The sequence below is a fragment of the Rathayibacter sp. AY1F6 genome, from assembly GCF_002932035.1.
Lineage (GTDB): Bacteria > Actinomycetota > Actinomycetes > Actinomycetales > Microbacteriaceae > Rathayibacter.
In genome coordinates, this window is sequence record NZ_PSVD01000004.1 from 166,432 (window position 1) to 223,110 (window position 56,679).

A 56,679-nucleotide genomic window follows, 5' to 3' on the forward strand; every position below is an offset into this window, starting at 1 on the left:
GCTTGTGCAACGGAGAAGGAGGCGAGACCGGTGAGCACGATGAGTCCTCGGGAGGGTCGGGACCGGGTGGTGGAGTTCGTGCGGGACTCCGCGGGGCGGCTCGATGTGGAGGGGTGGTGGCCGCGGAGCGGCGCGGCCAGGCCCGATGTGTGCGGCCCCGGCGACCGGGTGAGCGGTGCGAGCTACAGCTACGACTGGTGGGCTCCGGCGGGCACCGATGTCGAGGGGGATGCGCGGAAGGTCGCGGACTACTGGGAGTCGCTGGGGATGACGGTGAGAGTGACCGATTCGACTCCGCGCCCGACGGTCTACGGGCAGGGCGGACCGGTGCTGCGGGCGAGCTTCGTCACCGGCGCTGTCGAGGAGATGTACATGATCGGGGCGGAGATGCCGTGCGCGCCCGGCGATTTCGAATCACTCCTCCTTGAGGACGAGGCTCAGCGCGCGGCGGGCGCGGTCCTTCCGGGTGATGAAGGGGTCGTCCCGAAGCCGGATCCGTGGGACCTCCCACTCCAGTCCGATCCGTCGGGTTCCGGCTCGGAGGGATGAGCCGCCCCGTCCACCGCGTCCGGATCGGAGATGCCGACGTCGCTTCCGTTGCCGGGGGAGGGGTCGGCCTCAGCGCGGTGCGCCCACCAGCTGCGCGACGTGCACGACGAAGGCGCGGCGGCGGTCGCGCGTCTCCTCCCCGCCCCGGGAGGCGAAGGGGGTGAGGTGCCAGATCTCGCAGAGGCCGAGGAGGGCGATGAAGAGGTCGTCGGCGGACCAGCTCGCGTCGACGACGCCGGTGCGCTGCCACTCGAGGACCCGGGCCTCGGGGGCGGGGACCCCGCCGAGCTGCTCGCCGGCCTCCTCCCAGACGCCGGCTCCCTCCAGGCGCGCCCACGTGAGCAGGCGCAGGAACTCCGGGTGCTCCCACACATGGTCGAACATGCGGCCCGCGAGGTCGGGGAGGTCCGCCGCCTCGGCGAGGAGCGTCTCGTCGAGAGCGCCGAGCGCCTCGACGACGGTCGCGACGAACAGGCCGCGCTTGCCGCCGTAGTAGGCGTAGAGCCGCTCCTTGTTCAGACCCGCCGCCGCGGCCACACGGTCGACCCGGGCGCCCGCGAAGCCGTGGGCGGCGAACTCGACGGAGGCCGCGCGGAGGATCCGCTCGCGCGCGGGCAGCGCCGCATCGGATGTCGGCTCCATGGTTCACCTCCGGGCGCTCGAACGATACACTCTTCTTCGCCCAACCAACTGGTTGGGGTGGTTCGGCCCCGATGACGCGGCTCGGATCCGGACCCGCCGGTCCCGCTCCGCTCCGTGTGAAAGGCCGCCATGCCCTCCCCGTCCGCTCCCTCCTCCGCCCGCCGCTGGTGGGTGCTCGTGATCCTCGCGCTCACGCAGCTCGTCGTCGTGCTCGACGGCACCATCGTCACGATCGCGCTCCCCGCCGCACAGGCCGACCTCGGCCTCACCGACGTCGAGCGCCAGTGGGTCGTCACCGCCTACGCCCTCGCGTTCGGCGCGCTCCTGCTCCTGGGCGGCCGCATCGCCGACTACACCGGCCGCAAGCGCACCTACCTGATCGGGATGATCGGCTTCGGCGCCGCCTCCGCCTGGGGCGGCCTCGCCACCTCCGGCACCGAGCTGATCGCCGCCCGCGGGCTGCAGGGCGCCTTCGCCGCGCTGCTCGCTCCGGCCGCTCTGGCCCTCCTCACCGTCTCCTTCCCCTCCGGCCGCGAGCGGGGCACGGCCTTCGCCGTCTTCGGAGCGGTCGCCGGAGCGGGCGCCGCCGTCGGCCTCGTGCTGGGCGGGCTGCTCACCGAGTTCGCCGACTGGCGCTGGTGCCTCCTCGTCAACGTCCCCGTCGTCGTGGTCGGCGCGATCGCCGGCCAGCTGCTCGTCACCGAGAGCCGCGCGGAGGGGCGCAACCGCTTCGACGTCGCCGGGACGATCACCGTCGCGCTCGGGCTCGCGAGCGTCGTCTACGGCTTCACCCTCGCCGAGCAGGGCTGGCTCCGCGTCGACACCCTCGGCTTCCTCCTCGTCGGCGTGCTGCTGCTGGCCCTCTTCGTGCGGATCCAGGCCCGCTCCGACCACCCGTCGCTGCCGCTGCGCATCGTCGCCGACCGCGTCCGCGGCGGAGCCTTCCTGGTCCAGGCGATCGTCGGCAGCGTGATGATCGGCTCCACCCTCTACCTGACCCTGCACCTGCAGCTGGTCCTGGGCCTGCCGCCGCTCGAGGCGGGCCTGGCCAATCTGCCGATGACGGTGACGATCATGATCGTCGCCGGAGTCGCCGCCAAGCTGCTGCCGCGCATCGGCCCGCGCGTGCTGATGATCGTCGGCCCGCTGATCGCGGCGGCCGGGCTCCTCTACCTGAGCCGCATCACCCCCGACGGCGGCTACCTCCTCGAGGTGCTGCCCGCGCTGATCCTCCTGGGCGTCGGCATGGCGATGGTCTTCGTGCCGCTGCAGAATCTCGCGCTCACCGGAGTCGCGGCCCACGACGCCGGTGCCGCCGGAGCGACCGCGAACGCCGCCATGCAGATCGGCGGCTCGATCGGGCTGTCGATCTTCACGACCCTCTACGCGGGAGTCGCGGGCGAGCAGCAGTCGCCGGTCGCCTTCGTCGACGGCTACTCCGCGGTCTTCGTCGCGGCCGCGATCGGGCTGGTCGTCGCCTCCGTCGTCGCCGTCGCGATGATCCGGGTGAAGAAGGAGGAGTTCCTCGCCCAGGCTCCGAAGGAGGCCGTCGCCCACCTGGGCTGATCCCGGCCTAGGCTCGGAAGCGCTATGCAGCCACTGACCGAGACCGAGATCCGCGAGTCCTTCGTCAACGCCTCCCGCAAGGAGGTCGCCGACCTCGCGCTGCCGAAGGACTTCGACGCGCTGGACTGGTCGGTCATCGACCATCTCGGCTGGCGCGACCGGAGGATGGGCCGCCGCGCCTACGTCGTCGTGCCGCTGGAGGAGCGCCTCGTCGGGGTCCTGCTCACCCAGGCCGACGCCCTGCCGCGCTCGCGGGCGCAGTGCTCGTGGTGCCGCGACGTGCAGCTCCCGAACGACGTCGTCTTCTTCGGGGCGCGGAAGGCCGGAGCGGCCGGGCGGGCGGGGGACTCGCTCGGCACGCTCGTCTGCTCCCGCTTCGAGTGCTCGGTGAACGTGCGGCGGCGCCCGTCGGTGGCCTACATCGGGTTCGACCTCGAGGCGGCGCGAGCGCAGCGGATCGCGACTCTGCGGGCGCGCACCGAGGGCTTCGCGCGCGAGGTGCTCGGCGAGGCGTGACCGCGCTCAGCGGCGCGTGGACGCGCGCACGTGCATCCGCTCGCCCTGGCGGCCGAAGAGGCTGAGGAACTCGACCTGCTGCTCGTCGGCGCGGCCGAACCAGTGCGGCACCCGGGTGTCGAACTCGGCGGCCTCGCCGGCCGGCAGCACCAGATCGTGCTCGCCGAGCCGCAGGCGGAGCCGCCCGCTCAGCACGTAGAGCCACTCGAAGCCCTCGTGCGCGCGCTGCTCCGCCGGCTCCGTCACCGGCCCGGCCGGGAGCGTGTGCTTGAACGCCTGGAGCGCGCCCGCGTCGCGGCTGAGCGGCTGGATGAGCATGCCGTTCCGGCGCACCGGCCGCCCGTGCACGCGGGGATCCTCCGGCGCGGCGCCGACGAGCTCGTCGAGCGGCGCCCCGAGGGCGCGGGCGATCGGGAGGAGCAGCTCCAGCGTCGCGCGACGGCCGCCGCTCTCGAGGCGCGAGAGGGTGCTCGCCGAGATGCCGGTCTCGGCCGCGAGGGACGCGAGCGTGCGGTCGCGGCGGGTGCGCAGGCGCCGGAGCCGTGGTCCGACGGCGGCGACGATCTCGTCGTCGGAGGGGGCGGGCGGGGTCTCGGGCACGACGCCATCCTGGCACGGGCGGTCGCGCCGCATGCCGGAACGGCACGGATCCTCGCGGCCCAGCCCGGGGCGGCGGAGCATCGACCCATGACCTCCACCGACGCCCCCACCGGCCCGTCCGTCCCTGCCCCCGCCGACGTCCTGATCCTCGGCGCCTCCTTCGCCGGCCTCGCCGCCGCCACTGCCCTCGGCCGCAGTCTCCGCGACGTCCTCGTCGTCGACGGCGGACCTCCGCGCAACGCACCCTCGCCCGGTGCCCACAACGTGCTGACCCGCGACGGCGTCCCGCCGACGGAGCTGGTGCGCCTGGTGCGCGCCGAGGCCGAGGGCTACGGGGCCCGGGTGATCGAGGGCGAGGCGGTCCGCGCCTCCGCGGGTGCCGAGGGCGTGACCGCGACCCTCGCCGACGGCACGGTCCTCCGCGCGCGCCGCCTCCTGCTCGCGACCGGCGTCCGCGACCTGCTGCCGGAGATCCCCGGGCTCGGCGCCCGCTGGGGACGGGACGTCCTGCACTGCCCCTACTGCCACGGCTTCGAGGTGCGCGGCCGGCGGATCGGCGTGCTCGGCAGCTCGTTCGCCGGGCACCAGGCGCAGATGTTCCGTCAGCTCAGCGACCGGACGTCGATCCTGCTCCACGGCGCACCCGCGCCCGCCGGCGACGAGGCGCCGGCGCTGGCCGCCCGCGGGATCGCTCTGGTGCCTGGCCGCGTCGAGAGGGTTCTCGTCGAGGACGACCGCCTGGTCGGCGTGGTGATCGACGGTCGGCGGCACGAGCTCGACGCGCTCGTCGTCGGCCCGCGGGTCGAGGGGCGGCTCCCCGAGGGGCTCGGCCTCGAGCTCGCCGACCACCCGTCGGGAGTCGCGCGGCACCTCGCCGTCGATCCGATGGGCCGGACCGGCGTCGCCGGGGTCTTCGCCGCGGGCTCGCTGGTCGAGCCGATGGCTCAGGTCGTCGCCTCGTCCGCCGACGGGCTGCGCGTGGGCGCGGCGATCAACCACGACCTGATCGAGGAGGAGATCGCCGACGCGCTGCAGGCCGCCTGACGCGCGCTCAGCGGCGGCGGTACTCCAGCTCCGGGCGGCCGGGGGAGCCGTAGCGGGGCGCGCGGTCCGCCACTCCGGAGTCGGCGAGGTGCTCGAGGTAGCGGCGGGCCGTCACCCGCGAGATGTCGAGGCGGGTGGCGAGCTCGGCCGCCGAGAGGCCGACGGGGCCCAGCAGTGCGGTGACGGCCTCGAGGGTCTGGGCCGAGAGCCCCTTGGCCAGACCCGGGGCGTTGGAGGTGCGGAGCGCCGCGAAGGCCCCGTCCACCTCGTGCTGGCTGGCGACGTCGGCGCCGTGCATCCGCTCGCGGTACGACCGGTAGCTGGCGAGCTTGGCGGCGAACGCGCTGTAGACGAACGGCTTGATCAGGTACTGCACGATGCCGGCTGCCACGGAGGCGCGCACGTTCGCGGCGTCGCGGACGGCGGTGATCGCGATGACGTCGACGTCCAGGCCCGCCGCCCGGACGGCCCGGCAGAGGTCGAGGCCGCCCATGTCCGGCAGGTTCATGTCGAGCAGGATCAGCGCGATGCCCGGGTCCGCGCGCAGCGCCCGGATCGCCTCCGCCCCGCTGCCGGCGACCGCGGCCACCTCGAAGCCGTCGACCCGTCGGACGTAGTCGGCGTGGGCGCTCGCGGTCAGCGGCTCGTCCTCGACGACGAGCACTCGGATCACGACGCCACCCGCGCGGGCAGCGGCAGCTGCACCGTGAACACCGCGCCGACGTGGCGCGAGACCTCGATCGAGCCGCCGAGGCGCTCCACCACCTGCTGCACCAGCGCCAGGCCGATGCCGCGGCCGAAGCCGTCCGACTCCTTCGTCGAGTAGCCGCGCGCGAAGACGTCGGCGGCGCTCGCGACTCCGGGGCCGCTGTCCGACACCTGCACCACCAGCTCGCCCTCCGCGAGGCCGAGGTAGACCTCCACCCACGGCTCGCGGTCCGGAGCGGAGGAGGCGGCCGCGTCGAGGGCGTTGTCGATCAGATTGCCCAGCACCGTCACGAGGTCCCCGGGCTCCAGCCCCTGCGTGCCGGGCTCGAGGTGCGTCTCGAAGTGCAGCTCGACGCCGCGCTCGCGGGCCTGTGCGGCCTTGCCCAGCAGCAGGGCGGCGATCACCGGCTCCTGCACGGAGCCGAGGACCCGGTCGGCCAGGCGCTGGCTGAGGTTCAGCTCGCCGGCGGCGAACGCGAGCGCCTCGTCGGGCCGACCGAGCTCGATCAGCGACGCGATGGTGTGCAGGCGGTTCGAGAACTCGTGGGTCTGCGAGCGCAGCGCGTCCGAGAGGGTGCGCAGTGACTCCAGCTCGCCGCTCACCCGCTGCAGCTCGGTGCGGTCCCGGAGCGTGACGACCGTGCCCAGGGGGCGGGCTCCGGGGGAGGCGGCGGGCCGCTCGTTCACCACGAGGATCCGCTCGCGGGCCACGACCAGGCGGTCCGAGACGGGCTCGTCGTCCTGCAGCAGCTCGCGCAGGGCGACGGGGAGGTCGAGCTCGGCGACCGGCACCGGCGTCCGCACGCCCTCGAGCCCGAGCAGCTCCAGCGCGTGGTCGTTGGCGAGCACCAGTCGGCCGCGGTCGTCGACCAGCAGCAGCCCCTCCCGCACCGAGTGCAGGACGGACTCGTAGTAGGCGAAGACCTGGCTCATCTGCTCCGGGCCCCGCCCGCCCGTGACCCGCCGCAGGTAGCGGGCGAGGAGCCACGAGCCGAGCGCGCCGAGCGCGACCGCACCGAGCGCGCCCCACGCGACGACCTGCACGCGGGCGGCGAAGGAGGCGTCCACGGCCGAGAGCGTGACGCCCGCCGACACGAGCGCGACGACCGCGCCGTCGGCGTCCTCGATCGGCGCGACGGCGCGGACGGAGGGCCCGAGCGTGCCGGTGTACGTCTCGGTGAAGGTCCGCCCCTCCAGCGCGGGCTCGATCGTGCCCTGGAACGGCAGGCCGATCCGGTCGCGGTCGCGGTGGGTGTACCGGGTGCGGTCGGGGGCCATGATCGTGAGGAAGTCGACGCCGGTGTCCCGCATGACCTCCTCGGCGTACGGCTGCAGGCTCGCGGAGGGATCCGCGCCGGCCGTCGACTCGAGGACGAACGGATTGTCGGCCACCGTCCGCGCCACGACGAGGCTCCGCTGGGCGGCCTCGTCGCCCGCCCGGCTCCGCGCGTCGAGGGCCAGCACCGCGACGGCCGCTGCGGCGATCAGCAGGATGCTCAGCAGCTGCACGGCGAACAGGCGCGCGGCGATGCTGCCGCGCGGTCCGCGTGCGCTCGGCGTCCTGACCATGCCACTCCCTCGTGAGCGAGCGCTCGGGGCGCCCCGCCGTGAACAGTATGAACGCAACCGTGCCGGGCTCCGGAGGCGGGGCCACCATCGTCCTACCCCCTCACCTCGACGAAGAGAAGGACACCCCCATGGCGAAGACGCCTCAGACGCCGTCCGACCGGCTGATCCCCGCGGTCACCCCTCCGAAGACCCGGCGGCGCATCGACCGGAACCACTGGCTCTACATCGCCGTCATCATCGCCGTGGTCGCCGGCGTCGTGGTCGGACTCGTCGCTCCCGCCTTCGCGGCGACGCTCGAGCCCGTCGGCAAGGCCTTCGTCGGACTGATCAAGATGATGATCGCGCCGATCATCTTCTGCACCATCGTCATCGGCATCGGCTCCATCGCGAAGGCCGCCACGGTCGGCAAGGTCGGCGGACTCGCGCTGGGCTACTTCATCGTGATGTCGACCTTCGCCCTGGCGATCGGCCTCGTCGTCGGCAACATCCTGCACCCGGGCGAGGGCCTCGACATCTCGAGCGCCACCTACGACACCAGCGACCTCAAGGCCGAGAGCACCAGCGACTTCGTCCTCGGGATCATCCCCGTCTCGCTGTTCTCCTCGCTCGTGGACGGCAGCATCCTGCAGACCCTCTTCGTCGCGCTGCTCGTCGGCTTCGCGCTGCAGAAGATGGGCGCCAAGGGACAGCCGATCCTCGGAGCGATCAAGCAGCTCCAGGTCCTGGTCTTCCGCATCCTCTCGATGGTGCTCTGGGTCGCCCCGATCGGCGCGTTCGGCGCCATCGCCGCGGTCGTCGGCAAGACCGGCTGGGGAGCGGTCGTCGCTCTCGCCACCCTGATGATCGGCTTCTACATCACCTGCGCGATCTTCGTGGTCGTCGTCCTCGGCCTGCTGCTGCGCCTGGTGACCGGCGTCAGCATCTTCTCGCTGATGAAGTACCTGGCCCGCGAGTACCTGCTCATCGTCGGCACCTCCTCCTCGGAGGCGGCGCTGCCCCGCCTGATCGCGAAGATGGAGCACCTCGGCGTCTCCAAGCCCGTCGTCGGCATCACCGTGCCCACCGGCTACTCCTTCAACCTCGACGGCACGGCGATCTACCTCACAATGGCGTCGCTGTTCATCGCCTCGGCCACCGGAGCGCCGATGTCGATCCCGGAGCAGATCGGCCTCCTCCTCTTCATGATGATCGCCTCGAAGGGCGCCGCGGGCGTCACCGGAGCGGGCCTGGCCACGCTGGCCGGCGGCCTCCAGTCCTTCCGCCCCGACCTGGTCAACGGCGTCGGCGTGATCGTCGGCATCGACCGCTTCATGTCCGAGGCCCGCGCGGTCACCAACTTCACCGGCAACGCGGTCGCCACCCTGCTCGTGGGCACCTGGACCAAGCAGATCGACATGGTGCAGGTCCGCGAGGTCCTCGGCGGACGCTCGCCGTTCGACGAGACCACGCTCGGAGCGGACGAGCACGAGGCCCCCGCGTCGGGCACCTCGATCACCGAGGGGATCGCCTCGATCCAGGACTCGGACGAGGCGTCGCGGATGCGTGCGGAGATCGCGGCCAAGCGCTAGCCGATCCGATCGCGACGGCCCCGCCTCCCGGAACCGGTCCGGGAGGCGGGGCCTCCGTCGTCCGCGGGTCAGTGCCTCCGCACCCCGAGCAGAGGCAGGGTCACCGAGCAGAGCGGCCCGATCAGCACCGCGAAGAGGAGGGTGCCGAGGCCGGCGTCGCCGCCGAGGGCCCAGCCGATGAGCAGCACCGTGAGCTCGACGCCCGAGCGCGCCACCCAGATCGGCAGGCCCGTGCGGGTGTGCAGGCCCAGCATCAGTCCGTCGCGGGGCCCCGGACCGAGGCGGGCGCCGATGTAGATCCCGCTCGCGACCGCCAGCAGAACGAGACCGCCTGCGAAGAGCAGGCCGCGGGCCCACCACTCCTCCGGCGTCGCCAGCACACGCAGTCCGACGTCGATCATCGTGCCGACCACGAGCACGTTCAGCACGGTGCCGAGACCGGGCCGCTGTCGGAGGGGGATCCACAGCAGCAGGACGAGCAGGCCGATCACGTTCGTGAGCAGTCCGATCCCGAGCCCGGTCTGGTGCGCGACCCCCTGGGCGAAGACGGTCCACGGGTCCACGCCGATCGCCGCGCGGATCATCATCGCGTCGGCGAATCCGTAGAGGATCAGGCCCACCAGCAGGCGCGGCACGGGTCGGAGGCGCCACTGGCCAGCCGGGGGAGCGGCGGCGGCGACGGGAGCGGTGAGGGTCATGGACTCATCACAGCGCGACATTGGCCTTCTTCGCGCGGTCCAATCCGGCTACCTTGGACGCATGGCTGATGTCCACTTCGGCGCGCGCGCCCTGCAGACCCTCCTCGGCGACTGGCGCGAGCAGCGCGGCACCCGGCCCGCCTACCTCGCTCTGGCCGACCGGATCCGCCTCCTCGGGATCGACGGCCGCATCCCCGCGGGCAGCCGCCTGCCCGCCGAGCGCGAGCTCTCGGCCCGCCTCGGCGTCAGCCGCACGACCGTGGCCGCCGCGTACCGCGAGCTGCGCGACAGCGGCTACCTCGTCAGCGTGCGCGGCTCCGGCAGCGTCACCCGCCTGCCGGGAGCGGCCGTGCACGCGGTGCCCTCGCTCGCGCCGGACTTCCTCGACTTCACCAGGGCGGCACTGCCCGCCGTCCCCGAGCTGGCCGAGGCGTACACCCGCGCGGCGCAGGCGGCCCCCGAGCACTTCGACTCCGGCTCCTACGACACGGTCGGCCTGCCGGTGCTGCGCCGCGCGATCGCCGAGCGCTACACCGCGCGGGGTCTGCGCACCGAGCCCGGCCAGATCATGGTGACCATCGGCGCGCAGCACGCGATCGCACTCGTCGCCCGCACCCTGCTCGCGCGGGGCGACCGGGCGCTGATCGAGGCCCCGACCTACCCGCACGCCTACGAGGCCCTCCGGCTGGCCGGCGCGCGGCTCGTGCCGGTGAACGTCGACGGGGCGGACGGCTGGGACGGAGAGGGCCTGATCGCCGCGCTGCGCGGCACGAGCCCGAGCCTGGCCTACCTGATGCCCGACTTCCACAACCCGACCGGCCGCTCCATGGCCCCCGAGCTGCGGGAGCGGGCGATCGCCGCCGCGGCCCGGCAGGGGACCCTGATCATCGCCGACGAGACGACGGCCGAGCTCGACATCGACCGGCGGATGACGCCGCTGCCCTTCGCCGCCTACGGGCCCGAGGGGACGGTGCTCTCGATCGGCTCCGTCGGCAAGACGCTGTGGGGCGGCATCCGGATCGGCTGGATCCGCGCCGAGCGAGCGGTGATCCGCAAGCTGGCGCTGGCGCGCTCGGCGAGCGACCTCGGCACGCCGATCCTGGAGCAGCTCCTGGTCGCGGACATGCTCGGCCGGATGGACGGCGTGCTGGAGCTGCGGCGCTCGCAGCTGCGCGCGGGCCGCGACCACCTCGAGGCGGCCCTGGCGCGCGCGATCCCGGAGTGGAGCGTGCCGCGGGTCTCGGGCGGTCTCTCCACCTGGGTGGGCCTGGGCCGGCCGGCGAGCTCGCAGCTGGCGCTCGCCGCCCGGACGGCGGGCCTGCTGATCACCGCGGGCCCGCGCTTCGGGATCGACGGCGCCTTCGAGCGGTTCCTCCGCATCCCGATCGGCTACTCGCCCGAGGCGACCGACCGGGCCGTGGAGGCGCTCGCGACGGCGTGGGCGCAGGTCGCCCGGCACCCGGCGGCCGACCCGGGGTACCTCGCCGACGTGGTCTGAGGTGGAGTGCCCGCCGGGCGTGTGAGATCGTTCTCTCATGAGCGACGGGTACGGCTACCTGCTGGTCCACTTCGTGGAGGACCGGACCGGCCACAGCGAGAAGATCTTCTTCTCGCTCAGCCGGGGCGACGATCCGCTGCGCTGGCGCGCGCTCGGGCCGGTGCTGGAGTGGACCGGCGGCACGGGCGGCGTCCGCGACCCCCACATCGTCCGCGGGCCGCGGGGCTTCCACCTCGTCGCCACCGACCTCCGCGTCTGGCGGCCCGAGGGCCCGGACTGGGACCTCTACCGGCACCGGGGGAGCCGCGACCTCGTGGTCTGGGACTCCCCGGACCTCCTCGAGTGGTCCGAGCCGCGCGCGGTCGCCGTCGCTCCCGAGGGCGCGGGCATGGCCTGGGCGCCGGAGTCGGTCTACGACCCGGTCTCGGGCGACTTCCTCGTGCACTGGTCCTCCGGCCTGGCCGAGGACGGCGACCCCGCCACCGGCGAGACGGGCGACAGCCGCATCCTGATGTCCCGCACGCGCGACTTCCTCACGTTCACCGAGCCCGAGACCTACCTGCGGCTGTCCGGCGGAGTGATCGACATGACGCTGCTGATCGAGGGCACGGCCGTCCACCGCTTCGCCAAGCAGCACGACGAGGCCCCCCACACGATGCAGGTGTTCCAGCAGGTCGGCTCCTCCCTCTTCGCGGACGACTTCGCCACCGTCGCGCGGGGGATCGGGCAGGAGCTCGGCCCGAGCATCGAGGGGCCGCTGGTCTTCCGGCACCACCGCGAGGAGCGCTGGTCGCTCTGGGTCGACCAGTACGCCCTCCGCCCCTACGGCTACCGCGCCTACACGAGCACCGACCCGGCCTTGGGCCGCTGGGAGCTCGCGGAGGAGTTCGACCTGCCCGAGGACACCAAGCACGGAGCGGTCCTCCCGCTCACCCGATCCGAGTACACGGCGCTCGACGAGCGCCACCCCGCCTGAGAGGCCCCGCATGACCGACTTCAGCCCCCGTCTCGCCGACGCCCTCGTCACCGTCCTCGGTGCCGACGGCGCTCCGCTCGCCCACGCCGACGTGACGGTCGAGCAGCGCCGCCACGCCTTCGCCTTCGGCTGCACCCCTCCGAGCACCGACCCCGCGCGCGCCGAGGAGCGCCGGCTCTGGCTCGACCTGTTCGACACGGCGACGCTCCCCGTCTACTGGGGCCGCTTCGAGCCGGAGCGCGGCCGCACCGCGACGGAGGAGGTGCTCGCCGAGGCGCGCGCGCTCGCCGCGGACGGCGTCCGCCTGAAGGGGCACCCGCTGGTCTGGCACTACGTGAAGCCGGAGTGGCTCGACGCGCTGCCGCTGGACGAGGCCGAGCAGCTCCTCCGTGCGCGCATCCGCCGGGAGGTGGGCGCCTTCGCCGGGCTGATCGACACCTGGGACGCGATCAACGAGGTCGTCATCATGCCGCGCTTCGCCAACGAGCCGGACGGCGTGACGAACGCCGTCACCCGCCTCGCCCGCGAGAAGGGACGCGTCGGCATGGTCGAGCTGGCCTTCTCGGAGGCGCGCAGCGTCGGCACCGGACCGGTGCTCGTGCTGAACGACTTCGACCTCGGGCCCGAGTACGAGCGGCTGATCGAGGACGTGCTCGAGGCCGGGATCCGGCCCGATGCGATCGGCCTGCAGTCGCACATGCACCAGGGGTTCCGCGGGGAGGAGCAGATCACGGCGATCTGCGACAGGTTCGCGCGCTTCGGCCTGCCGCTGCACTGGACCGAGACCACCCTCGTCTCTGGCGAGCTGATGCCCGCCGAGATCGAGGACCTCAACGACCACGTGGTCGAGGACTGGCCGACCACTCCGGAGGGGGAGGCGCGGCAGGCGGACGAGATGGTGCGGCACTACGAGACGCTGGTCGCGCATCCGGCGGTCGAGGCGATCACCTACTGGGGCTTCGACGACGCCGGCGCCTGGCTCGGAGCGCCGGGCGGGTTCCTCCGCCGCGACGGGAGCCCGAAGCCGGCCTACGAGGCGCTGCGCTCGCGGATCCGCGGGGACTGGTGGCTCGAGCCGACGGTGCTCCGGACGGACGCCGAGGGGCGCGTCGGCGTCCGGGCCTTCGCCGGGGACTTCGCGCTCTCGAGCGCCGGGGCGGGCGCTGCAGTGAGCCTCCCCGTCGGGTCGTCGACGGCGGAGGTCCGCCTGGGCTGAGGGCGTCCGGGGCCGGCCGGTGGCGCCGGTCGCCCCGTCGCACGCCCCGGAACGCCGCGTCCCTCCCAACACTCAGTCGGCTGATGGAAGACTCGGAGGGTGCATCTCCTCGCGGTCCTCAGCATGAAGAACCGGGCGCTCATCGCGCTCGTCACCGTCGTCATCGCCGTCTTCGGCGGAGTCGCCCTGACCGGGCTCAAGCAGGAGCTCGCGCCGTCGATCTCCTTCCCGCAGCTCGCCGTCGTCACGTCCTACCCGGGCGCCGCTCCGGAGGTGGTCAACGACGACGTCTCGACGCCGATCGAGACCGCCATCCAGGGGGTGCCGGGGCTCGAGACGACCAGCGCGACGTCCTCCACGGACTCCTCCCTCATCTCGGCGTCCTTCACCTACGGCACCGACCTCGCCACCGCCGAGCAGAAGATCCTGCAGGCGATCAACCGGATCAAGAGCACGCTCCCGGACGGCGTCGACCCGCAGGTGGTCACCGGCTCCCTCGACGACCTGCCGGTGCTGCAGCTCGCCGTGTCGAGCGACGGCGACGCGGACGCGCTGGCCGAGCGCCTGCGCACCACGGTCATCCCGGACCTGGAGAAGGTCGAGGGCGTGCGCGAGGCGGCGCTCGTCGGCGAGACCGCCCAGCGCGTCACGATCACTCCCGACGACGCGGCGCTCGCCGCGGCCGGCCTCTCGACCGGCGACATCCGCTCGGCCCTGCAGCAGAACGGCGTGCTCGTCGCGGGCGGACAGATCACCCAGGACGGGTCGACCTTCTCGGTGCAGTCGGGCGTCAAGCTCGACTCGACCGACGCGATCGCGGCGCTGCCGCTGCTGCCGTCCGCAGGTGCCTCCGCGGGTGCGGGCGGCGCCGGTGCGTCAGCGGGCGCGGGTGCCTCCGCGGGCTCCGGCGCTTCGGCGGGCGGCTCCGACGCCGGAGCGGCGGCGGGAGGCGCGGCCGTGACCGCAGAGCCGACCGTCACCACCCTCGGCTCCGTCGCGACGGTCGCCGTCACCGACGCCCCCGTCACCTCGATCTCGCGCGTCAACGGCCAGCCCGCCCTGACCCTCTCGATCACCAAGCTCCCGGCCGCGAACACCGTCGACGTGTCGACCGGCGTGGCCGCGCTGCTCCCGGACCTCGAGGAGTCGATCGGCGACAACGCCGCCTTCACCCCGGTCTTCGACCAGGCGCCCTACATCCAGGAGTCGATCGCGTCGCTCGCGCAGGAGGGGGCGCTCGGCCTCGTCTTCGCCGTGCTGGTGATCCTGCTGTTCCTGCTCTCGGTGCGCTCGACCCTGGTCACGGCCATCTCGATCCCGACCTCGGTGCTGATCACGTTCATCGGCCTGCAGACGGCCGGCTACACCCTCAACATCCTCACCCTCGGCGCGCTCACCATCGCGATCGGCCGTGTGGTCGACGACTCCATCGTCGTGATCGAGAACATCAAGCGGCACCTCGACGCGGGCGAGGACCGGGCCCGGACCATCGCGGTCGCCGTCCGCGAGGTCGCCGGCGCGATCACCGCCTCCACGATCACCACGGTCGCGGTGTTCCTGCCGATCTCGTTCGTCGGCGGCACCACGGGCGAGCTGTTCCGGCCCTTCGCGCTGACCGTGTCGATCGCCCTGCTCGCCTCCCTCGTGGTGGCGCTGACGATCGTGCCGGTGCTGGCCTACTGGTTCCTCCGCCCCTCGAAGCGGCCGGCGGTGCGCCAGGCCGCGCAGGCGGCGCTCGCGGAGGAGCGCGCGGCGGCCGGAGGGGCACCCGCCTCGGGCGTCCCGGCCGACACCGCCGCGCCGGTCGAGGAGGTCCCGCACCACGGCGCCCACGCCGCTCCCCGGCGGGCGCGCGGGCTGCAGTCGGTGTACGGCCCGATCATCCACTGGACGCTGAAGCACTCGGTCGTCACCGTCCTCCTCGCGCTGCTCGTGCTCGTCGGGACCGGTGCGCTGTACCCGCTGATGAAGACGAACTTCCTCGGCTCCAGCGGGCAGGACACCTTCACCGTCACACAGACGGTCCCCGTCGGCCAGAGCCTCGACGCGCAGGACGCGACGGCGCAGCAGGCGAGCACGGCGATCCTCGGCGTCGACGGCGTCGAGACCGTCCAGCTCACCGTCGGCTCCTCCGGCGGCCTGCAGAGCGCGTTCGGCGGGGGAGGCGGCGGCGGCACCTCGATCCGCTACTCCGTCACCACCGATGAGTCGGCCGACCAGGAGGCCGTGCAGGCGGACGTCCGCGACGCGCTGTCGGGCGTCGCCTCGGCCGAGGACATCAGCGTCGCCGCCTCCTCCGGCTTCGGCGCCTCCTCGGACATCGAGGTCGACCTCTCGACCGCCTCGCAGAGCGACCTCCAGAGCGCGAGCGACCAGCTCCTCGAGGCCCTGCGCGGGACCGACGGGATCAGCCAGGCCGAGAGCAACCTCTCCTCCTCGCTGCCCTACATCGCGGTGCGGGTCGACCGCGACGCCGCGGCCCGGGCGGGTCTCAGCGAGGTCGCCGTGGGCACGATCGTCAGCCAGGCGCTCCAGCCCAGCCAGGTCGGCAGCGTCGTGATCGACGACCGCACCCTCTCGATCTACCTGGCCGACGGGCAGCCGCCGGCCACCGTGGACGAGCTGCGGACCCTCGAGGTGCCGACCCTCGCCGGCGCCGTCGCGCTCTCCACCCTCGCGGCGGTCGAGCAGACGGACGGTCCGGCGAGCATCACCACCGAGCGCGGGCAGCGCACCGCGACCATCACCGTCACCCCCGAGGGCGACGACCTCGCCTCGGCCAACGTCGCCGTGCAGAACGCGATCGACGCGACGGCGCTTCCGGCCGGTGTCGACGCCTCCCTCGGCGGAGTGACCGCCGACCAGGCCGACGCGTTCTCGCAGCTGGGCATCGCGCTGCTGGTCGCGATCCTGATCGTCTACGTCGTGATGGTGGCGACGTTCCGCTCGCTCCTGCAGCCGCTGCTCCTGCTCGTGTCCGTGCCGTTCGCGGCGACCGGCGCGATCCTCCTGCAGGTGATCACCGGCGTGCCGCTGGGCGTGCCGTCCCTGATCGGCGTGCTGATGCTGATCGGCATCGTCGTCACCAACGCGATCGTGCTCGTGGACCTGGTGAACCAGTACCGCGATCGCGGGATGCCGGTGCGGGAGGCGCTGCTGCACGGCACCGAGCGGCGGCTCCGGCCCATCCTGATGACCGCCCTCGCGACGATCTTCGCCCTCCTGCCGATGGCGCTGGGGATCACGGGCCACGGCGGATTCATCTCGCAGCCGCTGGCGATCGTCGTGATCGGCGGCCTGGTGTCCTCGACGGTGCTGACCCTCGTGGTCCTGCCCGTCGTCTACAACCTGGTCGAGGGGTATCGTGAGCGGCGGCGTGCCGCCCGCGCCGGGAAGGCGTCGGCATGACGGACATCAGGGATGCGGCCGAGACGGTCGGCTCGCGCTGGCGCAGCGGCCCGGAGCGCGCCACCGCGGTCCTCGACGAGATCGGTCCGGAGCGCTTCGTCGCCCGCGACTTCCGCCCGGGCACGCTCCGGCACCTCGTCCTGATCCGCTTCCGCCCGACGGCGCTGGTCGCCGAGGCGGACGAGGTCACCCGCCGCTTCCTCGCCCTGGCCGACGAGTGCGTCCGCGACGGACGGCCCTACATCGAGTCGATCGAGACGGGGCCGCAGCTGAGCATCGAGGGCGCGGGCGAGGGCTTCGACCGCGCGTTCCTGCTGACCTTCTCCTCCGAGGGCGACCTGCACTACTACCTGGGCCGGCCGGCCGTCGAGGACCCCGCGCACTGGGATCCGGCGCACGACGCGTTCAAGGAGTTCGTCGGGCCGTTCGTCGACACTGCCGGCATCGTCGCGTTCGACTTCCGACCCGAAGAGCACTGATGGCGACTCCCGACTTCGTGCTGCGGCTGCGCAAGCGGATCGGGACCGAGCTGCTCTGGCTCACCGGCGTGACCGCGGTGATCCTCCGCGAGGAGCCGGCGCTCGAGGTCCTGCTCGTCCGGCGCGCCGACACCGGAGCCTGGACGGCCGTCACCGGGATCATCGACCCGGGCGAGACCGTCGCCGGCACCGCCCGCCGCGAGGCGCAGGAGGAGGCGGGCGTCGAGATCGAGGTCGAGCGCCTCGTGCAGGTGCACACCCTCCCGCCGATGCGGTACCCCAACGGGGACCGCTCGCAGTACCTCGACCACGTGGTGCGCTGCCGCTGGATCTCGGGGGAGGCCCACGTCGCGGACGACGAGTCGACCGAGGTCGGCTGGTTCGCGCCCGACGCGCTGCCGCCGATGTCGGACGAGCACCGCGCCCGGATCGAGCGGGCGCTGTCGGACGAGCCGGGCTGTTCGATCGACTGACGGCGGGGGTGCGCGCCGGACGAGGGCGGGGCCGCCTCCCGGAAGCGGCACTCGGATCGGAGCGGGCGTCCTGCCGTGTCGGCCTCCGACCGGACGGGCCCTCGGGCCGGGCTCCTCGGACCAGGCTCGCCTCGGAGCGGCGCTGCTCAGACCGGACGCGCGAAGCAGAGCACCGCGTCGTCGCCGACGTGGGCTCCGAAGCCGTCGATCGCCGTGAAGCCGAGCGCCCCGGCCGCTGGGGCGAGCTCCGGAGCGGCGGCCAGGCGCAGCGTGCGGATCCGCTGCACCCGCGCCCACGACTCCGCCGCCGCGACGAGCCGTCGGGCGACTCCCGTGCGCCGGTGGACGGAGGCGACCACGAGCTCCAGCACCTCGGCGAAGTCGTCCGGGCCGGGAGCGAGCACCAGGGCGCCCGCCGCCGCCCCGTCGATCCGGGCGATCAGGACGCGGGCGTGCGGGGGCGGGACCGCGGCGAGGAGGCCCTCCGCTCCGGCTGCGTCCTCGAGGCGGACGACGACTCCGCTCACGAGCCCAGGTGGGCGCGGAGGAACTCGACGACCCGAGCGCGCAGAGCGTCGTCGAGCAGCGCGATCGAGTGCAGCGAGCCGGGGAGGACGAGGAGGTCGACCCTCGAGCCCGCTCCGCGCAGCGCCTCGGCGAAGCGGGTCGACTGGCTGAGCGCGACCCGTTCGTGCGCCGCGTGCGCGATGAGGAACGGCGGCTCGGAGCCGTCCACCTGCGCGAGGGGCGAGGCGGCGGTCGCAGCGGGGCAGGAGGCGAGGTCCGCGCAGTCGAGGTAGCTGCGCACGGCGGCCGCGACTCCGACAACCGGGTCGTCGTCGGCGAGGCCGGCGGCGCTGAGATCGGAGGGACCGCTCAGGTCGACCACGGCGGCCAGGCGCGACGAGGTCGACGGCAGCGTGCCGAGCAGAGAGGCGAGGTTGCCGCCGGCCGAGCCGCCGAAGGCCGCCACCCGCTCCGGATCGATGCCGAAGCGCGCGGTCTGCTCCGGCTCGAGCAGCCAGTCGAGGGCGGCCGTCACATCGTCGAGCTGCGCGGGGAACACGGCGGCGGGCGCGAGGCGGTAGTCGACCGAGACGGCGACGAACCCCTCCGATCCGAGCCACTGGCAGATCGGACGCCAGTTCGCGTCGGCCTTGCCTCCACGGGCCCAGCTGCCGCCGTGCACGACGAGGACGGCGGGCCGCGGCTCCGCCGACGGGGCAGGGGAGGAGCAGACGTCGACGCTCTGCCCAGTGCTCGCGTCGTAGACGACGTCGGCCGTCACGCTCACGCCGGACCAGTCGGGTGCGGGTGCCGCTCCGAGCGCCTGCGCCACCGGCTCCGAGACGGGAGTGGTGCTCGCGCAGCCCGAGAGGAGGAGTGCGAGGGCGGCCAGGACCGCGGCGACGCGTCGCGGGGATCGGGTGGGCTCGCGCATGAGTGCGATCAGCGTACGGGGTGCCCGGCGCCCCGGATGCGGCACCCCCGCGATCAGGGGGTGCCGGGCTCGCGCTGCAGACGGACCAGGACGACCCCCGCGAGGATCAGCGCGCCGCCGCCGAACTGGATCGGCGCGGGCAGCTCGCCGAGGATCAGCCACGCGGCCGCGATCGAGAACAGCACCTCCGTCAGGCCGACGAAGGAGGCGATCCGCGTGCCGAGACGGCGTCCGCCCTCGATCCCGAGCAGATACGCCAGCACCGTCGACATGCCGAGGATCACGCCCGCGGGGAGGAGCCAGCTGACCTCCGCTCCGACGAACACCACCTCTCCGAAGGTCGCGCGCAGCGGTGTGGCGCCGAGCGCCCCGAGTGCCAGCAGGATCGCGGCGCCGACCGTCATCGCCCCCGCCGTGAGCGCGATCGGCGGCAGCTCCGGATCCACCCGGCCGGCGATGACGTAGTAGACGCACAGGCCGAGCGAGGCGGTCAGCGCCCAGGCGATGCCGACCAGCTCGGGGGTCGACTCGCCGGACAGGTCGAGCACGAGCACCAGGCCGCCGAGCGCGAGCGCGGAGCCGGCGAGGGTGAAGCGGCCGGGGTGCCGGCGCGTGCGCGCCCAGGCGAAGAGGACGAGGAACACCGGCGCGAGGTACTCGATCAGCAGGGCGACGCCGACCGACATGTGCTCGATCGCGCTGTAGAAGCAGAGCTGCGCGGCGATCACGGCGAAGACTCCGTAGAGGGCGATCGTGCCGAGGTTGCGGCGGAGCACGGGCCAGCGGCCGCGGAGGGACAGGATCGCCGGGATCGCGAGGATCAGTGCGGCGCCGCCCGCGCGCCAGAGGACCGCGGACGCCGGCGTCCAGCCCGCCTCGAGGAGCGGCTTCACGAACGGCCCGCCCAGACCGAACGCCGCCGACGCGGCCAGCGCCGCGACGAGGCCGGAGCCCAGGCGCCGTGCAGGCGCGGGCGCGCTCGCGGCGGGGAGGGTGACGGCGGCAGTGCTCTCGGCGGTCATGGCCGGCTCCTTCAGGAGTCAAAAGGATTACACTCGTGACAGCGAGCTGATCGCACATTACTGAGCCGCACTGTCAGGAGTCAACATGGTGTTCGCCTATGACGTCGAGGCGTCACTGACCTCCACCGCCACCCTCGTCAACACGCTCCCCGAGCTGTCGCCGTCCGGCGAGGACGAGATGGCGACGATCGAGCAGCTGGACGACTTCCTCCTCGAGAACCGGTACACGGGCAGCCGCGACGGATCGACCGAGGAGCTGGAGGCCGTGCAGTCGATCCGCTCCTCCCTCCGCACCCTCTGGCTCACGCGGGCCGAGGAGGACCTCGTCCCCGTCGTCAACGGGATGCTCGACTCCGGCCGCGCGCTCCCGCAGCTGGTCCGGCACGGACCCTACGGCTGGCACCTCCACGCGACGCGCGACGAGAGCCCGCTCGCCACGCGCATCCTGGTCGAGGCCGCCATGGCGTTCGTCGACGTGATCCGCGGCGACGAGCGCGAGCGGATCCGCGTCTGCGCGGCGGAGGACTGCGAGGCGGTGCTCGTGGACTTCTCCCGCAACCGCTCGAAGCGCTACTGCGACACGGGCAACTGCGGCAATCGCGCGAACGTGGCCGCGTACCGGGCCCGGCGGGCGTCGCAGTAGCGGACGGGCGGTCGTTGCGCGCGGGCGCGCGTCGATCGTGCTGCGGCTCGGGGCCGGGGGGCTGTATGCGGGGCGACTCCGCGGGGGACCGGTTGCGGAGGTGCGCGACTCCCGGGCTTCGCGGCTCCCGACCTGAGCGGCTCCTGGCCGCACGTCTCCCCGCCCTAGCCAGGCTCCGGGGCCGCGTGTAGACTCACTCGGTCGGCTCTTGACACCGTGCGTTCTCGTGCGGATGGGTTTGTTAGTCAAGTGGGCCGAGTCTCCGACAGTCGTCGTGAGACGAATCACATGTGTGAATCGGCCCCGGTCAATGACTCGCCCGGGTTCTCCCCCTGCTGCCCCGCAGCAGTCCAGCGCACGGACGCCCCTCACGACGGGGCTCCTCCGGCGTCGCCTCCTCGCGCACGACCTGAACCCAGGAAGAACTGCCATGCCCAAGAACAAGAAGCCCGCCGGCGGACGTCCGGCCAAGAACTTCGAGCCCAACCGCTTCGGCGCCTCGAGCGGCAAGTCCCAACTCGGCGGCCGCTCGCGCTTCCCCGGCGCCAAGCCGGGCTCGCGCAGCGAGGGCCACCGCGGATTCCGCGCCGTCGACGAGAACGCCCCCAAGAAGGCGCGCTGGAACGCCGACGAGCGCGCCGAGCGGGCCACCGAGCGCGCCGATCGGCCCGCCCGCGGGAACGACCGCGACGAGCGGCCCTCGCGCGGCTACGACCGCGACGCGCGTCCGGCCCGCTCGAACGACCGTGACGAGCGTCCGGCCCGCGGGTACGACCGCGACGCACGCCCGGCCCGCTCGAACGATCGCGACGAGCGTCCGGCGCGATCCTTCGATCGCAGTGACCGTCCGGCCCGTTCCTTCGACCGCGATGCGCGTCCGGCGCGCTCGAACGATCGCGACGAGCGTCCGGCGCGTTCCTACGGGCGCGATGAGCGTCCTGCGCGTTCCTTCGACCGGAGCGACCGCCCGGCCCGTTCCTTCGACCGCGATGCGCGTCCGGCGCGCTCGAACGATCGCGACGAGCGTCCGGCGCATTCCTACGGGCGCGATGAGCGTCCGGCGCGTTCCTTCGACCGGAGCGACCGCCCGGCCCGTTCCTTCGACCGCGACGCGCGTCCGGCCCGCTCGAACGACCGCGACGACCGTCCGGCCCGCTCCTACGGACGCGACGACCGGCCCGCCCGTACCGGCGACCGCGACGAGCGCCCCTCGCGCGGCTACGACCGCACCGAGCGTCCCGCCCGCTCGTTCGACCGCAGCGACCGCCCGGCCCGCTCCTTCGACCGGGATGCGCGTCCCTCGCGCGGCCACGACCGCGGCGACCGCCCGACCCGCTCGTTCGACCGCGACTCCCGGCCCTCGCGCCGCGACTCCGGCTCGGACTTCTACCCCAGCCGCGACGCCCGTGCGCCGCACCAGGCCGACGACGTCGTGCTCGAGCGCCTCGAGGCGACGGCCACTCTCGCCGTCGACGTCGAGGGCGTCACCTTCGGCGACCTCGGCCTGGGCGGGAACATCGTCCGGATGCTGACCGAGCTCGGAGCGGCCGCGCCGTTCCCGATCCAGGCCGCGACCATCCCCGAGGTGCTCGCCGGCAAGGACGTCCTCGGACGCGGCAAGACCGGCTCCGGCAAGACCATCGCCTTCGGCGCCCCCGTCGTCGAGCGCCTGATGGAGAACAACGGAGCGAAGGGCCGCAAGCCGGGCCGGGCTCCGCGCGCGCTCATCCTCGCGCCGACCCGCGAGCTCGCCATGCAGATCGACCGGACCATCCAGCCGATCGCCCGCTCCGTCGGCCTGTTCACGACGACCATCTACGGCGGCGTCCCCCAGTACAAGCAGGTCGGAGCCCTCCAGCGCGGAGTCGACATCGTCATCGCGACGCCGGGCCGCCTCGAGGACCTCGTCGAGCAGGGCCGCCTCGACCTCTCGAACATCACCATCACGGTGCTCGACGAGGCCGACCACATGTGCGACCTCGGCTTCCTCGAGCCCGTGCAGCGCATCCTCCGCCAGACCGCCGACGGCGGCCAGCGGCTGCTGTTCTCGGCCACGCTCGACAAGGGCGTCGCGACGCTCGTGGACGAGTTCCTGGTCGAGCCGAGCGTCCACGAGGTCGCCGGCGAGGACCAGGCGTCCTCGACCATCGACCACCGCGTGCTCCTGATCGAGCACCGCGACAAGGCCGAGATCATCGAGCAGCTCGCCGCCCGCCAGGGCAAGACGCTGATCTTCGCCCGGACCCGCGCGTTCGCGGAGCAGCTCGCGGAGCAGCTCGACCACGCGGACATCCCCGCGACGAGCCTCCACGGCGACCTCAACCAGTCGCGCCGCACCCGCAACCTCGCGCTGCTCACCAGTGGACGCGTCGACGTGCTGGTCGCGACCGATGTGGCCGCGCGCGGCATCCACGTCGACGACATCGACCTGGTGATCCAGGCCGACGCTCCCGACGAGTACAAGACGTACCTCCACCGCTCCGGCCGCACCGGCCGCGCGGGCAAGACGGGCACGGTCGTGACGCTCATCACGCGCAACCGCCGCCGCCGCATGGAGGAGCTGCTCGACCGGGCCGAGATCGAGGCCGAGATGATCGAGGCCCGCCCCGGCGACCGCGTCCTGCGCGAGATCAGCGCCCCGGCCGAGTAGCCGCCGACCGCACGACGACGAGGCGCGGACCCCCTGCATCGGGGTCCGCGCCTCGTGTCGTTCGTGGTGGGTGCTGTGGTGCGGCGTGACGGCGAGTGCCGGGTCGTGGTGACCCTCCGACTCCGCACTGCGCAGGGCTCCGCGCTGTGCGGCTTCCCGTTCGGACAGCTCTGCGTTGCGCGGCTCTGTGCTGGACGACTCTGTGCCGGACGACTCTGCAGTGTCCGGCTTCGCGGAGGGCTTCTGCACGCACGAACGCCGAAGGGCGGACACCGCGAGGTGCCCGCCCTTCGGCGTGTTCACCGGCCGGAGCCGGTGAGGGGAATTAGCTGGCCGGGGGGGTCAGCACGGTGTCGATGAGGTAGACGGTCGCGTTGGCGGTCTGGACGCCACCGCAGATGACGGACGCGTCGTTGACCTTCAGGTCGTCGCCGGAACCGGTGACGGTGAGGTTGCCACCCTGGACAGTGGCGTGGTCGCCGGCGATCGCGTCAGGGGCGATCTGGCCGGGGACGACGTGGTAGGTCAGGATCGAGGACAGCGTGGCGGCGCCCTCGGGGGTCTTGAGGGAGTCGACGGTCGCGGCGTCGAGCTTGGCGAACGCGTCGTCAACGGGGGCGAAGACGGTGAACTCGCCGCTGTTCAGCGTGTCGACGAGGTTGACGTCGGGGTTGAGGCCACCGGAGACCGCAGCGGTCAGGGTGGTGAGCAGCGGGTTGTTCGACGCGGCGGTCGCAACGGGGTCGAGCGACATGCCCTCGACCGAGCCGGCGCCGTCCGGAACCTGCTCGGCGTAGGCGGCACAGCCGGGACCGACGAGGTTCGCGGCCGGGTCCATGGTCGCCATGGGGGTCGAGGAGGCGGAGGCCGACGAGGTGGCCATCGGGGTCGACATCTCGGTCGCCGCGTCGCTGGCGGCGGTGGTCGAGCCGCTTCCGCTCGAGCAGGCGGTGAGGCCGAGGGCGGCGGTGCCCAGCAGGGCGAATGCGGCGAGGGCGGAACGCTTGGTGGATCGCATGGGATTACTCCTTCGTGAGACGGCCCCCACGTGATGCGGAGGACCTGTTCTGTGTGGACCGTGTCGCGGCCGTTGACATGTGTTCGGAGCCCTCCCTGCGGGGGTTTGGATTTCTTTCGGTGATCTAGGTAACGGCTTCGTAACGGCAGGGAACCGGGACGGCGGGGAGCTGCTCCGCCGCGTCGATTACCCTGGAGACGTCGCGCGCACGCGTCGACGCGACGACGAGAGGACGGGCGAGTGCAGACCCGAGGTGCACGAGTGGCTCGCGGCGTCGCCGCCGCTCTCGCCGCGACCGCCACGGCCGCCGCCTCCCACACGCTCGCGGGCGCCGAGACCCCCGCTCCTGCCATGCTCGCCCTCGCCGCGGCGTTCGCCGTCGTCGTCTGCGTCCTCCTCTCGGGGCGCCGTCCGTCCCTTCCCCGGCTGACGCTCTCCGTGCTCCTCAGCCAGATCGCGTACCACGGCCTCTTCCTCATCACGGGCAGCGGTGGGGAGGTGAGCGTCGTCGGGACGACGGGCACCGGCGCGCACTTCCACGACGGGTCGACCATCGAGCTGATCGCCGGGGGAGGCGGACACGCGGCCCACGCTCCGCTGATGCTCGTCGCCCACCTCGCTGCGGCTGCCTTCACGATCGCGGCGTTCCGGTACGGCGAGCGCCTCTTCTGGACGCTGGGAGCAGGCCTCCAGCGCGTCGTCGTACGGATCGTCGCCCGCGCGTCCGCGGTCGCGCTCCCGTCGGCACCCGGCGTCTCGATGACGGGCACCCCCGAGCCGCGGGCGCCCCGTTCCCTCGACGCGGTCCTCTCGATCCTCCGGCACCGCGGGCCGCCGCTGCGGGTCCTCCGCGCCGCCTGACGCCCCTCCCGTGCGGGAGCGGCTCCGGTCGGCGCCTCCGCATGCACCGCGAACCCGCGCTGCGTCCAGAACTCCCGGCCCCGCGCCGGATCTCCCCCGAGGACACGACCGTCATGACCCGTTCTTCTTCTTCTTCTTCTTCCTTCTCGCGGCTCCGCCTCGTCGGCAGCGGCGCACTCGTCGCCGCCGGATCGATCGCGCTCGCTGTCGCCGCGCCCACTGCGGCCAGCGCCCACGTGACCGCGGCGGCGAGCAGCACCGCCGCCGGCTCGTACACGGTGGTGACGTTCTCGCTGGCCCACGGCTGCGAGGGCTCGCCGACGACGGGACTCACGATCACGATGCCCGACGGCATCAACTCGGTCAGCCCGACGATCAACCCGAACTGGGACGTCGTGAAGAACGAGGTCGCGATCGCCGACCCGGTCACCGACTCCCACGGGAACACCGCGACCAAGCGGGTCTCGGACGTGGTCTACACGGCGAAGACGCCCCTCGCCGACGGCTACCGCGACACCGTCGCCCTCCAGCTTCAGCTCCCCGAGGACGCAGCCGGCTCCACGCTGGAGTTCCCCGTGCTGCAGACGTGCGAGACCGGCAGCACCGCCTGGGACCAGCCGACCGTCGACGGCCAGGACGAGCCCGAGCTGCCCGCTCCCACCGTCGCGGTGACCGCGGCGGAAGCGGGGTCCGGCCACGGGGGCGGACACGACGACGACGGCGACGGTGACGACGCGGTCGCGACCACCGCCTCGGCGACGACGGCCACGAGCGGCGACGACGTGCTCGCCCGCATCCTCGGAGTCGGCGGGCTCGTCGTCGGCGCGGTCGGCGTGGCCGTCGGGCTCGCCTCCCGCCGCCGCGGACCCCGGGCGTCGGCGTGACCCGTCGGAAGGTCCTCGTTGCCGCTACCGCGATCGGGCTGCTCGGCTCGATCGCTGTGGCGGCGCCCGCCAGCGCGCACAACTACCTCGTCTCGACGACTCCCGCTGCGGACTCGACCTTGACGGAGCAGCCGGGAACGCTGGTGCTGACGACGAACGACGACCTGCTCGTCCTCGGGACGGACGGAACGGCGGCGGCTCTGCGCGTCGTCGGGCCGGACGGGCTCTACTACGGCGACGGCTGCGTCAGCGTCGTCGGGCCGGAAGCGTCGATGCCGCTCGAGCTCGGCGCGGCGGGGGAGTACGAGGTGACCTGGCAGGTCGTGTCCACCGACGGGCACCCCGTGTCGGGCCAGTACGCGTTCGACTGGGCGCCGTCCGACGGGACCGCGCTCGCCGACGGGTCGGACTCGGTCCCGGACTGCAACGGCACCGTCGCGGTCTCAGGAGGACATGCCGAGTCAGCCGACGAAGCGCAGGCGACGTCCGGATCGGACCCGGCACTCCTCGGGGACGTCCTGTGGATCGGCGGCGCTCTCGCCGCGGTCGCCGCCGCCATCGGAGTGACGCTCCTCGTGCTGCGACGGCGACCCCGCGACTGAGGCTCGTGAGCCTCCTGGGGTGGCGGTCGGTCAGTTCAGGAGGCTCGCGAGGGGCCCTTCGCCGAGACCGGTCAGGACGGCCGCCGCGTCCTCGTAGACGGCGACGGCCCCGGCCTCGCGGAGTTCGTGCTCCGAGGTACCGCCGGAGAGGACTCCGACCGTTGCCAGGCCCGCGCGCTCGGCGGCCAGGACGTCCCAGGTCGCGTCGCCGACCATGACGGCGCGGTCGACGGAGACGCCCGCGCGGTCGAGCGCGATCGAGATCAGGTCGGGTGCTGGCTTGGCGGTCGAGACGTCTGCGCCGCTGGTGACAGCGTGGACGGAGCCGCCGAAGTCGAGGACGTCGAGAAGCACGTCCAGCTCGTTCTGCGGTGCCGAGGTGGCGAGGACGACGTGGACGCCTCGACCGACGAGCGTCGCGACGAGCTCGCGAGCTCCCGGAAGTGGAACGATGCGTGCTGTCGTCTCGGCGTAGTTCTTGGTGTGCAGCGACTTCACCAGTGCGCGCTGCTCCTCTTTCACGTCGTCCTCGAGGAGCATGTCGAGCAGCTCCGACGAGTCTGCGCCGATCGCTCGTTGGATGCGCCAGGCGGGCACGACGAGGTCGGCCTGCCAGAAGGCGCGCGACCACGCCTCGACGTGGAGGAAGTTCGTGTCGGCGAGGGTCCCGTCGATATCGAAGAGCACCGCCGAGGTCCCCGTCGTCGCGTCTTTCCTGTCCTTCGTTCCTGCCATGTCGCTGCCCCTCTTGTCGCTTCCGCGCCTATCGGCCCGTGCCGTCCACGCTACGCGGGCGCGCCGAAGCGGGCCCGCCCCTTGACCTGCCCGTCCACGCCACCCGACCTGCCCCTTGTCACGGCCCGCCGGTCCCGGTCGGATCGTGTCCGCCCTCCGTCCCGTTCCCCGGCTCCCCGGGCCGGGTGACATGCTGCCGTCCCGCCGGGCTCGTCCAGTGCAGCGTGCCGTCCGGCTCCTGCCGGTGGGTCCACGCCGTGGTGTGGCGGAGCCGGTGGTGGTGTCGGCAGAGGTGTGCGAGGTTGTCGACCGACGTGGTGCCTCCGTGCTGCCAGTCGTTCGTGTGGTCGACGTCCGCGTGGCGGGTGCTGCGGGTGCATCCCGGGAACCGGCAGGTCCCGTCGCGGTGCTGGAGGTGGCGACGCAGGTCCGCCGGCACTCGGTAGGAGTCGCGTCCGACGGAGAGGACCGCTCCGCTCTCCGGATGGGTGAGCAGCCGCGTGAACGAGGGAGCACCTGCTGTGAGACGCCGCGCGGTCTCCGGATCGACGGGTCCGTATCCGTCGAGGACGGCGGGCTGGTCGGACCGCCCGAGGAGGGTCAGCGCCGGCACGGTCACCGCGACTTCGGCGCGCACTCCCGCCGGCATCGACGTGCCGTCTCCGTCGGCCGATGTCTCCCCGTCGACCAGCAGCGCAGCCGCGATGTCTGCGCGGAGCTGGCCCAGCGTCCGCTCCTCGTCCGGCAGATCCGCGAGGGAGCGGGCGGCCCGGTCGATCCTGTCCATCGCGCCGAGCACATCGGGAGCTGCGGTGTAGAGGTGCAGGATCGCCATCCCGTCGTCGAGGCCCTCCACCCAGAGCGCGCGACGACGGGCGCAGTCCCTATGACGTTCGCTGAGCGTCTGCGGGTGCAGCCGTTCCCGGAGCGACCGGAGGGCGCGTCGCAGCTGGGGCGGCGTGCAGGCGACCGCGATCGTGGCGGCCTCCTCGTCGAAGCGCCCACGGACCTCGGCGGGGACGTCGAGTGCTCCTCGCACCACGAGTCGCGCATGCTCGGGGGAGAGCGCTCCGTCCGCGAGTGCGCGCAACGTCGCCGGGAGGTCGTTCACCAGCAGGCGCGCCTCGTCGACCAGTGCAGAGGCGTGCGCCTCCGAGACCCGGAGTCCCGTCGCGAGCTCCGCGATCAGCGCCCGGTGCGCCGCCTCCGCCTGATCCACCTGCACCTGGACGTGCTCGCCGACGAGCGCCGCCGGTGCCGCCATCGCGAGGCGGCGTGCCTCCTCGACTGCCCGGTAGCGCAAGGCTTCGACGGATGATCGCTCGGCGTGCCGTGAGCCGGCGAGCGCGAGCGCCTCCGTGAGCGCGTCGTCTACTGTCGCCGATTCCTTCATGCCCTGATCTCAGCGGACGAAGTCTCGTCGTGGACCTCGGGACCGCCGTTCCATCGGACAGCATCGCGAAGAGCCGCCTGTGGAGGACCGTTCCCGCCCCCCTCACACCTTCCGCGGCACCGTGAACACGGTCTCCACTCCGGCCGAGTACAGCACCGAGTCCGGCGCGCGCGTCGCCAGCCCGGGGAAGCCCGCGGCGTCGAGCAGCCCGTCGTCGAGCGCCAGCAGCTCCGCGCGGCGCAGCGGCCACGGCCGGTGCAGGTTGCGGCCGTACCAGGTGGAGCCCAGGTGGCGCTCGTGGTAGGCCCAGCGTGCGGTGAGGAACGAGGCGAGCGGGTCCTCGCCGACCGGGTCGCCCGGGCGGACGACGATCCGGGAGCGGGCGGCCGAGTCCGAGTGCCGGATCGTGTCGTAGATCACCGCGCCGTGGCGGTGCTCGATGCTCATCCGGGCCCAGCGGTAGGGGAGCCCGAACACCGCCTGCGCGGTGAGCACGGGAAGGAGGTGGGAGGCGTCGAGCGAGACGAACACGACTCCGCGTCGTCCCTGCTCGTCGACGGAGTAGAGCCGGACGTTCACTTCGGGGAAGGTGCCGAGCCAGGGCACCCGCGGGCCGCCGAGGAAGGCCGTCCGCGAGAGCCGGAACGGGATCAGGCCCACCCAGGAGGAGCCGTCGTGCTCGTCGGGCCTCGTCCCGGCCGGGAGGTGGGGCGCCACCAGGGCGGGGTCGACCCGCCAGTGCAGGAACGTCGCCTCGGTCCAGCGCTGCTTCAGGATGCGCGGTCCGCCGAGCGCGGGCGCGGAACGGGTGACGGGTTCGACGGAGCTCACGCGCCCATCGTGCTCCGGTGTGCTGCGAGCTCGCCCATGCAGGCGCGCTCAGCGGCGCGCGGCGAGGGCCTTCAGTGTCTCCAGCACCAGGGCCACCGGTGCGGAGGAGGCGGCGGAGTTCCGCACGACGGCCTCGAGGGAGCGGACAGGCCGGGGACGGACGACGGGCACGGCGCGGACGCCGTCCGGCAGGCGGTGGGCCGCGAGCTCCGGCAGGACCGTCACGCCCATGCCCGCGGCGACGAACGCGGCGGCGGTGATGTGGTCGTTGGCCTGGACGTGGAAGGGCGGCGCGAACCCGGCGGCGGCGCAGGCCTCCACGACGTTCCGGCGGCACCAGCCGGTGGGCAGGTCGTTGTCGACCCAGCGCTCGTTCGCGAGCTCGGCGAGGTCTATCTCGCTCCGTGAGGCGAGCGGATGACCGTCGGGCAGGACGACGAGGTAGGGGTCGTCGAGGAGGTGGTGCGCCGTGAATCCGGGGGCGGTCGGCTCGGAGGAGGCGACGAGGAGCTGCACGTCGGGGCGCGCTCCGAGGTCGTCGTCGAGCTCCTCTCCCAGGCGCAGATCGAGGGCGAGGCCGGGGAACGCGGCGGTCAGCCGGCGGGCGACCTCCGGCATCCAGGCGCTGCCGACGGAGGCGAAGTACGTCACCGAGAGGCGGCCGGAGCGGCCCTCGCGCAGCTCCTCCACCACGGCCTCCGCTTCGGCGAGGCGCTCGAGGACGCGGTCCGCCTGGGCGGCGAGGGCGCGTCCGGCTGGGGTCGGGCGGACGCCGCGGCCCACCCGCTCCAGCAGGGTCAGTCCGGTCTCGCGCTGCAGAGCGGAGAGGTGCTGGCTGACGGCGGACGGCGTGTAGCCGAGGCCGGAGGCGGCTCCCGCGATCGAGCCGGAGGCGACGACGGAGCGGAGGATGCGGAGCCGGTGCACGTCGAGCATGAGACGACCGTACAGTCCGGCTGAACGATCCGACAGTGAACGGAACTGGTGCTGAATCCCCGGCAGCGCCACGATGGCCTCATGACCGACGTCTCCTCCTCCGCCCCGCCCTCCACGAGGGACGCCCTCCTGCTGTGGGGCGCGATCGCGGTCACCGTCCTGCTCTGGGCGTCGGCTTTCGTCGGCATCCGCGCCACGACGGAGGACTTCGGCCCGGGCGCGCTGACCCTCGGCCGCATCGTGGTGGGGTCGCTCGCGCTCACGGTGGTGCGCGTCGTCCTCACCGCCCGGAGGCGCCGCTCGGAGGCGGCTCCGGATCCGCGCACGGCGGTCCCGCGCGGGCGCCTCCTCCTGCTCGTGCTGGGCTGGGGGGTCGCCTGGTTCGGGGTCTACAACCTGGCGTTGAACGCTGCGGAGCGGCACGTCGACGCGGGGACGGCGGCGCTGCTGGTGAACATCGCGCCGATGATCACCGCCGTGCTCGCCGGGCTGCTGCTGGGGGAGGGGTTCCCCCGCCGTCTCCTCGCCGGGATGCTCGTGGCGCTGACCGGCGTCGCGGTGATCGCGTTCTCCACCTCCACCGGGCAGTTCGACGTGATCGGCGTCGCCCTCGGCCTGGTCGCCGCCGTCGTCTACGGCAGCGCGGCGACCCTTCAGAAGCGCCTGCTGGGACGGATCGACGCACCGACGATGACCTGGCTCGGCTGCCTCGCCGGCACGGTCGCGTGCCTGCCCTTCGCCCCGGAGCTCGTCGAGGCGCTCGCCGCCGCTCCGCTCTCCTCGATCCTGGCCGTGGTCTACCTCGGGATCTTCCCGACTGCCGTCGCCTTCACGACGTGGGGGTACGTCCTCGCGCGCTCCAGCGCGGGTCGCACCGCGGCGTCCACCTACGCGGTGCCCGCGGTGGTCGTGCTGCTGTCCTGGCTCGTCCTGGGCGAGACCCCGCCGCTCGCCGCGCTGCTCGGAGGCGCGCTCGCCCTGGCCGGAGTCGCGGTGGCGACGCTGCGGAGGCGCCCGAAGGCGGTCTGACCGGCGGCGGATGCTCCTCCACAGCCGCCCGATCGCGTCGAGTCCTCGGACGAGGCGGCTCGCGGGGATCCCGCGGGAGGGCCCGGGATATGCTGGGCGGACGTTCATCCCAGTCGGCGCCGAGCGCCAGGAACGGTGAGGATCCCGATGACCGAGGCCCTGCAGCCGCCCGTCCAGAACGCCCTCTCGCTCACGCCTCCGGAGCCGGTGGCGGCGGTGCCGACCACCTCGGCGCCGTCGATCGCGCCGAAGGTGCCGGAAGCCGCCCTGCCCGGCCTCGAGGCGAAGGTCGACGGCTACCTCGACACGCTCCTGGCGACGGAGTCCCGCAGTCCCGAGTTCGCGACGCGGGCCAACGACATCCGCACGATGGGCGACGCCGACATCCGCTCGGCCGCCGACTCGTCGAACCGGCTGCTGAGCACGCCCGTGCGCGCCCTCCAGGAGGGCGGGCTCTCCGAGGGGTCGACCATCGGCAAGACGCTGCTCGAGCTGCGCCGCACGGTGGAGGATCTGGACCCGTCCGAGGACAACCTGCAGAAGAAGATCCTGGGCTTCATCCCGTTCGGCAACAAGATCACCGACTACTTCCGCCGCTACGAGAGCGCCCAGTCGCACCTGAACGCGATCATCCAGGCCCTGTACGACGGGCAGGACGAGCTGCGGAAGGACAACGCGGCCCTGAATCTCGAGAAGCAGAACCTCTGGGAGACGATGACCCGTCTCAACGAGTACATCTACGTCGCCGAGCGGCTCGACGTGAAGCTCTCGGCGAAGATCGCCGAGCTCGACGCGACCGATCCGGAGCGGGCGAAGGCGCTGCGCGAGGACGTCCTCTTCTACGCGCGCCAGAAGCACCAGGACCTGCTGACCCAGCTGGCCGTGTCGATCCAGGGCTACCTCGCGATCGACGTCGTCATCAAGAACAACGTCGAGCTGATCAAGGGCGTCGACCGCGCGACGACCACGACCGTCTCGGCGCTGCGCACGGCGGTCATCGTGGCGCAGGCGCTCGCCAACCAGCGCCTCGTGCTCGATCAGATCACGGCGCTGAACATCACGACGTCCAACATGATCGAGGCCACCTCGCGCATGCTCGCCGACCAGTCGGCCTCGATCCAGTCGCAGGCCGCCTCGGCCACGGTCGGGCTGCCGCAGCTGCAGGCCGCGTTCGCGAACATCTACCAGACGATGGACTCGATCTCGGACTTCAAGATCAAGGCGCTCGACAGCATGGCCCAGACCGTCGGAGTCCTGCAGACCGAGACGGCGAAGGCCGGCGAGTACGTCGAGCGGGCCCGCCGCAGCAACTCGGACATCGACGCGACGTCCTCGCTCGATCTCGGCCGCTAGCCGATGGGCTGGTTCTCCCGACTGTTCACGGGTGCCCCCGCGGCGCCGGAGGAGACCGCGCCCGCTCTGCCGAGCGTCCCGACGAGCGACGACATCCTCGCGGCGCTCGACCGGGTCGGCGCGCGGACGGAGGGCCGGGTGCCCGGCATCGTCGCGGCGCGCATCCAGCGGATCGACGAGACGGTCCGCGAGATGGTGCCCCGTCTCGACCGCCTCGGCGGGATGAGCCGTCAGGGCCACACCGTCGTCGCGACCGCGACCAGCTACCTCCCCGAGGCGGTGGAGGGCTACCTCCGCCTGCCGAGGGACTTCGCCGACCGCCGCGCCGTGCACAGGGGGAAGACCTCGCTGATGATCCTCTGCGACCAGCTCGACCTCCTCGGAGGCACGCTCGACCGCATCTCGGACGCCGTCTCGCGGCAGGACGCCTCGGCGCTGATCGCGCACGGGCAGTTCCTGGCCGAGAAGTTCACGGAGTCCTCGCTCTCCCCGAGCGGTCTCGACGCGCCTCCGCAGCCGGGAGCGCCGTCCGGATCCGGCTCGCTGACCCCGCCGAGCGCCTCGTGACCGCGCTCGCCCCAGCGCTGGACGCCCTCGTGCTCGCGGGGACGGCCGCCGGCCTCGACGCCGCGGCCGTCCGCGACGAGGGTGCGCGGCTGGCCGCCGCCGTCGCCGAGTCGATCCGCGGCGCCGGACAGGACTGGCTCGCCGCGACCGGCGCGACGGGCGGTCTGGAGGCGTTCTTCACCGCCGCCTCGAGCGGCCGGCGCTGGCGGTCGGGGCCGACCGATCAGCTGGCCGCCCTGGTCGGCGCGGGCTCGCACCACGCCTCGGCCTACGCCCGCGCCCTGACCGAGGTCGTCTCGGCGGCCAGCGCTCTCGGCGACCCGGGCATCGGCGGCATCGCCTCCGCCTCCGCGACCGCCGCGGCCCAGCTCTCCGCCGTCCCGGGTGCTCGGGGCGCCGCTCCGACGACGAGCGGGGGAGCGCCGCACACGACCGGCCGGACGCCGGACGGTGCCGCGAGCGCCGACCTGCCGACCGGTCTGCCCGCCGGCGTGCCCGGGGTCGACGAGATCCTCGAGCGCCTCCGCCGGACCGAGCACGACGGTCCGCAGGACGAGCCGGCGCCCGCCGCCGCTCCCGCCGCGGAGCCCGCCTCCGAGCCGGAGCCGCTCGACCCGCCGGAGTCCATCGACGACCTGCTCGCCGAGCTCGACGCGCTGATCGGCCTCGACCGGGTGAAGAGCGAGATCAAGCGCCAGACGCAGCTGCTCCGGATCGACACCCTGCGCCAGGCCGCCGGTCTCAGCACGCCCACGCTCACCCGCCACCTCGTCTTCACGGGGAACCCCGGCACGGGCAAGACGACGGTGGCGCGGCTGGTCTCGCGGATCTACCGCTCGCTCGGCATCCTCTCGAAGGGCGTGCTCGTCGAGGTCGACCGATCGGAGCTGGTGGCCGGCTACCTCGGGCAGACCGCGACGAAGACCGCGGAGGTGATCGCCTCCGCTCGCGGCGGCGTCCTCTTCATCGACGAGGCCTACGCGCTCGCGCTCGACCAGTACGGCGCGGAGGCGGTCACCACCCTCGTGAAGGACATGGAGGACCACCGCGGCGACCTCGTCGTGATCGTCGCCGGCTACTCCGGGCCGATGCAGGGCTTCCTCGACACGAACCCGGGACTCGCCAGCCGCTTCTCGACCACGATCGACTTCGCCGACTACTCCGACGACGAGCTCTCGGCGATCTTCGGCCGCCTCACCGCCTCCGCGGACTTCGAGCCGACGGAGGAGGCGCTCGCCGCGTTCGCGGGCCTCGCCTCGGCGCAGCAGCGCACGGAGGCGTTCGGCAACGGGCGCTGGGTCCGCAACGTCCTCGACGCGGCGATCGCCCGGCACGCCTGGCGCCTCCGCGGCGTGGAGGAGCCGACGCTCGACGAGCTGCGCATCCTGCTCCCCGAGGACGTGGTGGAGAGTCCCGAAGCCTCGAGCAGCCCGGACGGGGACGGCGAGGACGACGAGGGCTCGGTCGCGGGCTCTGAGGAGGAAATCGGGCAGGCGGACGCCGCCCCGAGCGGCACGGCCGTCCCCGTCACCGACGACCCCGAGGAGGAGAGCCGTTGAGCACCGCACCCGCCGCGCCGCCCGCGCAGAGGATCCCCGAGCCGCCCCTCGTCCAGGTCGCCAACCGGCCGGCGCAGCGGAAGCCGTCGCTGCTGGCCCGCGCGACCGCGACCACTCCGGCCACCCTGCGCCTCCTGCTCGCCCTGACGGCGCTGGCGGCCGTGCTGTTCGGCGTGTTCGCGCAGCAGGCAGGAGCGATGCAGGCGCGCGCCGCGACCACGGCCCGGGAGCAGTCGGCGCAGCTGCTCGGCGTGCAGAACGTCCGCACGCTGCTGGTGGACGCCAACGCGATCGCGGCCAACACCTTCCTCGTCGGCGGACTGGAGCCGACCGAGCTGCGGGCGTCGTACGTCTCGAGCCTCACCGGCGCCGCCTCCGCGATCGCCGGACTCTCGGCCGCCGACTCGGCGGACACCCGGGCCCTCGCCCGGGTCGCCAGCAGCATCACGACCTACAGCGGGCTGATCGAGCAGGCGCGGGCCAACAACCGGCAGGGCTTCCCCGTCGCCTCGGCGTATCTCGACCAGGCGTCGACGGCCCTCTCGGGAGACGGCGGCATCCTCGAGGACCTCGACGGGCTCGTCGACTCCGGTGCCGACCGGGTCGCGGCCGCCTACGACGCCGTCCGCTGGAGCGTCCTGCTCATGATCGGCTCGCTCGTGATGCTGGTCCTCCTCCTGGCGGCGCAGCTCTGGCTCGCCCGCCGCACGCACCGCTACCTCAACCGCCCTCTCGCCACGGGGACCGCCCTCCTGCTGGTCGTCGGCGTCGGCGGGGCGCTCGCCTACGGATCGGTCGCGGCGGACGCGGGGACGGCGCGGGTCGAGTCCTACCGCGAGGCGCTCACCGTGTCGAACGCGCTCATCGCCGCGAGCGACGCCAAGTCGCTCGAGAGCTTCACGCTGATCAAGCGCGGCTCCGGCGCCGCCCTCGAGGAGCGCTACACCCAGGCAGTCGACTCCGCCCGGGAGAAGCTGTCGGGCGACCTGCAGGACGAGCTGGCGAGGACACGGCTCGTCGACGAGTTCGGGCAGTGGCAGTCGTTCCACGAGGAGATCCGGCAGGCGGACGACGCCGGGAACTGGGACCAGGCCGTCCGCGTCGCCACGATCACCGGGAACGGCACGCCGAACGAGCTCTTCACCACCTTCTCCGACGACGCCCGCGACGTGGTGCAGGAGAAGGCACTGGCCGCCGCCACCACGCTCGATCGAGGCGCGGAGTTCGCGACCCTCGTCTCGTGGATCCTGCTGGCGGCCGGTCTCGCCGGAGCCGTGTTCGCCTGGCGAGGCATCGCCCAGCGACTGGAGGAGTACCGATGAACCGCCTGCGCGCCGCCGCCCTCGCCCTGGCCACCGCCGCGGCTCTCGCCCTCACCGGCTGCACGACGGGGGCGGACGACCTCGGCACGCCCCTCGCCGCGGCGACCCCGACTCCGACGGCGAGCGCGTCCGCTCCCGCCGCTCCGGCCGCGGCGGACTGCTCGCCCTCGGCGGTCACCTCCTACGCGCCGACCGGCGTGACCGACAGCACCAGGCTCGCGGAGATCCGCGGGCGCGGGACCCTGCGCGTCGGCGTCTCGGCCGACACCCTCCTGATGAGCGCCCGCAACCCGATCACGGGGGCGATCGAGGGCTTCGACGTCGACATCGCCCGCGAGGTCGCCCGGGCGATCCTCGGCAGCGACTCCATCGACTACGTCGTGATCACCTCCGCTCAGCGCCTCCCCGCGCTCACCGGCGGCGACGGCGCCCCGCAGGTCGACATGGTGGCCCGCACCCTCACGATGACCTGCGATCGCTGGAGCTCGATCGCCTTCTCGTCCGAGTACTACGACGCCGGCCTCAAGGTGCTCGTCTCCGACGACCCCGACGGCGTCCCGATCACGGGCATCGGCGACCTCGGCGGCGAGAGGGTCTGCGCGCCCAGCGGCACCACGACGCTCAGCCGCCTGCAGAACGACTACCCGGAGGTCGAGGCCGTCGAGGCCGCCACGCACTCGCAGTGCCTCGCCCTCTTCCAGGCCGGCGAGGTCGACGCCATCGCGGGCGACGACACGATCCTCGCGGGCTTCGTGGCGCAGGATCCGTACGCGAAGGTCGTCGGCGACGCCCTGAGCTCGGAGCCCTACGGCCTCGGCCTGCCCGCCGACGACCCCGACTTCGTGCGCTTCGTCAACGCCTCGCTCGAGAGCATCCGCAGCGACGGCCGCTGGCAGAGCATCTACGAGCGCTGGCTCGGGGTCCTCGGCGAGGCCTCGCCGCCGGCCCCGGTGTACGGCCGATGAGCACCGGTCTCGCGGAGGGGACCCCCGTCGCTCCGGGCCGGCTCGGGGAGGCCGCGCCGCAGCGCGAGCTCTTCGAGTACCTCGCCGCTCTCACCCGCTGGCTCCAGCGGACCACGCGCGAGCTCTCGCGGCTGGACGCCGCCGCGCTGGCGTCGCCGCAGGCCGAGAACTACACGGCCGACGTGGTGCTCGCCCAGTCGCTCCGCGAGTCCGTCACCCGGCGCCTCGCCGAGCTCGAGGCGGTCTGGGACTCCGGCCGCGTCGACGTCGTAGCGCGCGAGCGGATGTCGCAGCTGATCTGGGGCCGTCTCGACGCCTCCGGGAGCGGCGCGGTCTCGCTGGTGGAGGCGGTGCGCCTCTGCGACGCGGTCGTCGGCCAGCTGCGCTCCCGGCTCGAGCTCGACCCCAGCGGCACCGACGTCGCCGGACGGATCGTGGGGGTGCGCGCCGAGATCGAGCGCTGCCGCGACCTCACCCGTGACGGCGGCGGCACGGTCGACCGCGAGCGGGCGGAGCGGGTCGCCGTGCTGCGGTCCCGCCTCGACGCGCTCGCCGAGCGGGCGGGCCGGGGAGCCGACGTGACGGGGCCGCTCGGCCAGCTCGAGAGCGACTCCGCCCGGCTCGAGCGCGACCTGATCATCGCCGCGTCCGAGCGGCGCGGACTCGAGCGCGACCGCCGTCGGGCGCTCGAGCTGGCGGAGGCGGCCGAGCGCCGCGAGGCGCCGCTGCGCGAGCTCGTGGCCCGCTGCCGCCGCGAGATCGCCGACCCGCCGCGGCTGGCCGTGCCCGATGTCTCCCGGCTGGGCGATCCTCCGTCCGACCGCGAGGCGCTCGACGCACACCTCGCCCGGCTCACCGCCGTCGGCCGCGCGTTCGACGCGGTCGAGGCCGCCTACACCTCGCCGCTGCGCGAACGGGCCGCCCTCGGCTTCCGCCTCCGGGCGCTGCGGGAGCGTGCCGAGGGCAACGGCCGCGCTGCCACCGCCGTCGGCGTCGCGGCCGAGGAGGAGGTGCGCGCAGCCCTCGACACGGTGCCCTGCTCCGTCCCGCTCGCCCGCCACCTGGTCGAGCAGTACGACGTCGTCACCCGCGACCTCCCGCACCCCGACCCCGCGCACCACCGGAAGGCCACTTTATGAACGGCGCCCCCTGCACCGCGACTCCCGGCTGCACCGGGACGATCGAGGACGGCTACTGCAACGTCTGCGGCCTCCCGCCCGAGGAGGGCGCCGCCGCCTCCACGCCGACCGCGCGCCGCGCCGCTCCGGCCTCCCCGCCGGCCACCGCCTCCGCCGCCTTCGGCACCGGCTTCGTCGAGGGCACCCCCGGCGCCACGGCACCCGGGCCCGCGGAGGAGTCGGCCACCGCGCGCAGCACGCGCACCTCCTCCGCCCGCCTCGCCACCGCCGCCCTCGGCTCCGCCCGCACGGCGCAGACCGGCTCGAAGGTCACCCGCCGCGTCGGCACCACCTCGACCCGACTGCGCGGCCCGAGGCTCGGCGCCGGGCTCACCACCGTCCCGTCCCGCCCGGCCGCCGACCCGATGGCCGCTCTGATGACCGAGGCGGTCCTCCCCGAGCGCAAGCGCTTCTGCTCGCACTGCGGCACGGCCGTCGGCCGCGGGCGCGACGGTCGGCCCGGCCGCACCGAGGGGTTCTGCCCCAACTGCCGCACGCCGTTCTCGTTCACTCCGCAGCTGGTGAAGGGCGACGTCGTCGGCGGCCAGTACGAGGTCGTCGGCTGCCTGGCCTACGGCGGCCTCGGCTGGATCTACCTCGCGCGCGACCGGAACGTCTCGGGGCGCTGGGTGGTGCTCAAGGGCCTGCTCAACTCCGGCGACCCCGATGCGTACGCGGCGGCCGTCACCGAGCGCCGGTTCCTGGCCGAGGTCGAGCACCCGCTGATCGTCGAGATCTACAACTTCGTCCTGCACGACGGCGCCGGCTACATCGTGATGGAGTACGTCGGCGGGCCGAGCCTCAAGCAGATCCTGAAGGAGCGGCTGGACGCCAACGGCGGCGCCGCGGATCCGCTGCCGGTGGACCAGGCGCTCGCCTTCGTGCTCGAGGTCATGCCCGCCTTCGCCTACCTGCACGACCACGGCCTGCTCTACTGCGACTTCAAGCCGGACAACATGATCCAGGTGGGCGACCAGGTCAAGCTGATCGACCTCGGCGGAGTGCGCCGGATCGACGACGAGGACTCCGCCATCTACGGCACCGTCGGCTACCAGGCTCCGGAGGTCGCCGACCTCGGTCCCTCGGTCGCCTCCGACGTCTACACGATCGGCCGCACGCTGGCCTCGCTGGTGCTCGACTTCCGCGGCAACCAGACGACCTTCGTCGCCTCGCTGCCGCCCGTGTCGGAGACGCCGCTGTTCCAGCGCTACGACTCCTTCTACCGCCTGATCGCGAAGGCGTGCGCTCCCGACCCGCAGGACCGCTTCGCCACGGTGGACGAGATGCGCGGCCAGCTGCTCGGGGTGCTGCGCGAGGTCGTCGCGACCGACCGCGGTCCCGGACACCCCGCGCTGCACTCGACGGAGTCGGCCCTGTTCGAGGCGCCCGTGGCCGACGTGGTCGACCGCGTCCCGCCGTGGGACGCGCTGCCGGCGCTCCGCCGCGACGAGTCCGATCCCGCCCGGTCGTGGCTCGCGGGCGTGAACGTCGCCGACCCGATCGTGCGCCTGCGCGCTCTCGCGCTCGCGCCCACCGTGACGGTCGAGGTGCGGCTCGCCCGCGCCCGGGCGGCGATCGAGGCGCAGCGCTGGGAGGAGGCGGCCCGCGCGACGGGCGAGATCCTCACGGAGGACCCGTGGGAGTGGCGGGCGGTCTGGATGAGCGGTCTCGCGCAGCTCGCGCGCGGCGACGACATCGGGGCCCGCGCCTCCTTCAACACCGTCTACGGGCAGGTCCCCGGCGAGCTCGCCCCGAAGCTCGCGCTCGCCGCGGCGTGCGAGGCGAGCGGTGAGCCCGAGGTCGCCGAGTCCCTCTACGTGATCTGCGCCCGCGCCGACGCGAACTACACGGCACCCGCCGCCTTCGGTCTCGCCCGGGTGCGGCATCTGCGCTCCGACCTCGACGGGGCGCTCGACGCGCTCGACATCGTCGCGCCCACGCGCTCCTCCTACTCCGACGCGCGCCGCCGCCGGGCGGAGCTGCTGGCGGAGTCGGGCCGCGGGCTGCCCGCGCTCTCGGCCGCCCTCGCGAGCGTCGACTCCGTGTCGATCGACCAGCGGACCCGCCTCGAGCTCACGACCCAGGTCCTCGCCTCCGCTCTCGAGCTGGTGCGGCGCGACGGCCCGGCCGAGGGAGCGACCCTCGGCGGAGTCGAGGCGAACGAGGCCGCCATCCGCGACGGCCTCGAGGCCTCCTACCGCGCGCTCGCCGCCTCCACTCGTGAGCGCGACGAGCGCCTGCGCCTCGTCGACCGGGCCAACGAGGTCCGACGCTGGACGCTGACATGAGCGGCGCGCTGTCGACTCCCTGCCCGAACTGCGGCGAGCCGGTCACGACGGGCGACGCGTTCTGCGAGGCCTGCGGGACGCCGCTGATCGTCGCGGCCACCCCCTCCGCTCCGCCCGTCGCCGTCGGAGGATCCGCCGCCTGCGTCTACTGCGGGGGAGCGGTCGCCGAGGACGGCTACTGCGAGCAGTGCGGACGCCCCGCTCCGACCGAGCGCGAGCACTGGGCTGAAGCGCCGCACCCGCTGGTCGGCGGCGTCTGCGACCGCGGGCTCCGGCACCCGGCCAACGAGGACGCGATGGCGCTCGGGGCGACCACCGGCGCCGATGGCTCTCTGAGGACGGCGCTGCTGGTGGTCTGCGACGGGGTCTCCTCGACCCCCGACTCCGACAAGGCGTCGCTCGCCGCGGCCCGTGCGGCACTCAGCGCGCTGCAGGCCGAGGTCGGCGGGGAGAGCGCGGGAGCGGACCGCTGGCGCGCGCTGCTGCAGATGGCCACCGCGCGCGCCTCCGGAGCGATCGACGCGGCCGTGCCCGAGAAGCGGTCGAATCCGCCCTCGTGCACCTTCACCGCGGCGGTGCTGGACGGCGCGCTGCTCGTCACGGGCAACGTGGGCGACAGCCGCAGCTACTGGATGCCGGACGCGGGCGAGCCGCGGCAGCTCACGGTCGACGATTCGTGGGCGCAGGAGCAGATCGCCTCGGGAGTGCCGCGGGAGCAGGCCGAGACGGCGCCCGACGCTCACGCCATCACCCGCTGGCTCGGCGCCGACGCACACGACGAGGAGCCGCGGGTCGCCTCCGAGGAGCTGACCGAGCCGGGCTGGGTTCTGGTCTGCTCCGACGGGCTGTGGAACTACGCGTCCGCCGCCGAGGACCTCGCGCGCGTGCTGCGCGAGGCGCAGGAGCGGGCGGGCGCCGATCCGGTCACGCTCGCGGAGGCGCTGGTCGCCTGGGCGAACGAGCGCGGCGGGCACGACAACATCACGGCGGCGCTGGCGCGGTTCGACCCGGCGGGTGCGGCGGAGGCAGCGGCTGCAGCGTCCGCTGCCGAGGTGAACGGTGAGGAGACCGGTACAGCCGAGCAGGATGCCGCCGACTCCGGGGCCGATCCCGACGGTGCGGAGCCGGACGCTGCGGAGCCGGATGCTGCCGGCGCCGGCGCCGCCGACCTCGGCGCTGCGGATCCCGGCGCTGCGGGCCCGAGCGCGGCCGACCCCGGCGCTGCGGACCCGAGCGCGGCCGACCCCGCCGCCTCGAGCCCCGATTCGGCGACGCCCTCGCCCGACGCCACCCGTCCCGCCGACTGAGCGCGCCGATCCGTCCAGACCACCCCTCCACCGCTGGACGGATCGGCACCCCCGCGGCCGTGGTCACGCCCCTACAGTCGTCGCCATGAGCATCGCCGAGCCCGCCACCGCTTTGTCCGTCGTCGGCCACTGGATCGACGGGGCTCCCTCGGCCTCCTCGTCCGGCCGCACCGCTCCCGTCTACGACCCGGCGCTGGGAGTCGCGACCAAGGAGGTCGCGCTCGCCGACTCCGCCGAGGTGGACGCCGCCGTCGCCTCCGCGAAGGCCGCGTTCCCCGCCTGGCGCGACACGTCGCTCGCGAAGCGGCAGCAGATCGTCTTCCGCTTCCGCGAGCTCCTCGAGGCGAAGAAGCAGGAGCTCGCCGAGCTGATCACGTCGGAGCACGGCAAGGTCGTCTCGGACGCGCTGGGCGAGATCACTCGCGGGCAGGAGGTCGTGGAGTTCGCGACGGGTCTCGCGCACCACCTCAAGGGCGAGTACTCGGAGCAGGTCTCCACCGGCGTCGACGTCTACTCGATCAAGCAGCCGCTGGGCGTGGTCGGGATCATCTCCCCCTTCAACTTCCCTGCGATGGTGCCGATGTGGTTCTTCCCCATCGCCATCGCCGCCGGCAACACCGTCGTGGTGAAGCCCTCCGAGAAGGACCCGTCCCCGGCGATCTGGCTCGGCGCCCTCTGGAAGGAGGCCGGCCTCCCCGACGGCGTCTACACGGTGCTCAACGGCGACAAGCAGGCCGTCGACGGGCTGCTCGAGCACCCCGACGTCCGCTCGATCTCGTTCGTCGGGTCGACCCTGATCGCGCAGTACGTCTACGAGACGGGCACGAAGCACGGCAAGCGGGTGCAGGCGCTGGGCGGGGCGAAGAACCACATGCTGGTGCTCCCCGACGCGGACCTCGACCTCGTCGCCGACTCCGCCATCAACGCCGGCTTCGGCTCGGCGGGCGAGCGGTGCATGGCGATCTCGGTCGTCGTCGCGGTGGAGCCCGTCGCCGACGAGCTCATCACCAGGATCCAGGAGCGGGCCGCGACCCTGCGCATCGGCGACGGACGCCGCGGCTGCGACATGGGTCCGCTGATCACCGAGGCGCACCGCGACAAGGTCGCCTCCTACATCGCGATCGCGGAGGAGGACGGCGCGGAGGTCGTGATCGACGGGCGCGGAATCGAGGTGGACGGCGACGCGAACGGCTTCTGGCTGGGCCCGACCCTGATCGACAAGGTCCCCACCACCTCCCGCGCCTACACGGAGGAGATCTTCGGACCGGTGCTCTCCATCGTCCGCGTCGCCTCCTACGAGGAGGGCGTCGCGCTGATCAACAACGGCGCGTTCGGCAACGGCACGGCCATCTTCACCAACGACGGAGGAGCGGCCCGTCGCTTCCAGAACGAGGTCGAGGTCGGCATGATCGGCATCAACGTCCCCATCCCCGTCCCCGTCGCCACGTTCTCCTTCGGCGGCTGGAAGGCGTCCCTCTTCGGCGACACCAAGGCCCACGGAGCCGAAGGCGTCCGCTTCTTCACCCAGCAGAAGGCCATCACCAGCCGCTGGCTCGACCCCGCCCACGGCGGCATCAACCTCGGGTTCCCGCAGCATTCATAGGCTCTCTCCTCCTGGCGTCGTCGATCGCCCGCAGTCGGCCGGGGAGGGTGGGCGCGTTCTGCAGGGCGTCCTGCGTTCCGCGCACGTCGATCCGCTGAGACGCGGATCGCCGGTTGCGCTCCGCGGCGCTCGTGAGGCTCTCTCCTCCTGGCGTCGTCGATCGCCCGCAGTCGCGGCGCTGGTGAGCCTCTCTCCTCCTTCGTCGTCGATCGCCCGCAGTCGGCGTGGGAGGGTGGTTCCGTTCTCGAGGGCGTCGAACGTTCCGCGCACGACGATCCGCTGGAACGCGGATCGCCGGTTGCGCTCCGCGCCGGCGGGACGCGCTCGGTCGACGGGAGAGGCTCACCGGGACGGCTGAGTGCAACCGTCGATCCGCGTGTGAGCGGATCGTCGTGCGCGGTACGCGACCCGCTCTTCCCATCGTTCCCGCGTTCTGAGGCCGACCGCGGCCGATCGACGACGCAGGAGGAGAGAGGCTTTCCAGCACCGCGCAACCGTCGATCCGCGTGTGAGCGGATCGTCGTGCGCGGTACGCGACCCGCTCTTCCCAGCGCGACCACCCTCCCCGGCCGACCGCGGCCGATCGACGACGCAGGAGGAGATCGGCTATGAGTGCAGCCGCAGCGCCGTCCAGAGCTCGGTGCGGGCGGAGACGTCGTCGAGGTCGAGGCCGAGGGCGCGCTCGACGGCGGTGATGCGGTTGCGGAGGGTGTGACGGTGCACGCCGAGGTCGCGGGCGGCGGGCTCCCAGGCGCCGTTGCGGCGGAGCCAGACGCGGGCGCTCTCGAGCAGCACGGCTCCCTCGGGGGTCAGCAGCGGTGAGAGCATCCGGCGGGCGAGCGGTGCTGCTCCGGCGGCGGCGAGAAGCCCGATCATCCCCTCGGCGGCGACGTCCTCGAAGCGGACCACCGTCCCGTCTCCCGTCCGCTCGGCGGCGCGCCGCGCCTCCTCGAGGCCCCGGTCCAGGTCCGACCAGCCGATCGGGACGGAGGCGCCGGCGCTCGCGCCGTGCCGCTCCAGCACGGCGGTCAGCGGCTCGAGTCCGTCGGCGGCGGCGACGGCGACGAGCGAGCCGTCCCTCTCGGCGAAGAACAGGCGCGCGCCGTCCTCCTCCGCCACGACCTCCAGCTCGTCGAGGAGCGAGTCGCCGTGCACGGGCGCGCTCAGCACGACCACCCGCACGGGCTCGGCGGGCAGCGGGCTCCCCAGGCGCCGTGCGGTGCTCTCGGCGACGTCGAAGGCTCCCGCGGCCAGCAGCTCGAGCAGTCCGGAGCGCAGCTGCCGACGGGAGGAGTCCAGCGCGCGCCGCTGCTCCAGCGCGATGCTCGCCAGCGCGATGACGCTCGCGACGAGGTCGCTGCCCGCCGGGTCCAGGGGCGTGCCGGTGCCCACGGCGAGCACCCCGCGCAGGTGGTCGCGGCGCCCGATCGTCTGCAGCGTCACCCCGCCGCCGTCGTCGAGCCGGAGTCCCGCTCGGCTGCCGCGGGTCAGCGCGTGCCTCGCGGCCGCGGCGACCGCCTCCTCCGCCGGCACGTCGAGCCGGGTGGGCAGGTGCACCCTCTGCCCGGCGGCGTCGTAGAGGGCGACCCAGCAGTCCAGCTGCCGCTCCAGCTCGGTGAGGATCGCCGCGAGCCCGTCCGGCCGCAGCGCCGCGCGGGCGACCCGCCGCTGCGCCTCGAGCGACCACTCCAGCCGCTCACGCTGCTCCCGCGAGATCACGTCGGCGACGAAGCGGATGATCCCCATGAACGGAGTCAGGTCCGCCACCTCCAGCAGCGGCAGGCCCTGGCGCTCGCACGCCGTGACGAGAGCGGCGGGCACCTCGTCGTGCACGATGCGGGTGGCGAAGCCGAGCGCGCGGATGCCGCGGCCGCGCAGCCGGGCGACGTACTCCTCCGAGAACTCGGCGCTGTCGTGCCCGGTGAAGTGGACGCCGTCGGTCAGCAGCAGCTGGCCCGACTCGAGCCAGGGCGTCGGATCGACGAGGTCCGAGGAGTGCGCCCACACCAGAGGGGCGTCGAGGTCGGCCTCGTCGTGGACGCCGGCGAGCACGCGGAGGCGGAAGGCCGGTTCGGCCAGCAGATCGCGGACGGTCGCGGGCATGCGCGGCTCCCTTCGACGTTCCGTCCATCGTAGGGTCCGCGGATCGACGGATCCGCACGCCCGCTTCCGAGGCGCGCGCGGCACGATGGGGAGCATGACGTCCTCGACCGCCCCCACCGTCCGCGACAACGCCTCGGTCACCGCCGCCGACCGGTCCCGCGTGTTCCACTCCTGGTCGGCGCAGGGCGCGCTGAACCCGCTGCCGATCGCAGGCGGTCTCGGCGCGGAGGTCTGGGACGTCGACGGCACCCGCTACCTCGACTTCTCGAGCCAGCTCGTGAACGTCACCATCGGCTACCAGCACCCGAAGGTCGTCGCCGCCATCCAGGAGCAGGCGGGCGTCCTCACCACGGTCGGCCCCGCCTACGCGAACGAGACCCGCGCCGAGGCGGCCCGCCTGATCACCGAGCGGGCGCCCGAGGGCATGGAGAAGGTCTTCTTCACCAACGGCGGCGCGGACGCGAACGAGAACGCGATCCGCATGGCGCGGCTGTTCACCGGCCGCGACAAGGTCGTCTCGCTGTACCGCTCGTACCACGGCAACACGGGAGCGGCGATCGTCTCGACCGGCGACTGGCGCCGCATCCCGAACGAGTACTCCCGCGGGCACGTGCACGCCTTCGGGCCCTACCTGTACCGCAGCGAGTTCTGGGCCGAGAGCCTCGAGCAGGAGTGCGAGCGCGCCCTCCACCACCTCGAGCGCGTCGTGCAGGCGGAGGGGCCGGAGTCGATCGCCGCGTTCCTCCTCGAGACCATCCCCGGCACCGCCGGCGTGCTCACCCCGCCGCCCGGCTACCTCGCGGGTGTCCGCGAGATCGCCGACCGGTACGGCATCCAGCTGATCCTCGACGAGGTCATGGCGGGCTTCGGCCGCACGGGGGAGTGGTTCGCCTTCGACGCCTTCGACGTGCGCCCCGATCTGATCACCTTCGCGAAGGGCGTCAACTCCGGCTACGTCCCGATCGGCGGCGTCGTCATCTCGGATCCGATCGCCCACCACTTCGACGAGCGCGTCTTCCCCGGCGGTCTCACCTACTCGGGCCACCCGCTCGCCGCTGCCAGCGTCGTCGCGACGCTCGAGGCGATGGAGGAGGAGGGGATCGTCGACAACGCGCGCACCATCGGCTCGGAGCACCTGGCCCCCGGCCTGGCGGCTCTCGAGGCGAAGCACGACCTGATCGGCGAGGTCCGGGGCTCCGGAGTGTTCTGGGCTCTGGAGCTGGTCACCGATCGGGCCGCGCGCACCCCGCTGCCGGCGGCCTCCGTCGCCCGCCTCAAGGCCGACCTGCTGTCTCGCGGCCTCCTGCCCTTCACCGCCGACAACCGGATCCACGTGGTCCCGCCGGCCGTCATCACCCCCGCCGAGGTCGCCCGCGGCCTCGGCATCCTCGACGACGCCCTCACCGCCTTCAGCGGCTGACCGCACTCCGTGCCGCAGGCGGCGGCGTCCTCGCGAGGCGTATCCGGGGATCCGCCTTCCAGCGGATCCGCGTCGCCGTGCGCGACCCGCTCCTCGGGACCCGGCCCCGCGCTGGAGCCGACTGCGGGACGCCGCGCGGGGAGCGGCGTCCTCGCGAGGCGTATCCGGGGATCCGCGTTCCAGCGGATCCCCGTCGCCGTGCGCATCCCGCTCCTCGAGACCCGGCCGCGCGCTCGGGCCGACTGCGGGACGCCGCGCGGGGAGCGGCGTCCTCGCGAGGCGTATCCGGGGATCCGCGTTCCAGCGGATCCGCGTCGCCGTGCGCGACCCGCTCCTCGGGACCCGGCCGCGCGCTCGAGCCGACTGCGGGACGCCGCGCGGGGAGCGGCGTCCTAACCAGCGGCGTCATCGCGAGGCGTATTCGGGGATCCGCGTTCCAGCGAATCCGCGTCGCCGTGCGCGTCCCGCTCCTCGCGACCCGTCCCCGCGCTGGAGCCGACTGCGGGACGCCGCGCGGGGGGCGCCGTCGCGAGGCGTATCCGGGGATCCGCGTTCCAGCGGATCCGCGTCGCCGTGCGCGACCCGCTCCTCGGGACCCGGCCATGCGCTCGAGCCGACTGCGGGACGCCGCGCGGGGAGCGGCGTCCTAACCAGCACTGTGCAAGGCGAACGCCGTCACGAACCCGAGCACCGCGTACAGCCCGGTGAGCACGTCGTCGCGGTCGAACGCCTCGGGGATCATCGTGTTCGAGATCATGGCGAGGATCGCGCCGGCGGCGACGGTCGTCACGAAGGCCACGACCGCGCCCGGTGCGGTGGCGAAGACCAGGAAGCCGACCAGCGCCGCGGCGGCCGAGATCGCGGCGATCCCGCCCCAGACGGTGAAGACGTAGCGGGCGGAGCGGCCGTCGGCTTTCATGCCGACCGTCGAGGACAGGCCCTCGGGGAGGTTCGAGATCGCGACCGCGGCGACGATGGGCACGCTGATCGCCGCTCCCGCGCCGCCCTGGGCGACCGAGAGGCCGAGCACGATCGATTCGGGGACCCCGTCGATCAGGGCGCCGGCCGCGATGGCCGCGCCTCCTCCTCCGCCCGACCCCTTCGCGCTCTTGCGGTTCCCCGCGCCGGCGCGGGTGAGCAGCGCGTCCGCGCCGACGAAGACGACGGCTCCCGCGAGCGTGCCGAGGATCGTCGGGAGCAGTCCTCCGTCGTCCGCCGCCTCCTGCACGAGCTCGTAGGCGAGCGCCGAGATCAGCACCCCTGCTCCGAAGGCGGAGATCGCGGCGGTGAGCTTCGGGGGCACGCGCACGAACCAGGCGAGCGCGGCGCCGATCAGGAGGGTGGCGCCGCCGATGGCGCCGCTGGCGAGGGCGAGGGTCCAGGGAGGCACGGCTCCACCCTGGCACCGGCGGCGTCCGGTCGCGGCGGGCTTGACGGGGGCGCTCCGGCGGCGCTCGACCCGCCTCCGCCCGCCCCGACAGCTGTCGTGCAGGCGTCCGGCCGCGATGCCCGGCCGATCCTCGGCGATGGAGGGCCGCTCGGGCCGGGCGTCCCCGTAAACTGCCGGAATGGCGGAGTTCAGCGCGAGTGTTTTCCAGAACGAGTTCCTCTCGGACGGCGCCACAGACGTGCACGCCATCGTCACGGTGACCGCGTCCGGCACGGGGGTCGCCGGGTCCGACGGGGCCGCGGCCGAGATCATCATCGTGGACTGCTCCGGATCGATGACCGGCGAGAACATGACGGCCGCCAAGCGCGCCGCCGCCGTGGCCGTCGACCAGATCCTGGACGGCACCTTCTTCGCCGTCGTGGCCGGATCCGAGCGCGCCGACCGCGCCTTCCCGTACCCCAACGCCACCGTCTCGATGGTGCGGATGGAGCCGGGGGCGCGAGCCGCGGCGAAGGAGGCGATCGGCTACCTCCAGGCCGACGGCGGCACCGCGATGGGCACCTGGCTGACCCTCGCCCGCCAGCTGTTCGCGACCGTGCCGGAGGCGACGCAGAGGCACGCGATCCTCCTCACCGACGGCAAGAACGAGCACGAGTCGCGGATGCAGCTGGACGCGGCGATCCGCGCGGCGTCGGGCGACTTCCAGTGCGACGTGCGCGGCGTCGGCTCCCGCTGGATCGTCGAGGAGGCGCGCACCATCGCGAGCGCCCTGCTGGGCACCGTGGGCCTGATCGCGAACCCGGCCGACATGGCGGCCGACTTCGAGTCGCTGATGCGGGCGTCGATGGGCCGGGGAGTCGCCAACGGCGAGCTCCGCGTCTGGACTCCGCAGGGCGCGCAGCTGCTCTTCGTCCGCCAGGTCGCTCCGAACCTCGAGGACCTCAGCTCCCGGCGGAACGCCGTGAACCCGCTCACCGGCGCCTACCCGACCGGCGCCTGGGGCGACGAGTCGCGGGAGTACCACGTGGCGGTCCGGGTCGCGTCGAAGCCGGTCGGCTCGGAGCAGCTCGCCGCGCGGGTGCAGCTCAGCGTGCGCGACGAGGTGGTCGCCTCCGCCCTGGTGAAGGCGCGCTGGACGGACGACTCCGCCCTGACCGCCCGCATCGACCCCGCCGTCGCCCACTACACCGGCCAGACCGAGCTCGCCTCGGCGATCCAGGACGGGCTCGCAGCCAAGGCGCGGGGCGACGAGGCGACCGCCACGGTCAAGCTCGGGCGGGCGGTGCAGCTCGCCTCCGTCACCGGGAACGACGAGGCGACCGCGAAGCTGCGGAAGGTCGTCGAGATCGACGACCCGAACGAGGGCACCGTGCGGCTCAAGCGGGGCGTGGACCGCCTCGACGAGATGGCGCTGGACACCGCGTCGACCAAGACCACGCGGGTGCGCAAGTGAGCTTCCGCTGCCCCGAGGGGCACACCTCGCAGTCCGGCGACTACTGCGACGTCTGCGGGGCGCCCATCGGTGCCGCTGCGGCCCCGTCGCCCGCTCCCGCCGCGCCGACCACCGCGATCCCGACCGGACCCTCGGTCTGCCCGCACTGCTCGTTCCCGAACGAGCCCGGCGCCCTGTTCTGCGAGAACTGCGGCTACGACTTCACGACCGGCTCCCTCCCCGAGGCCGATCCGTTCACCTCCTCCGGCGCCGTCCGCGCTCCGGGCGAGGTCGGCGGCTCCGCGACGCCGTCGGGGGACCCGGCCCAGCACCTGGGCGAGGCGCCCGCGCCGCAGGCCGATCCCGCGGCTCCGACCGAGCTGGTCCCGGAGCAGGAGGCCGGCTTCGACACCCCCGTCGCGACCGTGCCGCCCGCCGCTCCGCCGACCGAGGTGATCCCGGAGGCCCCTGCACCCGAGGCCGCAGTCCCCGACGCGGCACCCGGGGCCTCAGCGTCGGAGGAGGAGTCCGCGTCCGCGCCGGCCACCGGCTCCGCCCGCCCCGCCACCGCCTCCGCGGACCCGGACCGCCCGTGGATCGCCGAGCTCTGGGTCGACCCGGAGTGGTACGCCGAGCAGCGCGCCGACGACCCGATGCCCTCGCCCGGCCCGCCCGCGACCGTCGTCCTCCGCGAGCGCACCCTGCTCGTCGGACGCCCGTCCGTCTCCCGCGGCATCTCGCCGCAGGTGGACTGCGGCTCCGACTCCGGTGTCTCGCGGCGCCACTGCCAGCTGAGCACCGACGGCTACCGCTGGTGGGTCGAGGATCTGCAGTCGGCGAACGGCACGTACCTCGCCCCGGCCGGGGCGCCGCTCCCGCAGTCGCCGATCGCCGCCGGTCAGCGCCGCGAGGTCGAGGAGGGCGATCGGATCTACGTGGGCGCCTGGACGCGGATCGTGCTCCGTCCCGCGTTCCCGGGCGAGGCCTAGGGACCCGCGTCCGAACGGTCAGCGACCGACGAGCGCTCCGAGCATCCACGACAGTGCCGCGATCGCGCCGACGCCGACCACGCTCGAGCCGATGATCACGGAGCGCCGGATCCGTGCCGCGCGCGAGTCCGAGGCGGTCGGCGCGCCCGAAGCCGAGCCCGTCGTCATCCCGCCGCGGAGCCGGTGCGCGACGTCGTCGGCGGTCGGCCGCTTCTCCGGGTCCCTCTGCGTCATCGAGGTCAGCAGCGCCCGCCACTCCGCCGGCAGGGTGTCGGGCACGGAGGGGCTGCGGTGGAGGCGGGCGATCGCCGCCTCGAGGACGGTGCCCGAGTACTCCCGGTGACCGGTGATCGCCTCGAGGAGGACCAGGCCGAGGGAGAAGACGTCGCTCGCTCCGCTGATCGGCTCGCCCGCGACCTGCTCCGGGCTGACGAAGCTCGCGGTGCCGATCACGACGCCGTCGCTGGTCAGGCGGGAGCCGTCCATGAAGTGGGCCACGCCGAAGTCGGTGAGCTTGGCGGTGCGGGCGTAGCCGCTGGAGGCGACCTCGCTGACCAGGATGTTCGCGGGCTTCACGTCGCGGTGCACGACGCCGCGCTCGTGCAGGTAGGCCAGGGCCTCGGCGAGCTGCGTGCCGATCGCAGCGACCTCCGCCGCCGGGAGGGGGCCGGACTCGAGCCGCGCCTCCATCGTGGGGTCGGCGACGAGCTCCATCACGACGTAGCGGCGGACCTCGCCGCCGAAGTTGTGCAGCCCCGCGTCGAAGAGGTTGACGATGCCCGGGTGGGCGAAGGAGCTCAGCATCCGCACCTCGCGCTCCTGGCGGGCCACGTCCTCGGGGTTCGAGGCCTCCGCGCGGAACACCTTCACGGCGACCTCGCGCTGCACGGTCTCGTCGCGGGCCCGGTAGACCGAGCCCATCCCGCCGGAGCCGATGCGCTCGATCAGGTAGTAGCGGCCGGCCACCTTCTGCTGGGCGGCGTTCGCGGCGACGGTACTCATGGCGATCCCGCCTTCCGCTCGAACGGTGCGCTCCGGAGCGCACGAGGTGGGCGCCTGCGACGACGGTACCGCGGGGCGGCGCCGGCCGGGTCGGCGGAACGGGGGGATTGACACTCCCGGCCCCGGACGGGGGGACGAATGGCCGCTCAGCGCACCGATCCGCACCCCCCCGCCGCGAGGTCAGCGGAGGCCGCTGCGCGCGAAGCCCTGCACGAAGTAGCGCTGGAACACCAGGAACAGCACCACCATCGGCACGACGTTCACCAGGGCGAACGCCATGGTCGCTCCGTAGTCGCTGCCGAACTGCCCCTGGAGGAAGAGCAGCCCGATCGGGAGCGTGAACAGCGCGTTCTCCTTCAGGGCGATGAGCGGCCAGGCGAAGTCGTTCCAGGAGCCGAGCAGCGACATGAAGAAGAGCACGGCGATGAGCGGCTTCGAGAGGGGGAGGACGATGGCCGTGAACACGCGGAAGTGCCCGGCGCCGTCGATCCGGGCCGCCTCGATCAGGTCCCGCGGGATCGCGAGGATGAACTGCCGCGCCAGGAACAGCCCGAACGCCGAGGCCGCCGTCGGCAGGATCACCGCCCAGTAGCTCCCGTAGAGGCCGAGGTCGGTGACGAGCCGGAACAGCGCCACCATGATCACCTGCACGGGCAGGGTGAGCGTCGACAGGGCCAGGAGGAAGAGCACTCCGGATCCGCGGAACCGCAGCTGCGCGAAGGCGTAGCCGCCGAGCAGGTTGATCGTCACGGTGATCAGGGCGGTGACCAGGCTGATCGCGAGGGAGTTGCCGAACCAGGTCGCCACGGGGAACGACGAGAACACGCGCTCGAAGTTCACCAGCGTCAGCTCGCGCGGCCAGAGGCGGAGGGTGCCGCCGAGCAGCTCGGACCGCGAGGAGAACGCGACGACGACCATCCAGTACAGAGGGAAGACGATGACCACCGAGACGGCGAGGGCTAGGGCGAGGCGGAGCAGGCGCGAGGTGCGCGACGTGCGGATCATTCGACGAGGTCCCTCGAGCGGTTGGTGCGCCACTGCACCGCGGTGAAGATCATGGTCAGGATCAGCAGCACGATGCCGATGGCCGCGGCGTAGCCCTGGTCGCGGGTGACGAATCCGGTGTCGTAGGCGTAGGTCACGAGCACCGAGGTCGCGTTCTGCGGTCCGCCGCCGGTGAGCACGAAGACGATGTCGAACACCTGGAACGAGTAGATGACGTTGAGGATGAGCAGGAAGAACGACGACGGGCCGACCAGCGGCAGCGTCACGTGGCGGAACTGCTGCCACGCGTTCGCTCCGTCGAGCCGGGCCGCCTCGTAGAGCGCCGGGTTCACCCCCTGCAGCCCCGCCAGGTAGATCAGCATGTTGAAGCCGGTGCGCCACCACAGGGTGACGAGCACCACGGAGGCGAAGGCCGCCGCTCCGCCGGACTGCCAGGCGATGCGGGGGAGGCCGATCGTCTGGAGCATGCCGTCGAGCACGCCGCTGTTCTCGTCGAAGATCAGCACGCCCATCAGCGCCGTCGCCACTCCGGAGACCGCCATCGGCAGGATGAGGATGCTGCGGAACACCGGCCGCGCGGGCAGCACCGAGTTCATCAGCACCGCCGCGCCGAGGCCCAGCGCCATCGAGAGCGGGGTCACGATCAGGGTGAACAGCGCCGTGTTCAACGTCGAGCGCCAGAAGAGGCCGTCGCCGAGCAGCCGCGCGTAGTTGTCGAGTCCGACGAAGACGCCGTCGCCGAAGCCGTTCGTGCGCTGGAAGCCGATCAGGAACGCGCCGCCCAGGGGGACGAACACGAACAGGCCGAGCATCAGCAGGTTCGGCGCGAGGAACGCGTAGGCGGCAGCCGTCTCGCGGGCGGGGGCGCGGGAGGTGCGCCGGGGGCGGGCGGTCACCGCCTCCGGCGCGAGGACCGACCGGCTCACTGCGTCGCGGCCGCGATGCCGGAGGTGAGGCCGGCGATGGTGTCCTCGGTGCTGCGCCCGCCGACGAAGGCCTGCTCCAGCTGCTCCTTGAGCACCGTGATGATCGCGGCCATGTCGGGCGAGGCGACCTGCGCCGAGTCGGACGCCTGGACGGTGCCCGCCTGGCCGAGGAACACCTCGGCGAGCTCGGGGCGCACGGCGAACTCGATGCCCGACTCCGTGAGGTCGCGACGGGTGGGGAGGAGGGAGGCGCCGGCGCAGAAGTCGCGCATCGCCTCCTCCTCCGTCACGAACGCGAGGAAGGAGGCGGCCAGCTCCGGGTTCTTCGCGGCCTTGGTCGCGACGAGGGCGTTGCCGCCGAAGTCGCCGCCTCCGCGCACGTTGCGCGGGGAGTAGGTGGCGCCCCACTCGAAGTCGAGGGTGGAGTCGGCGTCGGGGATGAGGAACGCGCCGGCGAAGGTCATCGCGGTGGTCTGCGAGTACCAGAGGTCGCTGGCGTAGGTGGTCGCCTGCACGGAGCTGCTCGGCGGCACGAGGCCGTCGGTGAAGAAGCTGCGGCTGAAGTCGATCGCGGCGCGGCCGGCGGCGGAGTCGATCGCGGGCCCGGACAGGTCCTCGGTGAGGAAGCGGCCGTCGGCCTGGAAGAGCAGGCTGAGCCAGCGCGTGACGCCGTTGCCCTGCCAGTTGTAGGCGAAGGGGTAGCGCTCGGCGGGGAGCGAGGCGCGCAGCTTCCGCCCGACCTCGGTGAACTCCTCCCAGGTCCACGCCTCCTCGGGCGAGGAGGGGAAGGAGGTGACGCCCGCGTCGGCCAGCACCTGCGTGTTGTAGAGGATCAGCGAGGTGTCGGTGTGGTGGGGGACGCCGAAGGGGCTCCCGCCGCTCTGCACCGCGGCCCAGGCCGGATCGGTGAACCGCTCGGCGACGTCGGAGTCGAGGAAGCCCGACAGGTCCAGGAGCTGGTCGCGGCCGGCGTAGCTGCCGAACGTGTAGTACGGGACCCGGAAGACGTCCGGCGGGTTCCCCGCCTGCAGCTGCGCGTCGATGTTGGTGAACATCTGCTCGTACGGGACCGCGTTGAGGGTCACGGTGGCGCCGGCGTTCGCCGTCTGGAACGCGTCGATCGCGCGCTGGAAGCCGGCCAGCTCGGCGTCGGTGCCCCAGGTGGTGAAGGTGAGGGTGTCGCTGCCGGCGCTCGCTGCGGGGCCCGCGGGGGCGAAGCCGCAGCCGGAGAGGACCGGGACGGAGGCGGCGACGCCGAGCGCTCCGAGGAAGCGGCGGCGGTCGAGGACCGCGCGTCCGAGCTGCGAGAGGTCGAGAGCCCCCGCGGGGAGCCCCTTGCTGGTCAGGCCCATGACGGCCTCCTTCCGGGGGCCAGCGGCAGGCTCCCGGGGGCAGGCTATTCCGGCAGGGCCGCGGGAATCGCGGCTGGACGGATCGGCCGATCCATGAGAGGAGCGGCCGATCCGCGCGGCGGGCGTTCAGCCGCGGCGGCCGAGCATCCCCTCGAACGAGCCGTCGAGCGCCCACGGGTCGGGCGCGGAGCCCGAGCGGGAGGAGCGGGCGGCTTGATCGGCCAGCTCGCGTCCGGCGCGCTCGATGCGCGAGGGCAGTGCCCGTCCGTCCTCGGTCGCGCCGCCCCAGTCGTCCGTCGCCGCGAACACGGTGGTCGCGAGGGGCGCCGCGTGCAGGTAGGTGAAGAGCGGGCGCATCGCGTAGTCGACGGCCAGGGAGTGGCGGGGGGACCCGCCCGTGGCCGCCAGCAGCACGGGCAGGCCGCGCAGCGCCTCCGTGTCGAGCACGTCGACGAACGACTTGAAGAGCCCGCTGTAGCTGGTGGTGAAGATCGGCGTCACGGCGATCAGGCCGTCGGCGCCGGTGACCGCGTCGAGCGCGGTCTGCAGAGCGGGGCTCGCGAAGCCGGTGAGGAGGTTGTTCGTGACGTCGTGCGCGAGGTCGCGCAGCTCCACGACGCTCCGCTCGACGGCGAAGCCCTGCTCGGTGAGGGAGGACTCGGCGGCGTCGGCCAGGCGGTCGGCGAGCAGCCGGGTCGAGGACGGCTGGCTGAGGCCGGCCGAGAGGACGGTGATCCTGCGGGTGTCCATGGAGAGCTCCTGACTAGACGGTGACAGGCTCGGCCGCGGGCTGCGCGTCGCGCGCGGCCACGAGGGAGGCATGGGTGGGGGCGTCGGGCACGTGCGCGGGGCGGCCCTCGGCGAAGCCGGCGCGGAGAGCGGGGAGGATCTCGCCGAGCATGTCCATCTGCTCCAGGACGGTCTTCAGCGGGAGTCCCGCGTGGTCCATCAGGAAGAGCTGGCGCTGGTAGTCGCCGACGTACTCGCGGAAGCCGAGGGTGCGGTCGATGATCTGCTGCGGGGAGCCGACGGTGAGCGGGGTCTGCTCCGTGAAGTCCTCGAGCGAGGGGCCGTGGCCGTAGACGGGGGCGTTGTCGAAGTAGGGGCGGAACTGCGAGACCGCGTCCTGCGAGTTCTTCGCCAGGAAGATCTGCCCGCCGAGGCCGACGATCGCCTGGTCGGCGGTCCCGTGGCCGTAGTGCTCGAAGCGCTGGCGGTAGAGCTGCACCATCTTCTGGGTGTGCGAGGCGGGCCAGAAGATGTGGTTCGCGAAGAAGCCGTCCCCGTAGTAGGCGGCCTGCTCGGCGATCTGCGGCGAGCGGATCGATCCGTGCCACACGAACGGCGCGACGCCGTCGAGGGG

50 protein-coding genes (1 of these 50 only partly in view) are annotated in these 56,679 nt (G+C 73.4%); 29 read left to right on the forward strand and 21 right to left on the reverse strand.

Annotated features, from left to right (window positions below; all coding sequences use genetic code 11):
* Positions 1–66: 66 nt before the first annotated feature.
* Positions 67–549 (forward strand): hypothetical protein, encoded by a 483-nt coding sequence (locus C5C44_RS05830; protein WP_146085908.1) that lies wholly within the window; start codon positions 67–69, stop codon positions 547–549.
* A gap of 69 nt (positions 550–618) precedes the next feature.
* Here C5C44_RS05830 and C5C44_RS05835 read toward each other — a convergent pair whose 3' ends face one another.
* Positions 619–1,191, reverse strand: coding sequence for a TetR family transcriptional regulator (locus C5C44_RS05835; RefSeq protein WP_104222850.1), 573 nt, complete (start codon positions 1,189–1,191; stop codon positions 619–621).
* A 129-nt stretch (positions 1,192–1,320) separates the two neighbouring features.
* On the opposite strand from C5C44_RS05835, the gene C5C44_RS05840 reads away from it, so the two are divergent.
* Both C5C44_RS05840 and C5C44_RS05845 read left to right on the forward strand, forming a co-directional pair.
* On the forward strand, positions 1,321–2,757 hold the full coding sequence (locus C5C44_RS05840) for an MFS transporter (RefSeq protein ID WP_104222849.1): 1,437 nt from the start codon (positions 1,321–1,323) through the stop codon (positions 2,755–2,757).
* Positions 2,758–2,781: 24 nt separating this feature from the next.
* Positions 2,782–3,273, forward strand: coding sequence for an FBP domain-containing protein (locus C5C44_RS05845; RefSeq protein ID WP_104222848.1), 492 nt, complete (start codon positions 2,782–2,784; stop codon positions 3,271–3,273).
* 6 nt (positions 3,274–3,279) lie between these two features.
* On the opposite strand, the gene C5C44_RS05850 is transcribed toward C5C44_RS05845, so the two are convergent.
* Positions 3,280–3,873 (reverse strand): helix-turn-helix domain-containing protein, encoded by a 594-nt coding sequence (locus C5C44_RS05850; RefSeq protein WP_104283164.1) that lies wholly within the window; start codon positions 3,871–3,873, stop codon positions 3,280–3,282.
* A gap of 87 nt (positions 3,874–3,960) precedes the next feature.
* Here C5C44_RS05850 and C5C44_RS05855 point away from each other — a divergent pair, with 87 nt between their 5' ends.
* Positions 3,961–4,917 (forward strand): NAD(P)/FAD-dependent oxidoreductase, encoded by a 957-nt coding sequence (locus tag C5C44_RS05855; protein ID WP_104335503.1) that lies wholly within the window; start codon positions 3,961–3,963, stop codon positions 4,915–4,917.
* 7 nt (positions 4,918–4,924) lie between these two features.
* Here the strand turns inward: C5C44_RS05855 and C5C44_RS05860 are convergent, their stop codons facing one another.
* Both C5C44_RS05860 and C5C44_RS05865 read right to left on the reverse strand, forming a co-directional pair.
* Positions 4,925–5,590 carry a response regulator gene (locus tag C5C44_RS05860; protein WP_104335504.1) on the reverse strand — a complete coding sequence of 222 codons (666 nt, stop codon included), beginning with the start codon at positions 5,588–5,590 and terminating at the stop codon, positions 4,925–4,927.
* Positions 5,587–7,194: a sensor histidine kinase gene (locus C5C44_RS05865; protein WP_104260395.1), complete on the reverse strand. Its 1,608-nt coding sequence runs from the start codon at positions 7,192–7,194 to the stop codon at positions 5,587–5,589. Before C5C44_RS05865 ends, C5C44_RS05860 begins: the two co-directional genes overlap by 4 nt.
* Before the next feature lie 128 nt (positions 7,195–7,322).
* Here C5C44_RS05865 and C5C44_RS05870 point away from each other — a divergent pair, with 128 nt between their 5' ends.
* Positions 7,323–8,762, forward strand: coding sequence for a cation:dicarboxylate symporter family transporter (locus C5C44_RS05870; RefSeq protein ID WP_104223811.1), 1,440 nt, complete (start codon positions 7,323–7,325; stop codon positions 8,760–8,762).
* Positions 8,763–8,830: 68 nt separating this feature from the next.
* Here the strand turns inward: C5C44_RS05870 and C5C44_RS05875 are convergent, their stop codons facing one another.
* Positions 8,831–9,460, reverse strand: a complete 630-nt coding sequence (locus C5C44_RS05875) for a YitT family protein (protein WP_374953139.1) — start codon at positions 9,458–9,460, stop codon at positions 8,831–8,833.
* 61 nt (positions 9,461–9,521) lie between these two features.
* On the opposite strand from C5C44_RS05875, the gene C5C44_RS05880 reads away from it, so the two are divergent.
* From C5C44_RS05880 to C5C44_RS05905, 6 genes are all read left to right on the forward strand, one after another.
* Positions 9,522–10,958: a PLP-dependent aminotransferase family protein gene (locus tag C5C44_RS05880; RefSeq protein WP_104233115.1), complete on the forward strand. Its 1,437-nt coding sequence runs from the start codon at positions 9,522–9,524 to the stop codon at positions 10,956–10,958.
* 37 nt (positions 10,959–10,995) lie between these two features.
* Positions 10,996–11,934, forward strand: coding sequence for a glycoside hydrolase family 43 protein (locus C5C44_RS05885; protein ID WP_104335505.1), 939 nt, complete (start codon positions 10,996–10,998; stop codon positions 11,932–11,934).
* A 10-nt stretch (positions 11,935–11,944) separates the two neighbouring features.
* A complete protein-coding gene (locus tag C5C44_RS05890) occupies positions 11,945–13,150 on the forward strand; it encodes an endo-1,4-beta-xylanase (protein WP_104335506.1) in 1,206 nt (401 codons plus the stop codon).
* A 99-nt stretch (positions 13,151–13,249) separates the two neighbouring features.
* Positions 13,250–16,558 (forward strand): efflux RND transporter permease subunit, encoded by a 3,309-nt coding sequence (locus C5C44_RS05895; RefSeq protein WP_104335507.1) that lies wholly within the window; start codon positions 13,250–13,252, stop codon positions 16,556–16,558.
* On the forward strand, positions 16,555–17,037 hold the full coding sequence (locus C5C44_RS05900; protein ID WP_104249875.1) for a Dabb family protein: 483 nt from the start codon (positions 16,555–16,557) through the stop codon (positions 17,035–17,037). The genes C5C44_RS05895 and C5C44_RS05900 overlap by 4 nt, the downstream gene beginning before the upstream one ends.
* Entirely contained in the window at positions 17,037–17,510 is a 474-nt protein-coding gene (locus C5C44_RS05905) for an NUDIX domain-containing protein (RefSeq protein ID WP_104335508.1), read from the forward strand. Before C5C44_RS05900 ends, C5C44_RS05905 begins: the two co-directional genes overlap by 1 nt.
* A 146-nt stretch (positions 17,511–17,656) precedes the next feature.
* On the opposite strand, the gene C5C44_RS05910 is transcribed toward C5C44_RS05905, so the two are convergent.
* From C5C44_RS05910 to C5C44_RS05920, 3 genes are read right to left on the reverse strand one after another with little or no spacing between them, the layout of a single operon-like run.
* The gene (locus C5C44_RS05910) at positions 17,657–18,037 is read right to left on the reverse strand and encodes a GNAT family N-acetyltransferase (RefSeq protein ID WP_104327350.1); all 381 of its coding nucleotides are present in this window, start codon (positions 18,035–18,037) and stop codon (positions 17,657–17,659) included.
* Complete coding sequence (locus C5C44_RS05915) at positions 18,034–18,951, reverse strand: alpha/beta hydrolase (protein WP_104292231.1); 918 nt, start codon at positions 18,949–18,951, stop codon at positions 18,034–18,036. Before C5C44_RS05915 ends, C5C44_RS05910 begins: the two co-directional genes overlap by 4 nt.
* 53 nt (positions 18,952–19,004) lie before the next feature.
* A complete protein-coding gene (locus tag C5C44_RS05920) occupies positions 19,005–19,973 on the reverse strand; it encodes a DMT family transporter (protein ID WP_104335509.1) in 969 nt (322 codons plus the stop codon).
* A gap of 85 nt (positions 19,974–20,058) precedes the next feature.
* On the opposite strand from C5C44_RS05920, the gene C5C44_RS05925 reads away from it, so the two are divergent.
* Both C5C44_RS05925 and C5C44_RS05930 read left to right on the forward strand, forming a co-directional pair.
* Entirely contained in the window at positions 20,059–20,616 is a 558-nt protein-coding gene (locus C5C44_RS05925) for a CGNR zinc finger domain-containing protein (RefSeq protein ID WP_104269364.1), read from the forward strand.
* A gap of 430 nt (positions 20,617–21,046) precedes the next feature.
* Positions 21,047–23,266: a DEAD/DEAH box helicase gene (locus tag C5C44_RS05930; RefSeq protein ID WP_104335510.1), complete on the forward strand. Its 2,220-nt coding sequence runs from the start codon at positions 21,047–21,049 to the stop codon at positions 23,264–23,266.
* A gap of 325 nt (positions 23,267–23,591) precedes the next feature.
* Here C5C44_RS05930 and C5C44_RS05935 read toward each other — a convergent pair whose 3' ends face one another.
* The gene (locus C5C44_RS05935; RefSeq protein ID WP_104223824.1) at positions 23,592–24,284 is read right to left on the reverse strand and encodes a fasciclin domain-containing protein; all 693 of its coding nucleotides are present in this window, start codon (positions 24,282–24,284) and stop codon (positions 23,592–23,594) included.
* 261 nt (positions 24,285–24,545) lie between these two features.
* On the opposite strand from C5C44_RS05935, the gene C5C44_RS05940 reads away from it, so the two are divergent.
* The 3 genes from C5C44_RS05940 to C5C44_RS05950 are packed head-to-tail and all read left to right on the forward strand — an operon-like array spanning position 24,546 to position 26,631.
* Entirely contained in the window at positions 24,546–25,145 is a 600-nt protein-coding gene (locus tag C5C44_RS05940; protein WP_104335511.1) for a hypothetical protein, read from the forward strand.
* Between the two features lie 41 nt (positions 25,146–25,186).
* On the forward strand, positions 25,187–26,029 hold the full coding sequence (locus tag C5C44_RS05945) for a YcnI family protein (RefSeq protein ID WP_104335512.1): 843 nt from the start codon (positions 25,187–25,189) through the stop codon (positions 26,027–26,029).
* On the forward strand, positions 26,026–26,631 hold the full coding sequence (locus tag C5C44_RS05950; protein WP_104335513.1) for a copper resistance CopC family protein: 606 nt from the start codon (positions 26,026–26,028) through the stop codon (positions 26,629–26,631). The genes C5C44_RS05945 and C5C44_RS05950 overlap by 4 nt, the downstream gene beginning before the upstream one ends.
* Before the next feature lie 30 nt (positions 26,632–26,661).
* Here C5C44_RS05950 and C5C44_RS05955 read toward each other — a convergent pair whose 3' ends face one another.
* From C5C44_RS05955 to C5C44_RS05970, 4 genes are all read right to left on the reverse strand, one after another.
* Positions 26,662–27,366 carry an HAD family hydrolase gene (locus C5C44_RS05955; protein WP_104226181.1) on the reverse strand — a complete coding sequence of 235 codons (705 nt, stop codon included), beginning with the start codon at positions 27,364–27,366 and terminating at the stop codon, positions 26,662–26,664.
* Between the two features lie 118 nt (positions 27,367–27,484).
* A complete protein-coding gene (locus C5C44_RS05960) occupies positions 27,485–28,759 on the reverse strand; it encodes an HNH endonuclease signature motif containing protein (RefSeq protein WP_104335514.1) in 1,275 nt (424 codons plus the stop codon).
* 102 nt (positions 28,760–28,861) lie between these two features.
* Positions 28,862–29,590, reverse strand: coding sequence for a YqjF family protein (locus C5C44_RS05965; RefSeq protein WP_104237664.1), 729 nt, complete (start codon positions 29,588–29,590; stop codon positions 28,862–28,864).
* A 48-nt stretch (positions 29,591–29,638) separates the two neighbouring features.
* Positions 29,639–30,526 (reverse strand): LysR family transcriptional regulator, encoded by an 888-nt coding sequence (locus tag C5C44_RS05970; protein WP_104335515.1) that lies wholly within the window; start codon positions 30,524–30,526, stop codon positions 29,639–29,641.
* A gap of 81 nt (positions 30,527–30,607) precedes the next feature.
* Here C5C44_RS05970 and C5C44_RS05975 point away from each other — a divergent pair, with 81 nt between their 5' ends.
* The 10 genes from C5C44_RS05975 (at position 30,608) to C5C44_RS06020 (ending at position 43,697) form a co-directional block, all read left to right on the forward strand.
* Positions 30,608–31,555, forward strand: a complete 948-nt coding sequence (locus tag C5C44_RS05975; protein ID WP_104249861.1) for a DMT family transporter — start codon at positions 30,608–30,610, stop codon at positions 31,553–31,555.
* A 147-nt stretch (positions 31,556–31,702) separates the two neighbouring features.
* Positions 31,703–32,908, forward strand: coding sequence for a toxic anion resistance protein (locus C5C44_RS05980; RefSeq protein ID WP_104335516.1), 1,206 nt, complete (start codon positions 31,703–31,705; stop codon positions 32,906–32,908).
* A gap of 3 nt (positions 32,909–32,911) precedes the next feature.
* Positions 32,912–33,475, forward strand: coding sequence for a hypothetical protein (locus C5C44_RS05985; RefSeq protein ID WP_104226185.1), 564 nt, complete (start codon positions 32,912–32,914; stop codon positions 33,473–33,475).
* On the forward strand, positions 33,472–35,034 hold the full coding sequence (locus C5C44_RS05990) for an AAA family ATPase (RefSeq protein ID WP_104335517.1): 1,563 nt from the start codon (positions 33,472–33,474) through the stop codon (positions 35,032–35,034). The genes C5C44_RS05985 and C5C44_RS05990 overlap by 4 nt, the downstream gene beginning before the upstream one ends.
* Positions 35,031–36,356 carry a hypothetical protein gene (locus tag C5C44_RS05995; protein ID WP_104335518.1) on the forward strand — a complete coding sequence of 442 codons (1,326 nt, stop codon included), beginning with the start codon at positions 35,031–35,033 and terminating at the stop codon, positions 36,354–36,356. Before C5C44_RS05990 ends, C5C44_RS05995 begins: the two co-directional genes overlap by 4 nt.
* A complete protein-coding gene (locus C5C44_RS06000; protein WP_104249858.1) occupies positions 36,353–37,321 on the forward strand; it encodes a glutamate ABC transporter substrate-binding protein in 969 nt (322 codons plus the stop codon). The genes C5C44_RS05995 and C5C44_RS06000 overlap by 4 nt, the downstream gene beginning before the upstream one ends.
* Positions 37,318–38,460, forward strand: a complete 1,143-nt coding sequence (locus C5C44_RS06005) for a hypothetical protein (protein ID WP_104335519.1) — start codon at positions 37,318–37,320, stop codon at positions 38,458–38,460. The genes C5C44_RS06000 and C5C44_RS06005 overlap by 4 nt, the downstream gene beginning before the upstream one ends.
* Positions 38,457–40,787: a serine/threonine-protein kinase gene (locus C5C44_RS06010; protein WP_104335520.1), complete on the forward strand. Its 2,331-nt coding sequence runs from the start codon at positions 38,457–38,459 to the stop codon at positions 40,785–40,787. Before C5C44_RS06005 ends, C5C44_RS06010 begins: the two co-directional genes overlap by 4 nt.
* The gene (locus tag C5C44_RS06015) at positions 40,784–42,094 is read left to right on the forward strand and encodes a PP2C family serine/threonine-protein phosphatase (RefSeq protein ID WP_181132731.1); all 1,311 of its coding nucleotides are present in this window, start codon (positions 40,784–40,786) and stop codon (positions 42,092–42,094) included. The genes C5C44_RS06010 and C5C44_RS06015 overlap by 4 nt, the downstream gene beginning before the upstream one ends.
* Positions 42,095–42,179: 85 nt before the next feature.
* On the forward strand, positions 42,180–43,697 hold the full coding sequence (locus tag C5C44_RS06020) for a CoA-acylating methylmalonate-semialdehyde dehydrogenase (RefSeq protein ID WP_104335521.1): 1,518 nt from the start codon (positions 42,180–42,182) through the stop codon (positions 43,695–43,697).
* 606 nt (positions 43,698–44,303) lie between these two features.
* Here the strand turns inward: C5C44_RS06020 and C5C44_RS06025 are convergent.
* Positions 44,304–45,800: a PucR family transcriptional regulator gene (locus C5C44_RS06025; protein WP_181132733.1), complete on the reverse strand. Its 1,497-nt coding sequence runs from the start codon at positions 45,798–45,800 to the stop codon at positions 44,304–44,306.
* A 94-nt stretch (positions 45,801–45,894) separates the two neighbouring features.
* Between C5C44_RS06025 and C5C44_RS06030 the strand changes: the two genes are divergently transcribed.
* On the forward strand, positions 45,895–47,220 hold the full coding sequence (locus C5C44_RS06030; RefSeq protein WP_104329391.1) for an aspartate aminotransferase family protein: 1,326 nt from the start codon (positions 45,895–45,897) through the stop codon (positions 47,218–47,220).
* A 646-nt stretch (positions 47,221–47,866) separates the two neighbouring features.
* Here the strand turns inward: C5C44_RS06030 and C5C44_RS06035 are convergent.
* Positions 47,867–48,610, reverse strand: a complete 744-nt coding sequence (locus C5C44_RS06035; RefSeq protein WP_104223842.1) for a ZIP family metal transporter — start codon at positions 48,608–48,610, stop codon at positions 47,867–47,869.
* A 178-nt stretch (positions 48,611–48,788) separates the two neighbouring features.
* Between C5C44_RS06035 and C5C44_RS06040 the strand changes: the two genes are divergently transcribed.
* Both C5C44_RS06040 and C5C44_RS06045 read left to right on the forward strand, forming a co-directional pair.
* Positions 48,789–50,063: a VWA domain-containing protein gene (locus tag C5C44_RS06040; RefSeq protein ID WP_104223843.1), complete on the forward strand. Its 1,275-nt coding sequence runs from the start codon at positions 48,789–48,791 to the stop codon at positions 50,061–50,063.
* Positions 50,060–51,031 carry an FHA domain-containing protein gene (locus tag C5C44_RS06045; protein WP_104335523.1) on the forward strand — a complete coding sequence of 324 codons (972 nt, stop codon included), beginning with the start codon at positions 50,060–50,062 and terminating at the stop codon, positions 51,029–51,031. The genes C5C44_RS06040 and C5C44_RS06045 overlap by 4 nt, the downstream gene beginning before the upstream one ends.
* A gap of 18 nt (positions 51,032–51,049) precedes the next feature.
* Here C5C44_RS06045 and C5C44_RS06050 read toward each other — a convergent pair whose 3' ends face one another.
* The 6 genes from C5C44_RS06050 to C5C44_RS06075 all read right to left on the reverse strand — a co-directional run.
* Positions 51,050–52,033 (reverse strand): serine/threonine-protein kinase, encoded by a 984-nt coding sequence (locus tag C5C44_RS06050; protein WP_104308420.1) that lies wholly within the window; start codon positions 52,031–52,033, stop codon positions 51,050–51,052.
* 180 nt (positions 52,034–52,213) lie between these two features.
* Positions 52,214–53,038, reverse strand: coding sequence for a carbohydrate ABC transporter permease (locus C5C44_RS06055; protein ID WP_104233145.1), 825 nt, complete (start codon positions 53,036–53,038; stop codon positions 52,214–52,216).
* Positions 53,035–53,934, reverse strand: coding sequence for a carbohydrate ABC transporter permease (locus C5C44_RS06060; protein WP_244229482.1), 900 nt, complete (start codon positions 53,932–53,934; stop codon positions 53,035–53,037). The genes C5C44_RS06055 and C5C44_RS06060 overlap by 4 nt, the downstream gene beginning before the upstream one ends.
* 26 nt (positions 53,935–53,960) lie before the next feature.
* On the reverse strand, positions 53,961–55,316 hold the full coding sequence (locus C5C44_RS06065) for a sugar ABC transporter substrate-binding protein (RefSeq protein ID WP_104246873.1): 1,356 nt from the start codon (positions 55,314–55,316) through the stop codon (positions 53,961–53,963).
* 126 nt (positions 55,317–55,442) lie between these two features.
* On the reverse strand, positions 55,443–56,066 hold the full coding sequence (locus C5C44_RS06070; protein ID WP_104327330.1) for an FMN reductase: 624 nt from the start codon (positions 56,064–56,066) through the stop codon (positions 55,443–55,445).
* Positions 56,067–56,079: 13 nt separating this feature from the next.
* A protein-coding gene (locus tag C5C44_RS06075; RefSeq protein ID WP_104335524.1) for an LLM class flavin-dependent oxidoreductase crosses the window boundary here: on the reverse strand, positions 56,080–56,679 show its 3' portion. 501 nt of this gene lie beyond the right edge of the window; only the last 600 of its 1,101 coding nucleotides appear in the window; its start codon lies off the right edge, out of view — the gene reads right to left on this strand; the stop codon is at positions 56,080–56,082.

Excerpts from the sequence above, each read along its gene's own strand:
- C5C44_RS05835 (WP_104222850.1), bottom strand. The coding sequence starts at position 1,191 with ATGGAGCCGACATCCGATGCGGCGCTGCCCGCGCGCGAGCGGATCCTC.
- C5C44_RS05840 (WP_104222849.1), top strand. The coding sequence starts at position 1,321 with ATGCCCTCCCCGTCCGCTCCCTCCTCCGCCCGCCGCTGGTGGGTGCTC.
- C5C44_RS05845 (WP_104222848.1), top strand. The coding sequence starts at position 2,782 with ATGCAGCCACTGACCGAGACCGAGATCCGCGAGTCCTTCGTCAACGCC.
- C5C44_RS05855 (WP_104335503.1), top strand. The coding sequence starts at position 3,961 with ATGACCTCCACCGACGCCCCCACCGGCCCGTCCGTCCCTGCCCCCGCC.
- C5C44_RS05865 (WP_104260395.1), bottom strand. The coding sequence starts at position 7,194 with ATGGTCAGGACGCCGAGCGCACGCGGACCGCGCGGCAGCATCGCCGCG.
- C5C44_RS05870 (WP_104223811.1), top strand. The coding sequence starts at position 7,323 with ATGGCGAAGACGCCTCAGACGCCGTCCGACCGGCTGATCCCCGCGGTC.
- C5C44_RS05875 (WP_374953139.1), bottom strand. The coding sequence starts at position 9,460 with ATGACCCTCACCGCTCCCGTCGCCGCCGCCGCTCCCCCGGCTGGCCAG.
- C5C44_RS05880 (WP_104233115.1), top strand. The coding sequence starts at position 9,522 with ATGGCTGATGTCCACTTCGGCGCGCGCGCCCTGCAGACCCTCCTCGGC.
- C5C44_RS05885 (WP_104335505.1), top strand. The coding sequence starts at position 10,996 with ATGAGCGACGGGTACGGCTACCTGCTGGTCCACTTCGTGGAGGACCGG.
- C5C44_RS05890 (WP_104335506.1), top strand. The coding sequence starts at position 11,945 with ATGACCGACTTCAGCCCCCGTCTCGCCGACGCCCTCGTCACCGTCCTC.
- C5C44_RS05900 (WP_104249875.1), top strand. The coding sequence starts at position 16,555 with ATGACGGACATCAGGGATGCGGCCGAGACGGTCGGCTCGCGCTGGCGC.
- C5C44_RS05905 (WP_104335508.1), top strand. The coding sequence starts at position 17,037 with ATGGCGACTCCCGACTTCGTGCTGCGGCTGCGCAAGCGGATCGGGACC.
- C5C44_RS05915 (WP_104292231.1), bottom strand. The coding sequence starts at position 18,951 with ATGCGCGAGCCCACCCGATCCCCGCGACGCGTCGCCGCGGTCCTGGCC.
- C5C44_RS05920 (WP_104335509.1), bottom strand. The coding sequence starts at position 19,973 with ATGACCGCCGAGAGCACTGCCGCCGTCACCCTCCCCGCCGCGAGCGCG.
- C5C44_RS05925 (WP_104269364.1), top strand. The coding sequence starts at position 20,059 with ATGGTGTTCGCCTATGACGTCGAGGCGTCACTGACCTCCACCGCCACC.
- C5C44_RS05930 (WP_104335510.1), top strand. The coding sequence starts at position 21,047 with ATGCCCAAGAACAAGAAGCCCGCCGGCGGACGTCCGGCCAAGAACTTC.
- C5C44_RS05935 (WP_104223824.1), bottom strand. The coding sequence starts at position 24,284 with ATGCGATCCACCAAGCGTTCCGCCCTCGCCGCATTCGCCCTGCTGGGC.
- C5C44_RS05945 (WP_104335512.1), top strand. The coding sequence starts at position 25,187 with ATGCACCGCGAACCCGCGCTGCGTCCAGAACTCCCGGCCCCGCGCCGG.
- C5C44_RS05955 (WP_104226181.1), bottom strand. The coding sequence starts at position 27,366 with ATGGCAGGAACGAAGGACAGGAAAGACGCGACGACGGGGACCTCGGCG.
- C5C44_RS05960 (WP_104335514.1), bottom strand. The coding sequence starts at position 28,759 with ATGAAGGAATCGGCGACAGTAGACGACGCGCTCACGGAGGCGCTCGCG.
- C5C44_RS05970 (WP_104335515.1), bottom strand. The coding sequence starts at position 30,526 with ATGCTCGACGTGCACCGGCTCCGCATCCTCCGCTCCGTCGTCGCCTCC.
- C5C44_RS05975 (WP_104249861.1), top strand. The coding sequence starts at position 30,608 with ATGACCGACGTCTCCTCCTCCGCCCCGCCCTCCACGAGGGACGCCCTC.
- C5C44_RS05980 (WP_104335516.1), top strand. The coding sequence starts at position 31,703 with ATGACCGAGGCCCTGCAGCCGCCCGTCCAGAACGCCCTCTCGCTCACG.
- C5C44_RS05985 (WP_104226185.1), top strand. The coding sequence starts at position 32,912 with ATGGGCTGGTTCTCCCGACTGTTCACGGGTGCCCCCGCGGCGCCGGAG.
- C5C44_RS06000 (WP_104249858.1), top strand. The coding sequence starts at position 36,353 with ATGAACCGCCTGCGCGCCGCCGCCCTCGCCCTGGCCACCGCCGCGGCT.
- C5C44_RS06005 (WP_104335519.1), top strand. The coding sequence starts at position 37,318 with ATGAGCACCGGTCTCGCGGAGGGGACCCCCGTCGCTCCGGGCCGGCTC.
- C5C44_RS06010 (WP_104335520.1), top strand. The coding sequence starts at position 38,457 with ATGAACGGCGCCCCCTGCACCGCGACTCCCGGCTGCACCGGGACGATC.
- C5C44_RS06015 (WP_181132731.1), top strand. The coding sequence starts at position 40,784 with ATGAGCGGCGCGCTGTCGACTCCCTGCCCGAACTGCGGCGAGCCGGTC.
- C5C44_RS06020 (WP_104335521.1), top strand. The coding sequence starts at position 42,180 with ATGAGCATCGCCGAGCCCGCCACCGCTTTGTCCGTCGTCGGCCACTGG.
- C5C44_RS06025 (WP_181132733.1), bottom strand. The coding sequence starts at position 45,800 with ATGCCCGCGACCGTCCGCGATCTGCTGGCCGAACCGGCCTTCCGCCTC.
- C5C44_RS06030 (WP_104329391.1), top strand. The coding sequence starts at position 45,895 with ATGACGTCCTCGACCGCCCCCACCGTCCGCGACAACGCCTCGGTCACC.
- C5C44_RS06040 (WP_104223843.1), top strand. The coding sequence starts at position 48,789 with ATGGCGGAGTTCAGCGCGAGTGTTTTCCAGAACGAGTTCCTCTCGGAC.
- C5C44_RS06050 (WP_104308420.1), bottom strand. The coding sequence starts at position 52,033 with ATGAGTACCGTCGCCGCGAACGCCGCCCAGCAGAAGGTGGCCGGCCGC.
- C5C44_RS06055 (WP_104233145.1), bottom strand. The coding sequence starts at position 53,038 with ATGATCCGCACGTCGCGCACCTCGCGCCTGCTCCGCCTCGCCCTAGCC.
- C5C44_RS06065 (WP_104246873.1), bottom strand. The coding sequence starts at position 55,316 with ATGGGCCTGACCAGCAAGGGGCTCCCCGCGGGGGCTCTCGACCTCTCG.
- C5C44_RS06070 (WP_104327330.1), bottom strand. The coding sequence starts at position 56,066 with ATGGACACCCGCAGGATCACCGTCCTCTCGGCCGGCCTCAGCCAGCCG.